Below are 57671 nucleotides of genomic sequence, written 5' to 3' on the forward strand. Positions count from 1 at the left end.
GTCATTTCACGATAAAAAATGCCGGAAGCTTATGGAATTTGGCAAAAATTAACCAACTTAGGTGGTTGCACAACATAATTTTGGGGACCAGACCTTATATAGACCAATAATGAGGGAAAATATGCAGTATAAGCTTATGTGGGAAAGAATACGTTCTGGAGAAGAAGAGGCGTATTTTGATCTCTATGCAAAACTGTACCCCGAATTGGTTCGATTTGCCATTAAAACTTTCGGTGATTCGGAACTGGCCTATGATGCCACTGACGATGTATTTCTTTCCATCTGGGAGCGAAGAGATCACCTGGTTCGGGTGGAGAACGTTCCATCCTACCTGATTACCATCCTGAAAAGAAAGATTATCCGTTTATTGGAACGCCGGGAGAAACTTTCCAATGCCGTTAAATTATTGGTCGAGCAGGATGAGTGGACAGAAATGCCCTACGATGAATTTATTATTCGGGTACAATCGGATGAAATCGTACAATTAAAATTGAAAGCTGCCCTCGCTAAGCTCACCTTTCGACAAAAGCAGGTTGTTCAATTAAAGTTTTTTGAGAATCTGGGCTATGAAAAGATTGCTGAAATAACTAATATGTCCGTCAAGACCTGTTATAATACCTTGTATGATGCCCTAAAGATCATGCGACAGGAATTCTATGACTATTGATGTTCAAAAATCCAGTTTTATAATAAGTTAAGTGTCTGATATTCAGTTATGATAAAAAAACTTTAAATTTCTCTTAGGCAATACGATGTTTTTCCGGTACTATATAGTAAACGCCTAAAGAATGAAAGAACATAAATTTGTGGAGATCGAAGATTTCTTGATAGATTCTACTTTCCAGCAGTATTGTGGAGAAGAGAATGATCTTAGCATTCAATATTGGGAAAATTACCTGAAGAACAATCCCCACCAAGCGGAAACCATAGATAGGGCCAAACGCCTTTATCAGATATTGAGTGCCAACCGTAGACCAATCCAAAAACAGCTTCATCAATTTAAGCAAACAGTAACAGATAAAACCACATATCAAAAACCGACACCAATCATTAACTATTGGAAATGGGCATCCGTAGCTGCTGTTCTCCTGGCGGTATTAAGTGTTGGTTATTATTTTCTGAATCTGGAAAAAGATGGGACAGTTCCTACTGCAGTCGTATTTAGTCAGCAAAACCTCAGCACTAAGAAAGGAGAGAAAAAGGAATTTACATTGCCCGATGGTACGGTTGTTAAATTAAATGCAGCGAGCCAATTGCAGCTTTCCGAAGATTTCAATCAACATGAACGTCGGGTAAAATTAATTGGTGAAGGCTTTTTTGAGGTGAAGAAGGATGCCGAAAAACCATTCCTGGTGGAAACGGAAGATTTTGATATTAAAGTATTAGGTACCATATTCAATGTGAAAACTTATCCAGAAGCCAGTGAATCCGAAGCTTTTCTGTTGGAAGGGTTGATTGAGATGCACAGTAAAGGTAAAAGTGCCAATGCCATTTTGATCAAACCGAATCAACGCGTATCCATCCAGCGGTCCTCCAAGTTAATTCCGATGGAGGAGCAAAAGCTATCTTCGGCAAAACAACAAGCAGCAAAAGAGATCGTCATCCATGAACTGGAGGAAAATCTTGCTGCGGAGGAGATCAACGACATTGCCTGGAAGAATGGGCGATTGGTGATGGCCGATCAAGATTTTGAAGAGGTAAAATATATGTTGGAAAGATGGTATGATGTGGAAATTGAATTGGCTGGCGAGAAAATCAAACACTATCGTTTCACCGCCACCTTCAGCAACGAAAGTATTCAGGAAGCTTTAAAAGCATTGCAAGATGTTCAACCTTTTAATTTCAAGATTTATGGTAAGAAAGTAACTATTTCAGAAAACTAAGAAAGGATAGTGCGCTAACACTATCCTTTGAATCGATTAAAGTAGGCAGCCACATCTGACCATGTGTCTGCCAAGTATAAAATTAACCAAGTACTAAAATATGATTAAAAATGACTTGTTGCAAGTGCATTCTAACCGGCACTTGTACTTTAGATTCATTATCCGAATGAAACTAACCTTGATTATGATTTTATTGTTTCTGCTCAATGTGAAAGGGAATGTATATTCCCAGCAGAAAGTAACCCTCGATGTACAGAAAACAAAACTGAGCCGAATCCTCAAATTAATTGAGGATCAGAGCGACTATTACTTCGTTTTCAACCCGGGAATTAAGAATTTCTCCAAAGAAATGAGCCTTTCCGTGGAAAATGAACTGGTGTTGGACCTGCTGCCTAAACTGTTCAAAAAGAATGGATTGGCTTTCAGTGTCTCCGAATCGGGGTTGGTCGTTGTCAATCAGCAAAAACTGCAGACGGTAAAGGGTTTGGTAACAGATCTGGAAGGTCATCCATTGGCTGGAGCAACCATCCGCTTGAAAGGATCTTCCATTGCAAAAGCAACGGACCTGAACGGACAGTTTGAAATGGAGGCTACTTCAGGAGCTGTTTTGGTGATTTCCTATACCGGATTTACCTCTAAAGAGATTACTCTGGGTGCTGAAACCAACTTAAAAATTGAATTGGTGCCAGATCAGATGATGTTGAACGAAGTGGTAGTCACAGCATTGGGCATTACCCGCGAAAAAAGAACATTGGGTTATTCTGTAACCCAGGTTAACGGAGAAAGTCTGACCCAAGCACGCGAAAACAACGTGGCAAACGCCTTGGTTGGTAAAGTAGCAGGTTTGGATGTCACCTCTACCGCTGGTGGAGTGGGCTCGGCGACCAGTGTGATCATCCGTGGCGCATCCAGTTTAAGCCAAACCAATCAACCCTTATATGTAATCAATGGGGTGCCTATGGAGAACTCTCCATCCGGCATCATCAATACCAATCCGAATGGCAATAAAGGTAGCCAATGGGATAATGCACCAGATATGGGAGATGCCATCGGGAATATCAACCCCGATGATATTGAAAGCATTTCTGTACTGAAAGGCGCAGCGGCATCCGCATTATATGGCTCACGGGCAAAAGCGGGGGTAATTTTGATCACCACCAAGTCTGGCAAAGGATCTGGCATCGAGTTCAGCAGTAACTTCGTTCTGGAGCAAGTGATGGACCGCACGGATTGGCAATATGTGTATGGCCAGGGTACCAATGGAGAAAAACCGGCGGATGGCGCAGCAGCAGCCCAAGTTGGCGGATCAAGTTGGGGAGCCAAACTGGATGGTTCTAGTGTCCCGCAGTTTGATGGTATTTCCAGACCCTACATCGCCCAAAAAGACAATATTGAAAATTTCTATGACAATGGGCATACCTGGACCAATTCATTGGCCTTGAATAAATCATTCGAAGGTGGAGCCTTGCGATTGTCCATTAGTGACCTGAGGAATAAATCCATCATGCCAAATTCAGGCTTGGATAGGCAATCCTATAGTTTGACCGGCACTTTTGAACCCATCAACCGATTGAAGATAGATGCTCGGGCCAACTATATCATCGAAGATGCCAAAAACCGCCCGATGCTTTCCGATGGGGCAGGTAGTGCCAATTATAATGCGGTATTTTTACCAACAAGCGTGGATATCCGCGATCTAAAACCTTGGAAAACCGATGCAGGACAAGAAATACCTTATAATAAAGGAAACCCTTGGGATACCAATCCCTATTTCGCGGCCTATGAGATCGTGAATAATACCGACAGAAACCGTCTGATCAGTTCCCTTTCTGCCCGTTATACCCTGGATAATGGACTGTTCATCCAAGGACGTGCAGGTCAGGACTACTATACCAACAGTTATTTTAGTGTGTTCCCGGAAGGATTGGCCTATTCGGCGCCGAACAATCTTGTGTCACAAAAGATGCGTTTCTCCGATGTCAATGCGGATATGTTGATCGGTAAATCCTTCTCCTTGGGGGAAGATTTTGGCTTAACACCGAATATAGGTGCGAGTTACCGCAATACCAAATCAGACATCACCACCAACCAAGGTACGCGTTTCTTGGTTCCAGGTGTACATACCATTGTAGGCTTAAAGAATAAATCGGTTGCCTATGCAGAATCCGAACAGGAAATGCAATCCGTTTATGGGACGATGGAATTGGCCTATAAAGATTACCTGTATTTAACAGGAAGTGGCCGGTCTGATTGGTTCTCTACCTTGGCTGCCCCTGGGTTGAACAATAAACTGAACGTGGTTTACCCATCTTTAAGTGGATCATTTGTATTCTCCGAAATATTGGAGTCCAGCTCGATCAGTTTTGGGAAACTTCGTGCGGGATATGCGGTTGTAGGTCAAGCTACAGATCCCTATCAAACCGCGTTGACCTATAATTTCAAAAGCGAATCTTTAAACGGAGCGCCTCTTGGTCAGATCTCTTATGATTACATCCCAAATTCCAGTTTAAAACCTTCCAAAGCATCAGAATTAGAGATCGGAACGGATATTCGTTTCTTTAATGATCGTTTAAGTCTGGACTTGACCTGGTATAAAAAACGCTCTGAAGATGAGATTATCCGGGTCACCATCCCTACTTCTGTGGGCTATGCCCAATCTGTTTTGAATTCCGGATCCATCGAAAACAAAGGTGTTGAAGCATTGATTACGGGGACTCCTATTAAGAACGACCAATTTTCGTGGACCAGTTCCTTGAACATGACCTTCAATGATAATAAAGTGATCTCTTTGGCAGATGGTTTGGATGAACAATTGGTTGCCACCTCCCGCTCAGGGGTTGGGTTCCTAAAGAATATTCCAGGAATGGCCATGGGACAGGTCGTCGCCTTTGATTATGCTTATGATGATCAAGGACAGATCGTAAAAAATGCTGATGGAACGCCAAAACAGGGCGATTTGAAGGCTTTTGGGTCTGCCTATAACAAGTGGTTTGCCGGCTGGAACAATGAATTCAGTTATAAAAATATAAACCTTGGATTTTTGATCGATGGCAAGTTCGGAGGCAAATTATTCTCCGGAACAGATTACCTGGGTTATATCAAGGGATTGCACAAAGCAACCCTGGAAAACAGGGAAGAATTGGGCAACCTTGCCCCAAAATTCTATGAAAATACCGCCAATAATGCTTCCCATTTATTTGTCAATGATGCTAGTTTCATCAAATTTAGGCAATTGACTTTAGGATATAGTTTTCCTGGAAAGTTGTTCAATGACCGGATTAAAGCATTGAATGTTAGTTTCGTGGGTAGGAACCTGTTTATTCTGATGAAGAAAACAGATAATATCGACCCTGAATCGAGTTACAATGCTACTTTCCCTGGTCTTGAGCTCGGAGGGATGCCTCCGGCAAGAACCTTCGGCCTTAACCTCAATGTTAAATTTTAATTCCTGAATGAAAATGAAAACGAAATCACTAAAAATAATGGGCCTAATCCTGTTTGCAGGTGCTGCGATATTCCAGAGCTGTACGAAGGATTTTGAACAGATAAATACGGATCCAGTGGCTTATGGTCCAACCAATTTCGACCCTAATTTTACCTTTAGCACCGCGCAATTGACCTATACCGGGAGTATAGATTTTGCATACGAAACCTGGCGGGCAAACCTAATCTATGCCGGCACGATGATGCAGGGACTATCTTCGGTGGTGAGTTATTGGGCAGGCGATAAATACCTCAATACCCCTTGGTATACTTCCGCTTATTGGGAAAGAGCTTATGCCGAGCAGGTCAAGCCCATAGTCGATGTGGTGGAAGTCACCAAGACCAATCCAAAATATAAAAACCTACATCAGGTTGCGCGTATCTGGAAGGCGTTGGTCTTTGCCCGTTTGACAGATCTATATGGAGATATTCCCTATTCAGAGGCTGGACAAGGCTATTACATGAAAAACTTGTCCACAAAGTATGATAAGCAACAGGATATCTATATGGATATGCTCAAGGAACTGGAAGATGCGGTTTCTAAATTGGATGCAGCAGCGGATCAGGTAAGTGGCGATGTGATCTATGATGGCAATCTAGACAAATGGAAGCGTTTTGGAAACTCGCTGATCCTTCGATTGGCCATGCGATTGACCAAAGTGGATGAGGCGACTGCCAAGGCATATGCAACCAAGGTCATCGGAAAAACCTTACAGGGCAATGGGGAAAATGCTTTTTTAAAGCATGATGAATCCGGTGCCCGTGTTACCCAGAATAGAAATAGTCAGGTATTATTGGGTGATGGTGGGCAAGAGCATTATTACGTAAAATGGTCTGATACTTTTATCAATGCACTCAAAAGCAAAAACGACCCGCGTATCAAGGTTGCTGTGAGCAAGTTATGGATGAGCGATGGGGTGAAAGAGATGAACCCGAATTATGTAAGCGATCCGGCCCAACAAAAAGGAATGCCCAATGGTAAAGATTTAGGGAATAATCCAGCCTATCGAATTGGTTCACACCCTTCTTATACGACCATGCCAGATTACTCTTCCCCGCATCCGGGTATGATCAAAAGAAATGGAATAACGTTTATCCTGACCTATAGTGAATCGGAGCTCTTGTCTGCCGAAGCTTCCCAACGTTGGGGAATAGGTGCTGCGGCGAGTACCTACTATAAAAACGGCATAAAATCGGGAATTACCTTTCTCGGACAATATGATCCTGCCTTGGCTATTACCGATGCAGCGGCAGAAGCGTATGCCAATGCACATCCTTTAACAGAAGGACTAAAACAGATCGGTATACAATATTGGTTGCATCAAAATACCGCTTTAAATTTTTATGAATCTTGGGCAAATTGGCGAAGGACTGGATTTCCAGAACTGGTTCCGATCGTATACTCCACAAGCGATACACAGGGTCAGATCCCTAGACGCTTCCCTTATCCTGTTTCTGAAGCAGCAAACTCCAATGCAGAATATTACAAAGCCGCTGGAGCCGCAATCCCAGGAGGAGATAACCTGACCGGAAGGGTCTGGTGGGATAAACAATAGAATAAGTTTAATAGTATAGGTGAATTAGGCGTTTTTTCCTTCTGGGAAAGGCGCCTTTTTTGGGTTTATAAGCAATGGGTTGCCTAAGAGGCATCGTATTCCATCTACAAATAGCTAAAATTCTTACCAATTAACTTTATTGAGTTTCGGCAAAATGTTAATATTGATCATTATTTAACAGATCATTTATTGACTAAGACAATGAAAAAAGGAATGAAATCTGCAGTAGCTATGCTGTTTTTTGCTATCTGCACCTTACAGGTTCATGCCCAAATGCAAAAACCTGCCTCCAATCAAACAGTAAAATCAACCAACAATGCCGGAATAACTACAGAAAATGCTGCGGAATTAAAAGCGGCTGCTGCAAAGGCCAAAGAAGAAGCTAAGATGATTAAAGCTGCTGAAAAGGCGGAGAAGAAAAGGATCAAGGCCGAAAAGGATGCGTTGAAGCGTTTAGAAAAGATAAAGAAGGAAGAGAAGAAAATAGCCAAAGCTAAGAGAGATAAAGAAAAGGCTTTGAAAAATGTGGCCGATCTGGAGGAGAAATTAATCAAAACCCACAAAAACATCGAGAAGATCGGAAATAAATTGGAAAAATTAGACCGCAAAGGGGAAGTGCCTGCTACGGAACAGGAGAAAGCGATGAAGAAAATTTCGAAAGAAATGCTGAAGATCAAAAAATTAGAGCTTGAATTGGAAAAGGCCAGAAGAAAGGCCTATAAGCTTTAAGCACTTAGTTGCTTTCTAAGTATCTGCAGCAGGCTGAGTACTATAATGCCCGATACTAGAAACAGTCCTTCATGTGTGTAGGGATAGGCATGTCGAATCAGGCCGCCTATTCCCTGCAACATTAATAGGAATTCATTCAAAAAGATACCCAACAGCAGGCCATATATGCCGAGTTGAATATGTTTTCTAATCAGCAACAGACCTTTTTGAAAGGCATAGGCCAAAATAAATAGAGAAATAATCACCAAAAGGACGAGGTGAAGATAGGCAATAACAATAGGCCTAAAACCATAAACCAATTGGCTTAAGGATGGGATGATGGAAACGGCCTGCAAGACCAATTTCAGACAAACCGCTAAGGCCACACAAGTCCAAATTACCCGTACTTCTTTTCCGATACTTACCTCTCCCAGCTTAGCTTTTACTTTTATGGCCCGCATTATAAAGGAAAGCCATAAGAACAGTTGTACAATAACAGTTACAATCAATAGCCCGTATAACCAAGCCGGAAAACCTTTCCACCATAATACGGAAAGAAAATAGGCCGGAACTACCGTTATACTATATATTAAGGCAAATCGTTCAGAGATGATGTTTTTTCCTGCTCTTTCGGAAAGCCACTGATTAATCAAGGCAAAACAGCCAAAGAAAAACCAGCCATTATACTGAAAATGTAAATAGAAATACACTGAGGCCAATTGTTTCAAGGGATCCAATTGATGGGTCACCTTCAGATAGACTAAAGCATAGGTACCTATCGAACTGAGTACATGAAACAGCAGGGCGGCTTTTATAAGAATAATGATCGGTTTTGTTAGGTTACTTGATCGAAGATCCTTCCAGAGCATATAACAAAATCCATAAGAAGCTAAGACTACCAAAAAGGAAAAGGCAATTGAAAAGAAGGCGTATCCTGTGATTGAAAAAGCAATCAACATACCGAAGGAACTTAATAGGTTAAGCCATAATACAGACTGGTATTTTTTAGGAACCGTATCGGTGGATCCTAAGCGAAGTACAGCTAGAACCAAAAAAACCATCAATGCTTGAGAAACCCAACCCGCAAAAGCAAAATGGGAATGCGCATGCATGATGTTTTTCTGATCGATCCAAGGCAAGGGAAAAAGAAATTTCATGCGCATCATAAAACCCCACAATCCGACGATCAAAAAATTGAATACACTCCATTGTATCCAATTTCTAAAACTCATATTTCCCAAAACTTTTAACATACAAAGACTTTCCCCCGCACGATATTTAACTTTTCTTCCTTTTCCATGATTTTCATGGTTCTTATGATTGTTTCCACCCTTAAGCCGGTCATGTTGGCCAATTGCTGACGGGTCAACATTAAGCGGTTGCATTCTGGACAGATCAATCTCCTCTCCTCGTTCAACTTCTCTAATAATCCCGAGATGATTTCTTCTGGACTATGGTTACAGATCAGTTTGGTAATAAAATGTTTAAATCGAAGATCCTTAGCAATCTGTTTGGTTATCATGAGTTGAATACTTCCATACTCATTTAATATCTCTAAAAATGCCGTAGTACTGATCTTTAAAATAGTGCAGCTGCTATCTGCAATGGCGGTAACCACATGCACTCCTTCGTCAAGAATAGCCACCTCCCCAAAACCCTCATTGGCACAGACCATTTTGTGTAGGACTTCTTTTCCATCCTCCAAAAAGTTACTGATCCGAACTCGACCACTCTCCAATTGGTAGTAATAATTTGAAGGACTGTTCTCCCGATAAATAATCTCCCCAGCGTTCCATTTTTTGCTGCTGGCTCCTTTTTCGATTAATAGTTCCACTGGGATCATAAATATCTTATTAGGTAAAATTCATATTAAGACAAATTTATCCACAATATATCGTTCCCCTACTGACATTGGTCACCCCAAATAGTGATTAAAATCAATTTAATTTATAACATATTGAAATAAAGGCTATTGCGATATAAAAAACGAGATTTTGAAAGAAGCCGAAACCATTTTATGATTCTACGCATAAAATCCTGGCGGAACTTGAGGATAACTTTGTGGAAAACAAAATACACAAACATTGTAAAAAACAAAAACCAACGAAGCTATGAAAAAACTAATTGTATTCTGTTTGATGAGTTTGTTCATGTATGCATGTTCATCAAACAACAACGAGAAAAAAGAAGAGCGTACTTACGCCGAAGAGAGTGCTCCCGCAGCAAGTGATGCCAGTACATATGATCCACACCGAGGTGAAGGAAAGTTTGATAAAGTAGAAGTGGGCGAAAAACTGGATGTGGCTATGGCCAATGATGGAAAAGTGATTGCCGATCTGAAATGTGCTTCCTGCCATAAGATGACCGATGAGAAATTGGTAGGACCAGGCTGGAAAGGCGTTTCAGAACGTAGAAAACCAGAATGGATCATGAATTTCATCACGAATCCAGACGCCATGATCGATAAGGATCCGGAATTGCAGGCACAATTGGAAATATGTCTTGTGCGTATGCCTAATCAAAACCTAACCGATGATGATGCTCGCAAAATCTATGAATACATGCGCCAAAATGATGGTGTAAAATAATATCAAACGAGTGTTTTATTAACCTCAAAAATCATAAAACAATGGAATTAAAAAAATATTTATTAACAGGTTTAGCAGCCGCAACGCTGTTATCAACTTTCCAAGCCTGTAAGCCAAAAGGCGCAGGTGAAGCCGTGAGCGGTGGTGCTGCCGAGAAGGCATACGTAGCTCCTGGAAAATACGACGAATTCTACAATTTCGTTTCAGGTGGATTTAGTGGTCAGTTATCTGTCTACGGATTGCCTTCAGGTAGATTGCTTCGGGTAATTCCGGTTTTCTCCCTTGACCCTGAAAAAGGATGGGGTTTCAGTGAAGAAACAAAACCGATGTTGGAAACTTCACATGGTAATGTGCCATGGGATGATTTACACCACGTGCAATTATCTAAAACAGACGGTGAATACGATGGTAAATGGGTATTTGTCAATGCAAACAACACCCCTCGTTTAGCGCGTGTGGATCTGACCACCTTCCGTACAGCGGAGATCTTAGAACTTCCAAACAGCGGTGGTAACCACTCCTCACCTTTCATTACAGAGAACACCGAATATGTAGTGGCTGGAACCCGCTTCTCCGTGCCTGTAGACGGAGAGTCTGGTGATGTGCCGATCAATACCTACAAGCAAAACTTCCGTGGTACTTTAAGTTTTGTAAGTGTGAATAAGGAGAATGGAAATATGGATTTAGCCTTCCAGATTGAAACACCAGGTGTCAATTACGACTTAAGTCGCGCTGGTAAAGGGGTTTCCCACGGTTGGTTCTTCTTCTCTACCTACAATACCGAACAGGCAAATACTTTATTAGAGGTAAATGCTTCCAAAAACGACAAAGACTTTGTCTTGGCGGTAAACTGGAAAAAAGCAGAAGAATACCTGAAAGCTGGAAAGGGTAAGAAAGTTACCGGATTGAAGTATGCCCACAATAAATACGATGAGAAATCGCATACCTCAAAAACCGAATTCAAAACAGAAACCATTGTGTTGAATGCTGAAGAGTTAGAAGGATTATGTTATTACATCCCATGTCCTAAATCTCCACACGGCGTGGATGTTGACCCTTCAGGTGAATACATCGTAGGTTCAGGAAAACTGGCCGCATTGATTCCGGTATTCTCTTTCAGCAAAATTCAAAAAGCGATCGAAGGAAAACAATTTGAAGGAAAATTTGGTGGTATTCCAATCATTAAATACGATGCTGCCTTGTATGGTGAAGTTGAAAAACCAGGTTTAGGACCATTACACACCGAGTTTGACGGTAAAGGAAATGCGATTACATCCTTCTTCGTTTCTTCTGAATTGGTGAAATGGAACATCAAAGACTTAAAAGTACTTGACCGCGTTCCTACCTATTACTCTACTGGACACTTAATGATCCCAGGTGGTGATACCAAGAGCCCAGACGGAAAATACGTAGTGGCATATAACAAGATTACAAAAGACCGTTTCTTGCCAACTGGACCAGAACTTTCTCAAAGTGCGCAGATCTTCGACATCTCTGGTGATAAGATGCAACTGATCCTTGACTTCCCAACCATTGGTGAGCCGCACTATGCACAAGCGATCCGCGCAGAAAAGGTGAAGGATAAGAGTGTGAAAATCTTCAAGATCGAAGAAAACACTAACCCTTATGCTACCAAAGGTGAAAAAGATGCACGTGTAGAACGTAAAGGAAATCAGGTGCATGTGTACTTAACATCCATCCGTTCTCACTTTGCTCCAGACAATATCGAAGGTGTACAATTGGGCGATGAGGTTTACTTCCACGTTACCAACATCGAACAGGATTGGGATATGCCACATGGTTTTGCAGTGAAAGGTGCCAGAAATGGTGAGCTGTTGATCATGCCAGGTGAAACTCAAACATTGAAATGGGTACCGGATCGTATAGGCGTGTTCCCATTCTATTGTACAGACTTCTGTAGTGCGTTGCACCAAGAAATGCAGGGATATATCCGTATCTCTAAGAAAGGAAGCAATGTGCCTATTTCTTACAGTGTGGGAACAAACTTACCTAAAGAAGGTACTAACTAAACACCATAAAGATGGAAACTACAAACAAAATGTCAGCCTTACACAGAGTTTTATTGGTTCTTTGTAGCCTGGCTTTAGTAGCCGTCATCTTCCTTCCTATTTGGCGTATTGAGCTGGATGCAGCTCAATACCCCGAAGGGTTGGAATTGCAGATATACAGCCATAAACTGGCCGGTCAAGTGGAAATCATCAACGGTCTTAACCACTATATCGGTATGAAAACCTTGCATGCAGACGATTTCGTTGAATTTACCGTGCTGCCCTATATCATTGGTTTTTTTGCCTTGGCCTTTTTGGCCGTAGGATTGGCCAATAAGCCAAAATGGGTGTATGTACTGTTCGGAGCCTTCCTGCTTTTTGGAATCGTAGCGATGGTCGATTTCTACATTTGGGAATACGATTATGGTCACAACCTTGACCCCAACGCTCCGATCAAAGTGCCGGGAATGGCCTATCAGCCACCATTGATTGGTTACAAACAACTTTTAAATTTCGGGGCATATTCCATTCCTGATATTGGCGGTTGGATTTTTATAGGATGCGGGATCCTGTTAGCCTACTGCGCTGTTCAAGAATGGCGGAAAGCCAAATAATAAATAAAAACAAACTCGATAATCATGAAAAATTTTAGAATAATATGTATTTGCCTGAGCAGTTTGATGCTCATAATGTTAGGATTGCAAGCTTGTCAAGGAAACAATGGGCCAAAACCGATCAAATACGGGACTGATCAATGTGCTTATTGTAAGATGACCGTCAGCGATCAACGGTTTGGAACCCAATTGCAAACCAAAAAAGGAAGGGTATATAATTTTGATGATGTATCCTGTATGGTAGCCTTTGTGAAAGAGAGTAAGGTGAAGAAGGAAGAGGTGGCCAGTTATTATCTGCCGGATTATACCAATAATAAATTGATGCCTGCAGAAAAAATGTTCTACCTCAAAAGCGAGGAATTGAAAAGTCCAATGCGTGGTAATGTCGCTGCATTTGGCAACAAAGCAGATTTAGAGAAAACGAAAGCATCCTTGGGAGGAAAGATCCTTACTTGGGATGATTTGTGGAAATAATCTGAACATTATGAGAAGCTCAGCTTTGAATATAGTTGGTACAATGATTTGTTTATTTATGGTAGTGGACATGCTACATGCCACTACCATTAAAATAGGCAAAGATCAAGCTGTAAAAACCATCAAACAAGGTATCGAGATGGCAAAGGCTGGAGATACCGTTTTGGTCAAAGCAGGATTGTACAAAGAAGGTAACATCATCGTGGATAAAGCCATAACCCTGTTGGGCGAAGGCAGACCAACGTTAGATGCCGAAAAAAAGCATGAACCCCTATCTGTAAAATCCCCACACGTAACCATCAAAGGTTTTGAGATCAAGAATTCCGGTCATTCTTCCATGAACGATATTGCGGGTATAAAAATCTACAATACCCATCATGTCAAAGTGATCGATAATATACTGATTGATAATTTCTTTGGGATCTATTCGCAGAACTCCAAGCACCTGGAAATCCTGGATAATAAAATCGAGGCTTATGGAACGGCGGAACAATTGATCGGCAATGGAATACATGGTTGGAAATCAGATAGTCTGCATATTGAGAGAAATACGGTCACTGGCCATCGGGATGGCATCTACCTGGAGTTTGTAACCCATACCCATGTGTTGAATACCATCTCTGAAAAAAACCTTCGATATGGTCTGCATTTTATGTTCTCACACGATAACAGTTATGTAGGCAATACCTTCCGTGCAAATGGAGCAGGGGTGGCTGTCATGTACACCAAAAATGTACATATGGAAAACAACCTGTTCGAAGAAAACTGGGGCGATGCCTCCTACGGAATTCTCTTGAAGGACATTTCAGATAGCCAGATCATCAACAATAAATTTGATCGAAACACCACTGGGATCTTTATGGAAGGATCCAATAGGATACATATAGACAACAACAATTTCATAGGAAATGGTTGGGGGATCAAAATCCAGGCAAGTTGTATGGACAATACATTCAAGGACAATAATTTTATGCAGAATACCTTTGATGTAGCCACTAATGGAACCTTGACCCTAAACAATTTCACCCAGAATTATTGGGATAAATATGAAGGTTATGATCTGGACAGGGATGGAATTGGCGATGTGCCGTTCAGACCGGTCAGCTTGTTTTCTATGTTGGTAGAACGATATCCTTCCGTGATGTTACTGTTCAGGAGTTTTATGGTCACCTTATTTGACCGTTCGGAGAAGTTATTACCAAGTTTAACACCAGAGGGGCTCAAAGATGAGCAACCTCGCATGAAATCAGTGAAGGTATGATCCAGATTCAACATATTTCCAAAGACTTTGGCAAGTTCAAAGTGCTAAAAGATATCAATCTTGATTTGCAGGGCGGGGAATGTATTGCCTTGATTGGGCCAAATGGAAGCGGTAAAACCACCTTGATCAAATCGATCTTAGGCATGGTCGTTCCAACAGCTGGTGATATCCTGTTCGATGGACAAAACATCCAACAGAAATGGACCTACAGGAACGAGATCGGATATATGCCCCAGATTGGGCAATATCCTGAAAACATGACCATCGGTCAGGTATTGGATATGATGAAGGACATCCGTAAGATGCCGGAGGATACGCTGGACCTCGATCTTTTCCATTCCTTTAATCTACCCGCTTTATTGGAAAAAAGAATGGGAACCCTATCAGGTGGGACCAGACAAAAAGTGAGTGCCTGTTTGGCATTCATGTTCAATCCTAAAGCTCTTATATTGGATGAACCAACTGCCGGGCTTGATCCCTTGTCCACCGAGATCTTAAAAGATAAGATCAAGAAAGAAATGGGGAACAATAAATTGATCATCATTAGCTCCCATGTACTCAGTGATTTGGATGACATGGTTTCCCAGATCATTTATCTACAAGATGGAAATCTGATCTTTCATAAATCACTTCATCAATTAAAAATGGATACCGGAACAGATAAGCTCTCGAAAGCGATAGCCCATATCATGTCTGTTTCCAGTCCTTCTAAATAAGGTTCCCATGAATAAAGTAATAAGATATGTCCTGGCAGATTTGTTAAGGAACAAAACCATCATATGCTATACCATTCTCCTATTTGCACTTTCCATTAGTGTTTATAGCATGGAAGATAACTATGAAAAGGGCTTGATCAGCTTATTAAATATCGTCCTTTTTGTGGTTCCTTTGATGAGTATCGTGTTTTCAAGCATATACCTGTATAACAGTTCGGAATTCATCAACCTATTGGTGAGCCAACCACTCAAAAGGACCAATATCTGGTTAAGCCTTTTTGCTGGGCTGGCCGGTGCCTTGAGTCTTTCATTTTTTATCGGTGTAGGTGTGCCTACATTGATGTATGCGTTCAGTAATTCAGGCCTGATCTTGATCGGATGCGGTCTATTGCTGTCCCTGATCTTTGTTTCCATTGCCATGTGGACCTCGGTATTGATCCGGGATAAGTCCAAAGGAATTGGGCTTGCCATTTTATTATGGCTGTATTTCGGCTTATTGTTCGATGCATTGGTCTTGTTCCTCTTGTTCCAGTTCTCCGATTATCCGATCGAGAACATGATGGTGGCCTTATCCATGTTCAATCCCATTGATATCAGTAGGATTTTGATCCTCTTGCAACTGGATCTCTCCGCCATGATGGGTTATACCGGAGCAATTTTCAGGGATTTTTTCGGAACAGGATTAGGAATGGGGATTACCTTGGGTGTGATGTTGCTGTGGTGTCTGATCCCCCTTTGGTTATCCGTAAGGCATTTCCGGAAAAAAGATTTATAAAGAGATATTTTTCAAATGAGCATATCGAGTGCTGTTTTTAAATGTGGCCATGAGGATAAACCAACATACAAAGATATCCGCGCTAATAAAAGCCAACGAATCTAGCATTGATGCTATCGCATCTATAGCCAAGCCTTTGCGTAAAATAAAAATCCCGTTATTGCGTAAATTCTTAACCCCAAGGGTATCTATAGTCGAAGCAGCCAGTATCGCGGGTTGTGAAGTGCAGGATTTCAAACGTGTGTTGGTGCCTCTTGGTTTTATTTGGGAAGAGGGTGAGTTTGCTGAAAATGCACAACAGGAAGTCAATAAACCTGAAAAACCAGCTTGGTTAGAGCATGCAATCATTGGTAAAGAATTGGATGTCCGTCCTATTTTATTGGGTGGGCAGGATCCTTTGAAAGAAATCCTTCACACCTATAATCAAGTGCCACCAGGTTCGGTTTTCTTGCTCATCAATTCCTTTATACCCCATCCATTGATCCCTATACTGGAAAAGAAAGGGGCTCGATGTTTTGTGGAAGAAATGGAAACGGGAGAGACTCCTGTCTACCATTGTTATTTTTTGAAAGTGCAGCCGCTGCAAGAGTTGGCCGAACCCATTTCTTTTAGCGCTATCCATGAATTGGAGGAAATATTAAAAAATTATCCCTCGGAAAAGATCCTTTTCCTTGATGTACGAGGATTACCCATGCCTCAACCCATGGAACAGATCCTAATGAAACTGAATAATCTACAAAAGGCTGAAATATTGTATGTACAACACCATAAGGTGCCCTTGTATCTGATGGAGGAATTGGAAAAGGAAAGATTTACCATGCGGATTGCAGAAGTAGGAGAAGGCGATGTAAGGATATTATTTTATCTAAAATAAAGCGAAAATGTCCAGAATAGAAATAAATAAAGCACCAGAAGCCTATGTGGTCGTTCCATGTTATGTAACTGCTGCACTGTTCTTTGTGCTTGCTTCTATTTTATTGCTGATTACCGGTAAAGAGATCTTAGGACATTATTTCCAACCCAAGGTGTTGGCCATCGTGCATACACTTGCCTTAGGTTGGGGAAGCATGATTATTTTAGGCGCTGCCTATCAGTTGATTCCCGTCATCTTTGGAAAGAAACTCTTTTCGCCTCCAATGGCTTTCGTGAGTTACCTGCTGTTGATGATGGGCTCTTTGCTATTGATCTATTGTTTTTGGCATTTCAAAACCGATCATTGGATGATCATTGCTGGATCACTGGTCTGTCTGAGCTCCTACTTGTACTTCCTCAACCTTTGGATGACCATTAAAGATGTTTCGCATGGGTTTGAACTGAATCTGTTCTTTTCATTTTCTGCTTTCTGGTTCTGTTTCACCACGACCATTGGCTTGCTCTTGGCGATCAATCTTTACCATGGTTTCTTATCTAAAAACCATTTGGATATCTTAAAACTTCATGCACATGCCGGAATTGTAGGTTGGTTTCTGCAATTGATCCTAGGGGCTGGGGCTAAGTTGCTGCCTATGTTCCTGTTGGGTAAAAGCAATAAAACCAGATTTCTATACGCCGCAGTGGTTTTAATTAATCTGGGTCTGTGTGTATTCTTAGCAGATGGGTATCTGAATAGTGTAAGGTTGAACTCCCTTTGGAGCGCTGGATTAATTTTCTTAGGATTTATTTCTTGGGCAATCTATATCCTAGATTGTATAATGAACAGGGCCAGAAAAAAAATAGACATACCCATGAAGCATGCGCTATTATCTTTTATCTGCTTGCTCATGGCCTTTGCTATGCTTCCAATCGTCGTACAAACTCCCGCTGGAAATTGGATCAGCCTATATGCCTTCCTCATTTTTATGGGTTGGATCACTGGAATTGTGCTTGGGATGACCTTTAAAACCTTGCCATTCATCATTTGGAACTTAAAATTCAAGGATCTGAATGGGAAAGAAAAGATTCCCATGCCCAAGGATATGTATAGCCAGCAATTACTAAAAGGTCAATTCTTCCTTTTCATTGGCAATCTCCTATTATCCTTATTGGGTATCAGCTTGAAGATTTCTTGGTTACTGGAAGGAGCCACCTACCTATGGACCTTATTATCCATCCTTTACCTGTGGAATGTATTGATGGTGGTCTTTTATAAAAGAAGGAGGAGTGATGCAGATTAAACTAAGCGATCCATATGCCGCTGAAAAGATCAAAGCTTTACAGGCTTTACCGCAGGTTATCGATCCTGAATTAGGGATCAATATTATAGATATGGGTTTGGTCTACGACCTGGATTTTTCCAAACCGACCAAAATAAAGGTTGAAATGACGCTTTCAACACCCAATTGCCCGATGGGCGATGCTATTATGCAGGGAGTTGAAAACAGGTTGTTAACCGCTTTTCCAGAACGGGGAATCGAGATAGAATTGGTTTGGGAACCAGTTTGGTCGATAGACATGATGAGCGATGAAGGAAGAGCACAATTGAATATGTGAATATCAAATCAAAAAATCATGAAAAAGATGTTATACCTCCTCATGATGAGCATCGGAATGCTGTTCATGGGATCATGTCAAAAAGATGAAGTATTGGATTTGCCGATGGATGGAAAGATTAAATTGACAGAAACAAGCTTGCCTACCGGGGAACAGCTCAGTGTTTTTGCGGATAAAGCTTTACAAGTAGGTTATCAGAACCTATATTTTCAGATCAAAAAGAATGGGTTAGCGGTGAAAGATCAGCCATTAACTTTTGCGCCAATCATGGATATGAGCAGCATGGCCCACGGGGCGCCATCAGGAACCCTGACCTATCAATCCAATTTAGAAGCATACCAAGGCTTTGCCGTATTTACCATGCCTTCAGGAGAATCTGGAACTTGGAGCTTAAAAGTAACCTACCAAGGTAAGGAGTTGGAAATCCCTGTAGAAGTAACAGCAGCGGCTATTGGAAATACCCCTGTAAAAACCTTTTCTGGAAATGATGGTAAGAAATATGTGTTGGCTTTGGTAGAACCTTCCAAACCAAAGATGGGCATGAATGATTTATTGCTGATGGTCTTTTTGCGGGAAAACATGTTCTCTTTTTCACCGGTAGAAGGATTAACCCTAGGTTTCCATCCGGAGATGACTTCGATGAACCATGGTTCCCCAAATAATGTTATCCCTGTTTCTATAGGCAAAGGACAATATCAAGGCAAGGTGAATTTTACCATGACGGGCGATTGGCGCTTGTTCTTTGATTTGAAATCGGGAGAAAATGAAATAGCGAACGACATCTATTTGGATTTACTTTTTTAATATAGGTAGCATATGAAAGCTGTAGCAATAGGTTTGGGACTGGCTGCCATCTTTCTTGGGCATTCCAGTTTTGCACAACATCATAAAAACCACGACACCCTTCGAAATGTTGAAATCGAAGAGGTAGTCGTGGTCAGTCAAGTTGGGATCAATAAACAGTTAGAAAAGGAACAGCGCGCTTCTAAGCAGGCCAATATCGATCAGATTCTGGATCGGGTAGCCGGCGTGCAGATGATCCGTCGCGGTAACTATGCCTGGGAACCCAGCATCCGTAGTTTGAATGCCGCACAGATCAACCTGAGTATAGACGGTATGGCGATTTTTGGTGCTTGCACCGATCGGATGGATCCCATCAGTTCATATATCGAACCGAGCAACCTGCAACAGATTAATGTGAATTTAGGATCATCCTTCCAAAATTATGGTGGAGGATTGGCTGGAGGGATCGACTTCAAACTGGCCATACCAGATTTTACTGATCAAGCGAGCTTTAAGGGTATGCTTGGAACTGGATATGAAACCAATTCCAAGGCGCTCCAAACGCTGGGATCCTTACAATACAGTACCGATAAATATGGATTAATGATCAATGGGATCTTTCGGAAATCTGAAAATTACAGGGCCGGAAACCAGGCGGTCATTTCCAATTCCCAGTACCAGAAATGGAATGCATCAGCCGCTTTCCATTACAAGTTGAATGATAAAAACACCTTGCTTGCCCAATACCTGGCCGATTATGGGCAGGATATTGGTTATCCCGCTTTGACTATGGATGTGGCATTCGCGAATGCCAATATAGCTTCCCTTACTCATACCTATACCTCAGCTATACCCGAGATGTCCCCCATCCGCTCGAAGGTCTATTTCAACCATATCGACCATGCCATGGATGATACCAAAAGACCCATAGAAACCGTGCCGATGCATATGGATATGCCCGGGTTGTCATGGACAGCGGGTCTCTATTCTGAAACGGGTTTAACCAAAGGGAATCATTTCTTTCAGGCCAGAATAAGTGCTTATCTGAACCGATTAACAGCCAATATGACCATGTATCCAAAGGATGCAAATCCTATGTTCATGTATACCCTGCCCGATGTACAACGGCAATTTTACAGCTTGGATATTTCCGATCGCTATGTGTTCAACGAAAGATGGGGCTTGGATGTGATGGGTACCTATAGTCTTTCCCAATCTGATGTATTTAGTACCGAAGGAAAGGAACAGCTTTCCAGTTTTCAAAGAGATCACTTCAACAGGAATAATCATTTGGGCAATGTGAACCTGACAGGACATTTTCATCCATCCAACAATTGGCATGTTATGGCCAAAATAGGATATGCAAACCGAGCAGCTAGTCTGCAGGAATATTATGGTTTTTACCTGTTCAATAGAATGGATAATTATGATTATCTGGGTAATATGAATCTTCAATCCGAAAAATCTCTACAGGCCAGTTTAGGTATGAGTTTCCAGAAAGAATGGTTGCGATTGGAGGCCACAGCCTATCATTATGCCTTCAAAGACTATATTGTAGGCTCCATTCTTCCCGATTACCAAGTGATGACCATCGGAGCAACTGGAGTTAAGCAATACCAAAACATTCCTGAGGCACAGCTTTCGGGAGCAGAACTGTCCTTCAGGATACAAGCCTTGAAATCCTTGGAATGGATCAGTACAAGTTCCTTTACTTATGGCCAAGATAATTGGGGCAATGCGCTGCCATTGATCGCACCATTTACGAATAACAACACCTTCCTATGGAAAATAAAGGATTGGGTTGCACAAATGGAAGTCGCTTATTATGCCAAACAGCAGCACGTCAGCCCTCAGGTTTATGGGGACACGCAGACAGCATCTGCTACACTGCTCCATGCTGGCATCCGAAAAAGCTTTCTTTTCAAAAAGAATCGCATCACAGCTAATATGCGTGTTGAGAATATGCTCGACAGCTATTATTACAGGCATCAGGACATCATGAAAATTGCACGCCCTGGACGGAATTTTATAGCGCAACTGAACATTTCTTTTTAATATTTTTTAATTTATTTAGGCTTATGTTTAGCCTCATAAAATAATCGTTTTTTAGTTCATAGCTTTAGGTAATTCCTTAAAAATCAAATAATAAGTAATTTCTAAAGCTATGATAAATGTGATTAAACGTGATGGGCGGGTTACGGCCTTTCAAGCCTTCAAAATTGAAGATGCGATCCGGAAAGCTTTTCAAAGTGTCAGTCTCCCTTATGATGAAAGAATCCTGGAATCAGTCCTTGCAGAAATCGATTCGAGCAGTCTAATCGATGTGGAGGATATCCAAGATCTGATCGAAACAAAACTCTATTCCCGAGGACATTTCCAAGTGATGCGATCTTTCATGTTATTTAGGCATACCCGAAAACTCCAACGGGAACACATTGATCGGTTCATAGATTCCAGTACCTATGTAGACAGTAGCCACGCGGTTGAAGAATACATCTACCAGAACGATTGGCGGATCCAAGCCAATGCGAACAATTCCTTTTCAAATGCCGGATTGGTGAATAATACCGCCGGAAAGATTATTGCCAATTATTGGTTGGACAAAGTATATAACCGCTTAGAGGGACATGCCCACCGAAATGCCGATATCCATATCCATGACCTTGACTGCCTGACCGGTTATTGTGCCGGTTGGAGCCTACGTGTTTTATTGGATGAAGGGTTCAATGGGGTCCGAGGAAGGATTGATAGCCGACCTCCATCGCATTTCAGGGAAGCACTTGGGCAGATGGCCAATTTCTTGGGCATTTTGCAGAGTGAATGGGCCGGTGCACAAGCATTCAGTTCCTTTGATACCTACCTGGCGCCTTATGTGTTCAAAGATCAACTCTCTGCTGTAGAAGTTAAAAAAGCCATTCGAAGTTTTGTTTATAATTTGAATGTTCCTGCGCGTTGGGGTCAGTCGCCTTTCACCAATATCACCTTAGACTGGAATGTACCTCAGGATCTTCAGGACCAGATCCCTACCAAAGCCAGCCAACATCTTTTCCAGGGGCTTTCCAGTCCGATTCTCGAAGGCCTAGCTAAGGAAAGAGGTGTAGCAACCTTGCTGGATCTGAGTTATAAGCATTTCCAAAAGGAGATGAACCTGATCAATAAGGCCTATTATGAAGTGATGACAGAAGGGGATGCGAACGGGCAACCTTTTACCTTTCCCATTCCGACGGTGAATATTACCGAAGATTTTGATTGGGATGGCGAAAATGTAGAAGTGCTTTTTGAGAATACCGCCAAGATAGGGTCATCCTACTTTCAGAATTTTGTGGGCAGCCAATACCTGATCGATGCGGAGGGAAATAGGGTGGAAAATCCGGATGCTTACAAACCGAATGCGGTTCGGAGTATGTGCTGTCGGCTTCAGCTCGATCTTAGGGAATTGCTCAAGAGAGGCAATGGCTTGTTCGGCAGCGCAGAAATGACCGGAAGTATCGGTGTGGTGACCTTGAATATGGCGCGTCTGGGCTATCTGTTCCAAGGAAATAAAGCTGGTCTTTTCGAACGTATCAATGAATTGTTGCTTTTGGCAAAATCCACCTTGGAAAAGAAAAGAAAATTCATCCAGACCATGTATGATAATGGGCTTTATCCCTATACAAAACGGTATTTACCGCATTTCAGAAACCATTTTTCTACGATTGGCGTAAATGGCATGAACGAAATGATCCGGAATTATACCGCGGATGAGGAAACCATCATCAGCGATTGGGGGATATCCTTTGCGAGTGAAATCCTGGATTTTATCCGGACACGGTTAAGAACATTTCAAGAAGAGACCGGAAATCTTTATAACCTGGAAGCGACGCCGGCCGAAGGGACTACCTATCGATTTGCGAAAGAAGATAAAAAAAGGTTCCCTGATATTTTGCAGGCCGGTATAGACGATAAGATCTATTATACCAATAGTTCCCAGATTCCAGTGGACCACACGGAAGACCCCTTTGAAGCCCTGTTGTTGCAGGATAAATTGCAATGTAAATATACCGGTGGAACGGTACTTCATTTATATATGCGCGAGAAGATCAGCACAGCCGAAGCCTGCAAGGAATTTGTGAAAACGGTAGTCTCCAATTTCAGGTTGCCCTATATTACCGTAACGCCGGTTTTCAGTATCTGTCCGAAACATGGCTATTTGAATGGCGAACATGAATATTGCCCAAAATGTGACGAAGAAATCCTTATGAATCATAAATTAACAAATGCAGATGGAAACATGTAAAAATGAAACCATGCAGGTGTTGGAGCAACATCAGCAAGAAAGAAGTAAATGTTTGGTGTATACCCGTGTGATGGGCTATCATCGTCCAATCGAAAGTTTCAATATTGGAAAGCAGGGAGAACATAAGCAGCGAACGCTTTTTAGGGAGAGACATGAGCAAGCCGATTTATGATATCAGCCCATTTACTTTATTAGATTATCCGAATAAATCAGCCTGTATCCTTTGGTTTACAGGCTGTAACATGCGTTGTTTATATTGCTATAATCCCGATATCGTGTTGGGTAAAGGTAAGATGGGTATAGAAGATGCGCTGCATTTTCTTCGGAAAAGGAAAAACCTATTGCAGGCCGTGGTTTTCAGTGGCGGAGAATGTACAATGCACCCTGCCTTGTTGGATTTGGCGAAGGAAGCTAAGGCGATGGGGTATCTGGTTAAGGTCGATACCAACGGAAGTCGACCAACTATTATCCAGGAATTAATCCGACGAAACATATTGGATTATGTCGCTTTGGATTTCAAAGGATTGGGCGAACGATTCAAACACATTACGGTAAGTAATTTGTTTGGCGGATTTGAAGAAACTTATGCACTCTTACAGGCGAATAAAATTCCTTTTGAAGTTCGAACGACTGTACATTCGGAATTATTGAGCTTGGAGGATTTGCAGAAAATGATTTCGTATCTAGAGAATAAAAAATACAGTGGAACCTACTTTTTACAATCGGCTTTAAATGATGTGAAAACATTGGTCGATTTACCGAGGTCGAGCTACCCCTTGCAACTTGAAAGATTAGTGTCCGATAATTTCAACATAGTGAGTAGATGATGAGACATGTCACTTAAACCCCACTTGGAGTAAGAAGATAAATGGTATTAAACCAGCTCCTGAAGAAAGTTTTCCAGGTCGGATTCTTTCGGCAAACCAAACTTCTGTTTCAGTCGATATTTGAACATACGGACCGATTGGGGTTCCACATGCAAGACCTGCGCGATCTGTTTTGTTGAAAGCTGTAAATAGATATAAGCACAGTATTTGAGATCCAATTGGGTCAATTTCTGGGTGGATTTATCCATTAATTGCTGAAAGAAATTAGGATGTAGCTGCTGAATCTGCCATTTAATATCTTCAAAATCGGCACTCAAAAGATTCTCCTCCTTCAACAGTTTTTTCAGTTGTGATGAATCACCTTCTTGAATTTTAGTTTTGATCTGTTTGAGCATATCGTTTTTATGCTCGATGATCAGGTTATTTGCTAAAGCCTCCTTCTGCAGCTGTTGATGTTTTAGTTCCATGATTTCCTGTTCGGCCTCCTTCTGTTTGGCCAATTGAATTTCTCGCGATTTAGCGTATTGCAGCTTGAACTTGTATGATCTTAATATAAAAATCAATACCAGAACAGCAAGAATGGCCGCTCCACCATATACGTAATTCAACTTCTTCTGCAAAGCTGCGGTCTCTTCCAAAAGTTTCAGTTGCTGATCCTTTCTTTCCGTTTCATATTGGATATCCAATTTTTGGGTATTGAACAGCTGTACCTGGTCGAAATTCTGTTTCAGTACCATTTCGGCTTTTTTGTGATAGGCCAAAGCTGAAGCTAGATCGTTCTTTTTTTCAGAGAGCGAAGATAATTCCTGATACAGTTTATATTCCAATTTTAACAGACTATTATCTTTTCGGTCATTCAATAAGTTACTGGCAGCGATAAGATATTGTTCGGCGAGCGGAATATTCCCTTCCAATTGAGCAAAAGAGCTCTTGATACCATAAATATTGACCCACCTTCCAAATTGGCCTTTGTTATTCTTTAACTCTTCCTCTGCCTTTTCCAGATAACCATAAGCCTTCTTTTTTCTTTCTAAGACTGGACCCTCCGCAAATTCCAAATAATAATTTGCCAAATTAACCGCGGTGACCACTTTGGTATTTCCACTGATCTGCTCAGGATGCATTTCATGTATGCTATAGGATTGTAGGAGATGATGATAGCTACTATCCAGATCAGCCCTTTTTTTGTGTTTCCTATACCGGGCAAGGTAAAGACTGGAATAACCGATCTGTACATTGGATTGCTGGTTATAATTCTTCCCCAAATTGGCATTCAACTCACATTTCCTAATGTTCTCCTCCATTTTTTCACTATCGTTCCAGCCACTATAGGTGGAATACAAAAGATAATAGAGGGCATATTTCAGGGTATAGGCTTCTGGTACTTGTTGGAGTATGTTTAACCCTTCATTCGCTTCTTTTACGACCTCATCAGATAGGTTCAGAAAACTTTTCAGGTAGGCCGAAGAACGATAGGTAGCAGCCAAGGCTTCGGGAGTCAAAGCTGAACTCCTTTGGGCAACACTGAGATCATTGAATTTTTTACCTTGTTGTAGACTATCCTTGCTTAAATATATGGAACTCAACTGTCCATAATAAATAGCAAGCGCATCTCCCGACTTCGTTTTATTGACCTCGCCCATCAAGAGATCAATCGCCTCCTTATTTTGGGAATTTAAGACCATTTTCTCTACCTTTAAGAGAATACTTTTGATAGAAGGGTCTATTTCCTTCGAATTACCTTGGGCGCGAAATAGGCTAAACAATAATAAGATCAATACAATTGCGTTCTTCATAGTATACTGCGTTCGAAACCTAATTTATGAGCAATTCTTATTTTATGCTAATCCTATGTTAATTTATGTATATAATTCTGTTAACCTATAAGATTGCTAATTACTGATTATCAACTACATACGAAAAATGTAGACATTCTGTATATGTAACATTGAATGCCTAAAAATAATTATGGTATAAGATGTGTGATGATTAGAATCAAGAAATTAAACAAATCATAAACTAATAAAAAACATATTATGGATTCAAAAGTTCAATCAATCTTAAGCTATTTAGGGATTTTATGGCTAGTTGCCTATTTTGTAGGAAAGGATAATAGAGATCAGTTTAGTCGCTTCCACCTTAAACAAGGGTTGGGATTGATCATTACCTCATTCATCTTTTCGATCGCTATCGGGATTATTGTAAGTATCATTCCTTCCTTAGGCATAATTGGAAACATTGTAGGTATATTATTTTTGGTGCTGATGATCATTGGCATTATCAATGCAGCAAATAACAAGATGGCCGTATTACCGGTAATCGGAAATTATTTTAACAGCTCGTTTAGCTTTTTGGATCGTGATTAAAAGCTAAGATCAATCTTAATAAACAACAGGTTATGTCAGAATTAAGTTCCTTATACGTCAAAGTCCCTATTACTAAAGAACAATTGCAGAAGTTCAAGAAAAGTCGCCCAGTAGCACCTGCCTTGAACAGCAATTGGACAAATTGGTGGGATTCCCGTGAAATGTACAATAAACAGCCCTTACAGGTGGTTCAATCTTACCATGCAGAGAGCTATGGTCAAGTGATCCAAGAAATCATTGATGAACGGTTTACAGGCGCACAGGAAACTTATGATGAACAAACCAATACCTGGTATTTCATGGTGTTGCAGTTCAGTGAGAACTATCATGAAAGTATCCCGATGATATCCATGTTGAAAGATCTGGCCAATTACCTTGAGCCAAATGCTAAGGGATTGGCCATTTTATATGATTATATGTGGGATAGGAAGGAACTTATGTTCCAGATCAGCTATCAGGATAAAGAGGCAAAATTAACTACTGCCCATCGGATCGGGGAAGTGGATGCTCAGGAGATAGAGGAAGCGAATCGATTATTGGAAAGCTGGCAACAGTTCCTGGCATCGCAATATGATTGAGATTAAACTGATATTCTTGTTGATTGGGAGCTTCTTTATGGTGGAGCAACCAAGCCTTTTTGCGCCAAAAGCGGTGGTAACGGTAGATCCGATAAAAAAAACGGTACAGATTGATCAGTTTGGAATGATCTCCACGGATATGGAGTCTGACGTTCTGAAAAATCCGGATTATTTAAAGATTAAGGATAAGGAGGTGAAGTGGGTGGCAGAAACGGATGCTTTTAGCAATAAGGAGGTGATCTGGAAGGTAGAGGGGAATAAACTTTCCTCGAGTATCCGAATGAATTATACGGATGAGCATGATCTCTGGGCTATGGGAATTTTTTATGAAGAGGATAAGTTTTCCATTATCACGGACCAGAACATGAAGGCGTTAAAGGGGAAGTTGAAACAGGAAGGTGATTATTTACATTTTGAGGTCAATGAACCTTTTTCGTTTGAAGTGAATATGGATCCCAAAGGAATGGAAATTTTTGAAGGGAGTGGTGCGGATCTTCGACTGAAAGAAAATTTGAGGGGTTTTCCGCTTTTCGGAAAGAAATCCAACGAACTTCGCGAACAGACTTTTCAACGTGCAGAAATTAAAAATGATATTTTTGAAACCATGGATGCAGGGCCATCTTTTTCTGTGGATATGGTCGGTAATAAAGCATTGGTAAACGGAGATGTGGAAGCGGAGTTTGATTTTATGGACAATAATGAGCTGCGTATTAAATTGTCTAAAAATATTCCAAATTCCCTTATTTGGAGTACATCAGCAAGAAAATTCCGATATAGCTATAACAGTGGGCATCGCGTATTGACTTTGGTGCCACTTTGGTATGCTGGAGAAGGAACCAATGAAAAAGAAAAGGCCCTTTATTTTAAGGGTATAGAGTAACGATTTTAATAACCCTAATTCTAGATTCTACGCGCGTCCGTGCGTGATTTAATTTCCGTATTGATCTCTCCCAAGCGCTTATAAGCAGGCAGAAGTGTAAAAAGAGCGGCTGCTAACATGACCGGAAAACTGATCATATCATTTTTGAAAAAGTATAGGTGAAGAATGGTCAACATCATGGTTAATACCAAGGCACCGATCAATAAGATCATTTGTAAGAATTTACGCTTTTTAATTAACTCCCCTAGAGAGTTTGCTCTTAAACTTAGCTGTTTCATAAATTTTGCCGATAATGGTTTGGCTATTGAAGCTTGTCGAACTTGTGGTTACTTAGCTACAATATAATGCTAACGTAAGAATATTTTTCGAAATATTTCAACCTAATTTTTTAAAATTTAATTAAGGGCATATGGTCAAACAGCTAATGCAATTAAAGAGCCTTAAAAAAGACGTTAAAATTCACATACGTAAAATATATCCAGGTGAAAATAAATAGGATATGAATGCTGGTTTCGACTCGTTTTCCTCGCCATAACAAGGAAGAATAACCAAAAAATTGGATCCCTAATCTGAATAACCAAAAGATGCCCATACCTAAACAGATCCGTTTTCCAAGCTCCGTGCTGATCAGCAGTTCGGCAGAACTAAGATTCAGTATGCCCATCAAAAAAACAGTCAATGCGATAAAAAAAGTATGCACCTGCATCATCTGTTGGTTCAAAAGACTTAATTTATGTAGCTCATTTTTCCAATCGAATTTCCTTGGAAAAAAAAGATGGATAATGGCCAATAGGATTTGAACTATTCCAACTATTTTAAGCTGTACTTCCATTTTTTTTAAATTTATAAGCTGTAATCAATTGATGGATTCCTTGCTTCTCTACGAGCTTAAATCCTGCTTGCTTAAAGTTGTTTAGCCATTCTTTTTCCGAATAGAAATGAAAGAAACCTATGTTATAAACCAAAAAGTTCTTCCAATCTCTCCGATGTTCCAAGAGGAGAACTTCGCCATCAGGATGTAGAATGCGTAGAAGTTCTTTTAAAAATTTTTTCCTTTCTTCCCGATTCCGGATTTCATGCGCTGAAAATATTAAAAATACCCGATCAAAATAATTGTTTTCGAACGGAAGCTGATTGCTTTTTATTGGAATACAATCTTCACTGTTTGGATAAATTTTTCGAGCTCTTTTAATAGAGATTTCGGTATGTTTTTGGGGGTCATAAAAATCAGCAATGACTAATGTGGAGGGAGATTTTTCTTTTAGGATAGCACTGCTTTCATCAAAACCTGCATGGATATTTAAAACCTGGAGACCCGTAAGATCTTTTATAAAATGGAAGCGATAGAGATCAGATCGGTCATACAGCAACCAAGAAACAATCAATGATACCAAAGTGGATAAGGTGGATATCCATAAAAAAACCTTTAAATAGACCGCGTAAGGAAATGGTATGATGGGCAGGATATTTATTCCACCTATTACCATCAGCAGGAAAATAATATAAAAGTGCCAATTGAAATAAATGATGTTTTTGATCCCTTGAAATCGTCCTCTTTCTAGCCCCATTTTTCAACCCTTCCTTTCTTCCAATAATAGGGGATATTGGTAATGCTGAACGCACTGGCCAATATCTTTTTTCCGGGAATGTAATCATCAAGAAATCCAATTTCATAATGCTGGATGTGGATGGGGTTCGGAATCCAATCTGTTCTTTTTCCTTCTACGATTTGGATCTCCTTATTTTCTTTGTTAATATAAAAAGTGAAGGGTAGAGGACCAGCATAGCGTCTTGCTGTTTTCCAATCTGGGAAGGGAGAATCCACAGGCAGCTTCGGATCATGGATATGCGTTGGAAATTTGATCTTTAGTCGTTGTTTTGAGGAATGTACAAGCGTTTGATTGGCTTGTTCTTCCCATTGTATGTCCATGTGCTTATAATGATAATTGGTCAATAGGTTTCCCATGATTTCCATTAAGCGGCTATCTGTCGCAGATCCAAGGATATAAAGCCCGCGGAGGTTTTTCCCCTCTTGCGTGGTATACCGGACAAAAATTCGATAACCAACTAAGATAAAACTTCTTCCAAGGAATTTTGGAAATCCCTTTGGTCTTAAGTGCTTGGTCTTTACTAAGGCGACCGCCAAAAACGCCCATTTATTATCGTAAATGTCCAGTGACAGCGGTTCTGGTATGTAGTTAAGAAGCTCTTCGGCAGGAACGGCAAAAGTGAGAACAAGGGTCTGTTCCAAATTGGCCTGCATGGCAATTTGCTGATTATTGGAGTTTCCCATAGCCTTTCTGATGTGGGGAAGCCGGTAGTACAAACGCTTCTAAATAGATCAAACCTGCAAAAAGTATGGCAAAAACCAAATTGAACCTACCCCATAACAACAAATTCGGCACTAGGAAAAATTCAATTACATTCATGCCGAGGACTAAAATGATCTGAAAGATGGCTGTGGGTTTAGGATATTTTCTGAAAAAAATCCAAATGCCCAGTAGGATTTCCATAGAGCCAATAATAATGGTTAAAGTCCTTGCATGTTCCTTTGATAGGATCTCACCAACGATCTCCTGATGTCGCGACACCTGGTTAAATATTTTACAATATAGACCATTGAATAACCAAACCAGAACAATGAAATAATGCAGGAGTTTTTCCATAGAAAGGTGATTAATACCATCTTAATGGCTTCATTAGTTTAAATATAATAAAAATGCGGGTAACCTTCGGAAGTTCAATTAGGAGATTATTTTCCCGTTTTAACATTTATTGGCATAATGATTGGAAAGTATGGCTTGGAGTAATAGATAAATGTTAGAAAATAGCAGCATAATTATGAAAAAGTTAATGATATTGGGTTTAGTGGCTTTCGGTTTAGCTTCTTGTAGTGAAGATACTATTGATAATATCGGCCGAGATACCGCTCAGAACATCATCCGTTCCAACCAATGGGAGGATGTGGTAAGAACAGAATTTGTGGACGGTAAAGAGGTCTTTAGAGATACCTTGGTAAAAGATCCACAGTATATGAATTTCAATAAGGATGGGTATACCTACATCATGATGGGTCAAGATGGAGCGAAATCTTATCCATATGAAATGCCAAACTCGAAAACTATGATTTTTGATGGCGTTACTTATACCATCAAGGAAAATATTATCACTACCATTGTGAAATTCAGCATGGAAAACGTAACGAATGGTAAAACCACGAAATACGAATTTAAAAGACGTTAAGATTAAACTTAATATGAGAACGTAAGCCGTATCATTTTAACATGATACGGCTTCATTTTTTCTTCCCATTTTTGGCTTCGATCCAAAGAGACATGTATTTGCTGGCAGCAAATTGATTGCTCCATAGTATCTGCCCTACAAAATTCCTTGCGCGATGTATTTCTAGATTATCCTTGATAGGAAGCAAAACATTTAGCAATTGTTTTTTATCTTGCTTTGCTTTCCATAGCTCACTTAAATGCTGTCCTCGATCCTGCGCACTTCTCCAAGTATCCACCTGACTATACAATTCAATGGATCGTTCTACAAATTCATCATCTTCCTTACAGATAAACCCTGGCCAATTCCCCTCGATAAGCATGCCTTCTGCGCCAATCGCACTCGTAACAATGGGCGTCTGGGTAGCCAGTGCATCCATGAACTTACCTTTTTGCCCGGCCCCAAAGGGAATCGGAGCTAACAAGACCCGATAACCTTTCATGGTTTCTAAAGCAGATTCTGCCCTTCCCTTAATAATAAAACCGGAAGAAGGTTTATTTAGTTCCCAAACCTTTTGGCTGGGATATGCCCCATAGATATGCAGTTCAGCCTGAGGAAGTCTTTTCCTGATCGAAGGCCAGATCCGCTTTAATTCCAAAACCGTCCGCCAATTCGGCTCATGGATGAAATTCCCAATAAACATAAAATCCTTCCTTTCCTCGAAAGACGGGAGTTCATTGTCAGGGATGTAATCCCGGTTTAATAATGGAAGATAGACCAGTAGGGATTCCGGAATATGAAACTGTTGGATTAATAGGGTCATTTCATATGCTGAAATGATAATGGAAAGATCCGAACGATAGATGCTGGCGATCTCTCGCTTGGCAAGATCGGAATATAAAGAAAGCTCATCTAATTCCTTTCCTTTTTTGAAGGCATCCTGCCTCGCCTGTCTTAAAAAGTGAAGATCTTCCGTATCCAGGATATGGATCGCTTGCGGACAATTTTCCCGTATTCGCCAGCTGTACTGTTCTTCCACCATAAATCGATCGAACATCACATAATCAGGTTTCAAATCTCGTACATACGCATCAAAGGAGTCGTCGTTCAAGAGGATGGCCTGTCCCTGTATACCCAGTTTTTCCAATGGATAGGAATGTTCGCTTTTACTGGCCGCAGAGGCAAAATGGATCTCAAATCCCTGCTCCCGGAATATTTCGATCAGTTGGAGGATCCTCCAACCAGCGGCAGAAGAGTCTGGTTCTGGCCATACCAGACCAATAACGAGCAAACGATTTTCCATTCTACAAAAATGAGTAAATTAATTCTATAAAGCTTAATTTACTACCTTTGTAATTTATATTGAACAGGCTATGTTAGGACTTAAACTATTAACAGATCCCCGTTGGGCAAATATTGCAGAATCGAATCTAAGCGAAATATTGACAGATCATGCGTGGTGTGAACAGAAGGCGGCATCCAATGCCATCACCCTGATCACCCAGAACCCTGAATTTGAAGATCTGGTGCATGAACTGACTGCAATTGCCATCGAAGAAATGGAACATTTTAAAATGGTGATCGAAATCATCAAAGCTAGGGGATATACCTTGGGCCGCGAGCGCAAGGACGATTATGTAGGTCAATTGATGAAATTTGCCAAAAAGGATGGATCCAGAAACATGGCTTTTATCGATCGCTTATTGTTTGCCGCCATGATCGAAGCCCGCAGCTGTGAAAGGTTCCGGGTGTTGTCCAAAAATATTGAAGACCAGGAATTGGCAACCTTCTACCATGACCTGATGGTATCCGAAGCTAATCATTACACCACCTTTCTCAACTTTGCCCGAAAATACAGCACGGATGTCGATGTGGACAAACGTTGGAAAGAATGGTTGGACTTTGAAGGGGAGCTGATCCAATCTTATGGAACCAAAGAATATATCCACGGGTAATCTTTCTTACCTAAGGGTATTCTTTCTTATCATACATCAAGGAATAGGGGGTTTGTACTCCCTATTTTTGTAGTATAAAATAGGAGCAAATTATGTTAGAATTAGGAATAGGAATGTTTGGGGATTTGCAAATAGATCCACAGACAGGAAAAATACAAGCTGCGCAAGATCGCATGCAGGAAATAATCGAAGAGATCAAATTGATGGATGAAGTTGGTTTGGATTTCTTTGGAATGGGCGAGCATCACCGTGCTGATTATGCGGTGGCATCTCCGGAAATCATTTTGGCAGCGGCAGCTTCCGTGACCAAAAAAATCAAATTGGGAAGTGCTGTTTCGGTATTGAGCTCAGCCGATCCCGTGAAATTATTCCAGGATTTCGCAACGGTGGATCTGATCTCCAATGGCCGTGCTGAAATCATGGCGGGACGCGGATCTTTTATCGAATCATTTCCGCTTTACGGCTATGATCTGAAAGATTACAGTTCCCTGTTTGAAGAAAAATTGGAGCTTTTGCTTCGTCTGAATAAATCGGAAACGGTTAATTGGACCGGAAAACACCGCGCAAGTCTGGTGAATCAGACCATTTACCCAAGACCGGTGAACAACAGCATGCCAATTTGGGTAGCTGTAGGTGGTACCACAGAATCTGTTATCCGTGCCGGACGCTTAGGTCTTCCTGTTATGTTTGCCATCATCGGTGGTTCGCCGATCAATTTCAAACCTTTGTTTGAAGTGTATGAACAAGCTTATCAGGATAACGGCCATGATATGGCGAATTTCCAGGTAGGTGTGCATATGCATTCTTTCTTTGGAGAAGACAGCAAGGAGATTGCCGATTGTTATTACCCATTCTATTCCGCTCAGATGAATAGGATCGGAGCTTCTAGGGGATGGCCTGCTTACCAAAAATCGCAGTATGATTATGGTCGTTCAAGACATGGCCACTTGATCGTAGGCGATGTGAATGAGTCGGTAGAGAAGATCCTACAGATGCAGGAAACCTTCGGTTTGACCAGGTTCTCTGCCCATATGGATGTGGGTAGCCCTGACCATAGCAAAATGATGAAAGCCATTGAATTCTATGGCAATCAGATTGCACCAAAGGTTAGAGCTGCGGTGGATAAATAAACAAATCACATTGTTATAGCAATGCCCTCTAGGATGAAAATGACTGGAGGGCTTTTTTATTTTAGGATTCTTTATGGAATTGTTGGAAGAAACGCATCCTAGCCTAAACTCATAGCCATGAAAAAAATATTTTTAATCTTACCCTTGAGCATGTTGCTGTTTGCAGTAGGCTGTAATAGAAGCATGGAGCATTCGGAAGAGGCGCTCGTTTCGGAGGTATCGACCAGTAAACAGGCTGATTATGCAGAAGCTCCAGAAGTTGCTGCCGCTGATGTTGCTGCAGGAGCAGCGGTAGATGCTGCAGCAAACCCTGTAAACCCCGTGAACCAACAGCTTAAAATCATCCGTAGAGGTGATCTATCCATAGAATCCAAAGATATTCAAGCAAGTAAAAAGAACCTGGATGTTTTGTTGAAGAAGATGGGTGGCTATTATGAGCAGGAATCCTCCACATCCAACCGGGATGAATTGACCACTTATAACCTGGTGATCCGCGTTCCTTCCAAACAATTGGATGCCTTTATGGGCAACCTGGAAAATGGGAAGGACAAAATCACCTCCAAGAGCATGACCTCTGAGGATGTTTCTATCCTGTATTATGATGTGGAATCCCGCTTGAAAAGCAAAAGGGCATACCTAGCGCGGTACCAAGGAATGGTAGCATCGGCAAAGTCCGTGAAGGACCTGTTAGAAATACAGGAGCAGATCCGTTTGTTACAAGAGGAGATCGATAGCTCGGAAGGTTTATTAAGGAATCTGGGTGGTCAGGTGGATTATTCCAGCATCAACATCAATCTATTTGAATATAATGCCAATCTGCCAATGGGTAGCAACTCTTTCTGGTCGAGATTGAAGGATTCCTTTGTTTTTGGATGGAATCTGATCGAAACCTTGGCTTTGGGTATCGTAGGATTATGGCCGGTCTTAATCGTTGTTGGTTTAGCCGTTGCCTTGATAAAAAAGTTCCGCAAGAACAGAAAAAACAAGTTTTTGAATAAGGAATAATTTTTGACGTATCTTTGTAGCGTGGAAAAAGCAATTAAATTGGTAGATATTAGAAGTTTGAGTTTGGCACAACTCAAAGATGCACTGGTAGAAATGGGCGAGCAGGGCTTTCGTGCAAAGCAGATTTATGAATGGCTTTGGCAAAAATCCTGTACCGATTTTGATGACATGAGCAATTTGAGCAAGCCTTTGCGGGATAAATTGAAGGAACGATTCGCCATCAATGCCGTAAAAGTACGCCAATCACAAATCAGTTCTGATAAAACCATTAAAAGCAGCTTTACTTTGTATGATAACAATGTTATCGAAGGGGTCCTTATTCCTGCAGACGATCGGATGACCGCCTGTGTGAGCTCCCAAGTAGGCTGTAGCTTAACCTGCAAATTCTGCGCTACGGGGTATATGGATCGCAAAAGAAACCTCAATGCAGATGAAATTTACGATCAGGTGGTATTGATTGCTAAACAAGCGGAGGAGAAATATAACCACCCATTGACGAACATCGTGTATATGGGGATGGGTGAACCTTTGTTGAACTACAGCAACATGATGAAGTCGGTAGAGCGGATTACAGCTCCCGATGGGCTGAACATGGCAGCTAAACGCATTACCGTATCCACAGCGGGAATAGCCAAGATGATCAAGAAGTTGGGCGATGATGAAGTACGCTTCAATTTGGCGCTCTCCCTACATGCGGCCAACGATAAGAAACGCAACGAGATCATGCCGATCAACGAGCAGAACAGTTTGGCGGCCTTGGCAGATGCACTCAAGTACTTCTATGCGAAGACCAAAAACCCCATTACCTTCGAATATATCGTTTTCAACAATTTTAACGATGAACTGGAAGATGCCAAAGAGTTAGCGAAATTCTGTAAGCACGTTCCTTGTAAGGTGAATATCATTGAATACAACCCCATCGCCTTGGCAGACTTCTTAAATGCCGAAGCGGATAAGATCGATCAATTCGCTGAATACCTTAGAAAGCAGGGAATCATCACCAATGTACGCCGTAGTCGTGGAAAGGATATAGATGCCGCCTGTGGTCAATTGGCGATCAAGGAAAAGGATAACACCGAAGCTGTTGATCAAGCTTAAAAATAAGTTAATACCTGTTCAATAGGGATTTCATAACAGATACCTAGCTTTCTGAAAAGATAGCGCATGCAGTTGTTAACAAACTATTTTCAGGCATTTTTCCATTAATTCTTTCCTGAACAGTGTCATGTCTGTTCAGCCTTATTGGTCGTTCAGGAAGAGTTTATTTGTACAAAATGCCTATTCCACCTCCCTTTTACCCAATTCCATAAAGATCCTAACAATCCATGTATACAACAGTTAAAGGGCAGAGTGCCTTTAGTCAAGGCAGCTGCCATGCTGCATTTGAATGCCTCTAGCCGTGTAGAAGCATTGCTCTATCACCTGAAATACGGAAATAAACCCAAAGTAGGATTATTCTTGGGAAAGCGTTATGCTGAAATACTGATGGAAGATGGTTTCTTGAAGGATATGGAGGCCTTTATCCCCATACCTTTGCACCCCAAAAAAAGAAAATGGCGGGGGTATAATCAAACCGAAGAATTTGCCAAGGGTTTGCATCAAATAAGCGGGATTCCAATTCATACCAACATCCTGAAAAGGAAAGTCCATACCAAAACACAGACCTTGCTTTCTAGATACGAACGCATGAAAAATGTAGAGGGGGTATTCGAAGTACTGCCCAATAAGCTGCTTTCCGGTAAGGAGTATATCCTATTGGATGATGTATTGACCACAGGAGCTACGCTTAGTTCGGCTTTAGAAACTCTTCAGGCCACCTATCCAAGCACTAAATTCTCGGTGTTATGTATCGCTAAGGCTTAATCGTATTGTGCCCGACGGTTGTACAACAGTAGATAGCTGAATAGAGCCATCCCAATACCTACATAATCCGCAAAAACATCCCACCACTCTGCATGTCTGCTATTGGTGAAATACATCTGCGCACCTTCCGTTAAGAACGCAAAGAAAGAAGCGGATATCAAGGCGATGAAAAAGGTTTTCCATTTTCCAGCTCTTCGTTTCGTGTCTATGACTCTTCCAAATAATATTAAGGTTGTCAATAAATAAAAACAGCCAGTGTGTACCAATTTGTCAAAACCGGGGAAGTAATTGCCTGATGGTAGGTTGTCGGGTGGCAACAATAGCAACGTCATCATGATTATTGCCCAAAGAATTGCCCATGCGTAATTTATAAGCCAGTTCATTATGCCTAAAGTCGGATTAATATCTCGTAATAAAAAGTCTTTTCAGTTATTTTTTATAATGATTACATTTTCTTAATCTTTTTATTTAAAAATTATTACGCTGTAAATCAGGTAATTATATATGTATTTTAAATTTTTATAGTACTATGTATTGCAAAGTACCATCCAAAGGATATATCTTTGTATTGTTATGATAGCAGAAAATACACAAACCCAAATGAGGAAAGGAATACTGGAGTACTGTATTCTATCCATAATTTCTCGGGGAGAAATATATGCCTCAGACATCATTGCCGAATTGAAGAAGGCAGAGTTGTTGGTGGTTGAAGGGACGCTCTATCCACTATTGACGAGGTTGAAGAACAATGGCTTGTTGAGTTATAGTTGGCAGGAGTCTACATCAGGTCCACCAAGAAAGTACTACCAGATTACTTCCGAAGGATTGGAAGTGTTGAAGAAACTGGATATCACCTGGAAGGAATTACTGTTTGCCGTGGAGATATCGATTGCTAACCGTGAAATATAATCTAAACTATTAACTAAATACTGTCATGAACAAGACCATCATCATTAATATAAATAGTATCGTTTTCCACATAGAGGAGGATGCATACGAGACCCTAAGGGCCTACATGATCGAGATCAAGAGGCACTTTGGAAAATCAGAGGATAGCCGAGAAATCCTGGAAGATATCGAAAACCGTATTGCTGAAATGTTTTCCGAGCGCATCCATAGCGGGCGTAAGGAAGTCATCAATATGGAAGATGTCAATGAAGTCATCGCCCAAATGGGACGCGTAAGTGATTTCGATTCGGAATTAGAGGATGAAATCCAGAACGAAAACCGTTCGGAAGCACGTACTGAAGCGAACACATTCCAAGCGGAGGGAGAGCCTACTTTTGCAGAAGAGCCGAATGCTACACAAGAAGAGCCCGTTGATAACGAATCGAGCTTTGCGAATTATACCATGTCGAAAAGATTGATGCGCGACATGGACGATAAGGTTTTCGGTGGGGTATGTAGCGGTTTGGCGCAATATTTCAACATCGAATCGAAATGGGTAAGGATCATCTTCATTCTGTTTTTCCTTTTCGGAGGATCAGGGGTGTTATTATACTTTGTACTATGGGCGGTCATGCCGAAAGCATTAACACGGGCAGATAAATTGGCGATGCGTGGGGAGCAGGCAAACCTGCATAACTTCAAGAAATCGTTCGATGAAGAGATGAAGAATGTACGCGAAAATTTTTCGGGCGCCGGCGAGCAGTTTAATCGAGGAGCACGTTCGGCAGGTGATGTGATAGGTAGATCCTTCTCGCTTATAGGTAAGATATTTGCATCCATTGGTTTGTTTGTGTCTGGAGCGACCGTTGTTGGTCTGTTCATCTTCTGGGTGTTCAATGTACTGAACATCATGGGATATGATAATGACATCTACTTTCCACCGTTGGAAATATTGGAGCCAACCTCTGCATTCATCGCGATAACAGCAGGATTTTTAGCTATCGGTATTCCTTTCTTGGCCTTTTTCTTCCTGATGTTAAGGGTATTGTTCAAAGGAAGTCCATTGAATAATTATGCAAGTGTTTCCATGTTTGCCGCTTGGGTAGGTTCCATCATCGTGATCCTATATATGGTGATCGTTACGAATCAGGAATTTAAAGAGGAAAGTACGATCAGTGTGGAAAAACCATTGGAGAAAAAAGTCCAGTATACCATTTCCTTAAATGATGTTCGAGTGATCAAAGCTTCGGATGAGGATTTCAGATCCAATAAATTTGAGGTGACCAGGAATGGAAAAACCATATCCGGGGTATTAAGGGACAATATCGGAATCCGTTTCGAAGCCATTGATTCCTTGAAGGCGCCTTATATGCAGTACAATTATTTTTCGAGAGGAAACAGTTATGGTGATGCATCAGCACGTGCTTCCCAGATTAAATACCAAGTGCAACAAAACGGAGAAAATATCCTTTTCGACAGCCATTTCTCGATCCTTAAACAACCGATCATTAGGGATCAGCACGTGAGCATCAAAATGTTCCTACCAATCGGTACAAAAGTGATGATCAACGACAATGTAGAAAACAAGGTGCAGGATATTTGGGCTTATGACTGTCCGAACAATGAAGGCGAGAAACTTTCAGAATGGATCATGACCAAAGCGGGATTGCGTTGTGTGAAGAAAATGGAAGAAGAGCGTTTAAAAGCTTTAGAAGACGCTAAAGAAGAGGCGGAAGAAGCGGGGAAAGATGCCAAAGAAGAAGCAGAAGATGCCGTTAAAGAGGCACAGCGAGAAGCTAAGGAAGCCTTGAAGGAAGCGCAGAAAGAAGCAAAAGAAGCGCAGAGAGAGGCCTTCAAGCAGATCAAAGAAGCGCAGGATGAGGTTAAGAAACAGATCCGGGACGCTCAGCGTAATAGCTAAACAAAAAAATAACATAGACGAAGCAACCTATAGAAAGGAAGCTTCGTCTATTAAATAAAACCAAACTTTGAAAACATATAAAAACTAACCATGGGAAGAACAATTACCCTCTTTATTTTGATGCTTGTCGGGATGATAGGCCAATCATTTGCGGGCATGCAGGATGCGGATGTAAAGGGCAAAGTCATCAATGCAAGCAATCAACCAGTAGCCTCCGCTTCGGTTTACCTGATGTCGTCATCAGCAAACGTGCTGATCAAGACGGCAGTAACCGATGAGAATGGCGATTACAGTATATTAAAAGCCCCTAAAGGAAGCTATTACATCCAAGTGACATCGGTAGGTTTTGCCGTGACAAAATCGTCCGTTTTTGAATTGGGAGATAAAAATATCCAGGTGCCTACTATCCAATTGAGTCCACAGAGCCAAGCTATTGAAGCCGTAACGGTTCAGGGACAAGTTCCCATGGTTCAGAGCAAAAATGGAAAACTGGTCCTTAACGTGGAGAATTCCACCGTTGCTGCAGGTAACAATGCCTTGGAGGTCTTGAAAAGAGCGCCAGGGGTAAGCGTCGATAAGGACGATAATCTGCAATTAATGGGACAGCAAGGTGTAACAATTACCATCGATGGGCGACAAACCTTTATGACGGGAGAGCAATTGGCTACTTTCCTGAAATCTACCGATGGTAGTATGATCAAAAGTGTGGAAGTAAGTACCACACGTTCCGCAAAAGATGATGCGGAAGGTGCGGTAGGCTCTATCAATATCGTGATGAAAAAGAACAATTTAGAAGGATTTAATGGAACATTCTTGGTGAGTGGCGCCAAAGGAGAACACTACCGTGGGAACTCCAGCTTAAACCTCAACTATAAAAAGAACAATACCACCTTGTTCGGTTCTTATGCCTATACCCAGAACAAACGTCAATTTGATCTTGATCTGGAACGCACCATCGCCAATGGCAATGTTTCCACCGATTTTAATCAGGAGGCTTTCTTGGTGGAAACCGAAAAGAACCACAATTATAGATTCGGCGTGGAGCAGAAGACTTCCAACAGGAATACCATGATGCTCCAGTTCACCGGAAACAATAACGAGGAGATCAGTGAGAATATTTCCAATACCGATATTTCCAAAAACCCTTCGGTCGTAGATTCTATCCTAAGAACCACCGCCATCAGTGATAATCGTTTCAACAGATACTCGACCAACTTTAACAACGAGTATAAATTGGATACATTAGGTAGCAGGTTGGTATTCGATTTTGATTGGAGCATGTTCAAGAACAGCAACGACAATGATTATATCTATAGAACCGAAAGACCGGATGGCAGTCTTTATTATCCTGTTCAAAAAGAACGTTCAGCCATGCCATCGGCCATCGATATCTATGTGGCCAAATTAGATTTAGAGAAAATCGTTGGAAAGGGTAAAATAGAAACCGGACTGAAATACAGTAATGTAAAATCCGATAATAACCTGCAGTTTGATTCCTTAACGCAGGCTGGGGACTGGGTAGACATCGCCAATCGCTCGAACCTGTTCATCTATACCGAACAGATTGCAGCCGCCTATGCGGATTATAGCAGAGCCATCGGAAAATGGTCGTTGAAAGCAGGTTTACGCGGAGAATATACCATTTCGGATGGTAATTCCGTAACCAAGAACAACCGCGTAAAACGGGATTATTTTGACCTGTTCCCTTCTGCAAATGTAGGGTATAACATCAGTCAGAACCATATCCTTAACTTTGGCTATGCGAAAAAGATCACCAGACCGAATTATAGGTTCTTGAATCCTTTCCGTTATTATATTGATAAGTTGACTTACCAGGAAGGTAACCCTTATGTAAAACCACAGTATACGCATGGATTGACATTGACCTATACCCTGATGCAGATGTTCAACTTTACCTTAGGTACCGATATCACGAACGATGCGATGGTGGAAAGTCTAGGCCAGGATTCAATTACCAACGAAACATGGATCACCAGGGATAACTTGGCGAAAACAAGCACCTCTTATATCAACATCAATGCCCCATATCGGGTTGGTAAGTTCTGGACGATGAACAATAACTTTACCGGTATTTACATGCACTTTAAAGGGCCTATCGCGGGGCATTATGCAGACCTTGGTTCCTTCTTTATCCAAGCAAACAGTATGCATACCTTTAAGATTAACAGCGCCCTATCGGCAGAATTGAGCTTTAACGGCAGCACACCATTCCTATACAATGTGTACAAGATTCACGGTAGATGGAACATCGATGCTGGGATGAACTATAATTTCAAGGACCAACGCAGTTCCCTGAAATTGGCAGTGACCGATATTTTCCGTACGAACAAAAATACGGTTAGTACAGATTTCAATGAATTCCAATCCACTTTTAGGCAATATAATGATAACCAGACAGTGCGATTGACATATACCTATAAGTTTGGTAACCTGAAACAACAATTCCGCAAGAAGGAATCGAACAACGAGGAAACCAATAGGGCAAATTAAGATTTTGTTTCAATGTTTAGTTAATAAAGGTCGTTGGCTCCCCGCCTCCGGCCTTTTATTTTGATAAAATTGCTAGATTGCAGCATGAAATTAAAACAGATTGTGGTGTTCTGTGCCTCAAGTCAAGGCCACGAAAAAGTATATATGGAATCTGCGCGCATGGTGGGGAAGGTATTTGCCGAAAAGGGCATTCAATTGGTTTACGGCGGTGGAAGAGTAGGTTTGATGGGCGGAATTGCGGATAGCGTGATGGAGAATGGCGGTCAGGTGGTCGGTGTGATCCCAAAATTTCTGAACAGCAAGGAGATAGGTCATACCGGAATCAGCCAACTGATCGAAGTGGATACCATGCACGAACGTAAAGCAAAGATGAATAACCTGTGCGATGCGGTTATTGCGCTGCCCGGAGGATTCGGTACCATGGAAGAACTCTTCGAAATGCTGACCTGGGGGCAATTGGGACTGCATCAAAAACCCGTCGGGCTATTGAATGTGGATGGATTCTACGATCATCTTATCCAGTTCATCAAACATATGGTGGATGCAGGGTTCTTGAAAAAGGAAAACCAGGACATGTTGCTCTATGCCAACAATATCCATGATCTTTTGGATAAAATGGATGCTTATATTGCCCCTGAAGTTCCTAAATGGCTCAACCTGGAAAGATCCTAACCCTGGAACGGGAAATAGGATTTGGCATTATAATAACAGATATCCTGGATCATTTTTCCGATCCATGGCATATCATGCGGTAATTCGCCATTTTTGATGTCCTCCGCGAAGATATTGCAGAGCAAACGTCTGAAATATTCATGTCGAGGGAAGGAAAGGAAACTCCTGGAATCTGTCAGCATACCCACAAAGCGGCTCAATAGGCCAATATTGGAAAGGGCATTGATCTGTCTGGTCATCCCTTCTTTTTGGTCGTTGTACCACCAACCGGATCCGAACTGCATTTTTCCGATGATGTCGCCATCATTGAAATTCCCGGCCATCGCCGCGAACAGCTCATTATCGGATGGATTCAGGTTATAGATGATGGTTTTTCCGAGCTGTTCCCGGGCAGCCATATTTCCGAAAAAGCGCACCATGGCCTCTCCCTGTTTGTAATCTCCAATACTATCGAACCCCGTATCTGGACCTAAATTCTTCAATGCCCAAGTATTGGTATTCCGGAAAGCACCCACATGGAACTGCTGTACCCAACCTTTTTCGTAATCCCAAGCCGCAAAATGCACCAACAGGGCCGATTTGAACTTGTTGATCTCGTCGTGCATCAAGTGAGATCCGCCCCTGACCTTTTGGAATATCCTGGCGATTTCCTCATCTGTATAATCCTCCGCATAGAGGTGGCTCAAGCCATGGTCGGAAAGGCAACAGCCATTGGCTGCAAAATAATCATGCCTAGCCTTTAGGGTATCCAGGAATTCCTGGAAATTCTGTATCTCCAGGTTGCTAACCTCGCCCAAGCGGTCGACATATTGGTTAAAGTTCTCCGGATGCTCCGGGCTCATCGCCTTGTCCGGTCGGAAAGCAGGAAACATCTTGAAGCAAGATGGATGCTGAGCATATGATTGATGGAATTCCAGGCTATCGATCGGATCATCTGTGGTACAGATTACCTCCACATTCAACTTATTCAACAGGCCGTGCACATTATATGCGGGATCTCTTAATTTTTCATTGCAAGAATGGAAGATGCTTTCTGCGTTTTTAGAGTGCAAAGTTTCCTGCACATCAAAATAGCGCTGTAGTTCCAGATGGGTCCAATGATATAAAGGGTTCCGCATGGTATAAGGAACCGTATCGGCCCATTTCTGGAATTTTTCTATATCCGAAGCTTCGCCGGTGATATAATGTTCATTGACCCCATTCGCACGCATTGCCCGCCATTTATAATGATCGCCATAAAGCCAAGCCTGGGTAATGTTTTCAAACTGATGGGCTCCCGAAACCTGATCGGGTGGTAGGTGGTTATGGTAATCTATGATGGGTAGATCCTTGGCATACTGATGATATAGTTCTTCTGCAATGCTGCTCTGTAATAGAAAATGCTCGTCTAAGAAAGGTTTTATGCTCTCCATTAAGTTTAGGATGAATGGGTAAATTATAAGGAATGAAATTAATAAATAATCTTTATTTATTGATGTTTACCTTATAATTTTTTGAATGGGTTATCAAATTGAGGCCAATTATATCTTCCAGCTTTTCAAAACATTCAATTGAATGTGGTCTGGGTATAATGTTACGCTTTCGATTTCATAATCCAATCCAGGTACTAGTCCATTCTTAGAAAGCAGAAGATTGGTTTGGCCATCTTTACTACTGATACGCAGTATAACCTTTGTAACCAAATTGTTTTCTAGTAGTTGGTCCCGGTTTTTAATGCTGAACGTAAGATTTTTGATTTCGTATTTTTGATCTTCACTTTCGATTTGGTGAGCAAAGAGAGACAATATGTATATCCCTAGAACTACAGCAGGAAAAACACCTTTTGCTTTATAGAGATAGCCAATTGATTTTATCGTAAGGTAAAATCCATAAAAGACTAAGGCCAAGTTGATGAGGATCCAAAGTGCTTCAAGCATATTATAATAATTAGAGTTTAATAATTAGTTAGTAGCTGTAAATACAGGGGTTTACCTGAAGTTTCTTGCGTTAATAGAATATTAATTTTCGATTGGGTTAATGTGAAATAGGGAGGTTGAACTTTTCTTGCATTAATTTGTTAATTTAGTGAAAACAAACATTTTAACTATGAGATCTTTATTTCTTTCCGCTGCTTTATTATGTTCTTCTTTATTAGGATCATTCATGCTATCTCATGGGCAGGCTAAATTGGCGCCCTTATGGGAGTCTAAAGAACAGTTACCTGTTCCAGAGTCTGTTCTATATGTTCCAGAACGTAATGAACTTTTTGTTTCCTTGATTGATGGTGATGGTTCTGCTGCTGATGGAAAAGGTGGGATTGCGATTTTGAACATGGATGGCAGCCTGAAAAATGCGACCTGGGTGGAAGGGTTGAACGCACCAAAGGGAATGGCTTTGTATAAGGATCAGTTATATGTGGCGGATATCAATGAGGTGGTGGTGATTGATATTATTACCGGGAATGTGATCAACCAGATAAAAATCGATAGGGCGGTGTTTTTAAATGATGTTACCGTGGATGCGACAGGAAAGGTTTTTGTGTCGGATACGCGGGAAGGAAAAATATATATGCTCCATAATAATAGACCAAGACTTTATATGAGCGATGTGCCCAGTGTGAATGGGCTGAAAGTGATCAATGGGAGTTTATATGCGATGGCAGGGCCAGAATTATGGAAAATTGATAATAAAAAGAAAACGGTTATTGCGAAGGGATTGAAACTTGGTGGTGATGGTTTGGAACCTGTGGGTGATGGAAGTTTCTTGGTGACTTGTTGGGGTGGGTTGATATATCATATCTCAGCAAATGGGGAAGTGAGGGAGTTGTTGGATGTGCAAGGAAAGATGAATACCGCTGATTTGGGGTATAATGCAAAGGATAAGATTTTATATGTGCCTACTTTTTTGAATAACTCAGTGATTGCTTACCAGTTGAGCTTGTAGAAGTACGTTAATACAGTTCATCTAATCGTCGCGTCATTGCGAGGAGTTTATTCCCGCCACGTCATTGCGAGGAGGCACGACGAAGCAATCTTTCTATTCGTATAAAAGATTGCTTCGTGTCTCGCAATGACGCGGCCCACCAACACAGCCCCTCCCTTACTTCAACACCTCCGCCAAAAAAGCATTCAATTCCTCTCCGTGCAAATTCCTTCCGATAATAATCCCATTCGGATCCACCAGCACATTCTGCGGAATCGCCCGGACCCCATAAGTCTGCCCTGCAGAATTATTCATGTTCTGCAAATCAGAAACATGTTTCCAGGCCAAATTCTGCTCCTTCACATATTTTGCCCAGGGCTCATACTCCCGATCAAAAGAAACCCCTAAGATCTCAAAATTCTTATCCTTAAACCTCCCATAAGTCTCCAACAAAGCCGGAACCTGTTTCCTACAATCCGGACACCAGGACGCCCAGAAATCGATCAATACATATTTCCCCTTCAGATCCGACAAAGAATAAGGATCTCCCTCCAAGTTCAACTGCGTAATACTCGGTGCCTTTTTCCCGATCTGCGTACTCTTCAACGCCTTCAGGTACCTTTCAAACAACAATCCATCATTCGATTTCCTTACTTTCTTATCCAATTTCTTAAACAGATTGTTCAATTCTACATATTCCGGGTCATACCCACCAATCCGTTGGATCAACCGTAACGAATTCGCATCTTTCGGATTTGCCTTTACCTGCGCGATCATCTCCTCCTTGCTCTGCCCAAATACCAAACACGGCACCAACATCAGCAAAAACCATATACTTTTCATAGTTCTACAAATTTTATCTATCAAAAATAAAGATAAGACTTTCATTTAAACGCATTAACATGTAAAAATTATAACATATTTTCAATAAATCTGAAAAAGAAATTGCATTTTTTGCGTTTGAGGGATTTTAAATTGTTAAATTTGAAACTCACTAAGGTATTTTTTAATTTAAATGGCAAGATTAAATTTATTAGAAGAAACCCGATTTGAGAAAGTACCAGTTACGGTATACCCCACTCAAGAGGAAGCTTCTATTCAAGTCGCTCAACGCATCGCAAGCCTCATCAGAGGCAAGCAGGCAAAAGGGGAGCAGGCTGTACTTGGACTAGCAACAGGTGCTACTCCAGTAAAGGTTTACAAGGAATTGGTGAGGTTACACAAAGAAGAAGGTTTAAGTTTCAGTAACGTTGTTACCTTCAATTTGGATGAATACTATCCAATGCAACCTACAGCAGAGCAAAGTTATGTGGTGTTCATGAACAGAAACCTGTTCGATCACATCGACATCCCAAAAGTAAACATTAACATTCCTGATGGCACTTTGGCTCCAGAAGACGTTCAGGCGTTCTGTATGGCCTATGAGCAAAAGATTTCCAGCTTAGGAGGATTGGACATCCAGATTTTAGGTATTGGACGTACAGGCCACATCGGTTTCAACGAACCGGGTTCTGCACCTAACTCCGGTACGCGCTTGGTAACCTTAGATGACCTTACCCGTAGAGATGCTTCACGCGATTTCGGTGGTAAGGAAAATGTACCAACGAAAGCGATTACCATGGGGGTTGGAACAATTTTCAAAGCAAAGGAAATTGTGTTGATGGCTTGGAACGAGAAAAAAGCCGAAATCGTTAAAAAAGCAGTGGAAGGCGAGATCTCTTCCGATATCCCGGCTACTTACCTACAGATGTCGGACAATGTAGAATTTGTTCTTGATCAAGATGCTGCTTCCGCACTTACGCGTTTCAACCTTCCTTGGTTGGCGCACGACGTGGAATGGGATGATACTTTGGTGAAGAAAGCGGTGGTTTGGTTGTCCCTTCATTTGGACAAGGCCATCCTTAAATTGACCGACGACGATTATAACAATAACGGTATGGCGCAGTTGATTACGGAACAGGGTACTGCCTACAGTATCAACATCCGTATCTTCAACGAGCTGCAACGTACCATCACAGGTTGGCCAGGAGGAAAACCAGGTGTCGATGATACCAACCGCCCAGAGCGCGCGGAACCGGCACGTAAAAATGTGATCCTTTTCTCGCCACACCCTGATGATGACGTGATCTCCATGGGAGGTACGTTCATCCGTTTGGCCGATCAGGGACATAATGTACATGTAGCGTATCAAACTTCCGGTAATACCGCCGTTTGGGACGATGATGTATTGCGTTATTTAGAATTTGTTCAGGATTTCGCTGTTGCAGTGGAAGATGATAATGGGGTTACCCGTAAAATCTACGATGACTCTCGCGAGTTTTTCAAAGTTAAGAAACCAAATCAGGTAGACCCTGAAATCGTACGTACCATTAAAGGATTGATCCGCAAAGGGGAAGCAATTGCCGGTGCACGTTTCGTGGGCCTTCCGGATGAAAACATCCACTTCATGGACCTTCCGTTCTATGACCGTGGAAAATTCTCCAAAGAGATCGACTTTGAGGACGATATCCAGCAGACCATGGAATTATTGCGCCAAGTAAAACCTCAACAGGTATTTGCGGCCGGTGATTTCGCTGATCCGCATGGAACGCATAAGGTTTGTTTCGATATTATTTTAGAAGCCTTGAAACGCCTTCGCGAAACGGACGAATGGACGAAGGACTGTTGGTTGTGGTTATACCGCGGTGCATGGCATGAATACCCAATCCACGAGATTGAAATGGCGGTTCCTCTGTCGCCGCAAGAGGTTAAACGCAAGCGTTTGGCGATCTTCAAGCATCAATCACAAAAGGATCTTCCAGTTTTCCCTGGAGATGATCCAAGAGAATTCTGGGTGCGTGCAGAAGACCGTACTAGTGAAACCGCTGGCCTTTACCATCAATTGGGATTGGCAAACTACGAAGCCATCGAAGCTTTTGTTCGCTGGAACTTCGATAAGTAGGCATTAAGAATTACTTTAGAAGTAAGCATACATATCGAAGCCGGATCAGATAGCAATGTTTGATCCGGCTTTTTTCTTGCGATGTAATCTATGTTTTTCCTATGTAAATGGGATGTTTTCGAGGTAAAAACAAGGTTAAAGCATTCTTAAAGCACGTTTTTAATATGCTGATTTACTAAAAGCATACTTTTACATTACTTTTCAGTATGCTTTCAATACGAACCTAAACACTCTCGCGGACTAAAAAATTTCGGATTTTGAAGCTTTTTGTCGGATTCTTTATTTTTTGGTAGCGCGCTGGAGCTTATTTTTGCCTACTATTTAGATTTAGTACAAATAAAGATGAAGCTCACGAAACTATTTATCCTCTTAGCGGCAATGGCAATTGCACAGGAAGTGGATGCCCAAACAACCGTAAAGGGAAAGGTTCTTAACCAAAAAGGCGAATCCTTGACGGGAATCAGTGTTCATGGATCGAACAAGCATACAAAAACCAATGATCAGGGCGAGTATGAACTCTATATCCCAACTGCAGGATCATTTCAATTGCAATTTACGGGCATTGGATTTCAAAAACAAGAACTTGCTGTTGTTCCACAGGGAACAATCACGGAATTATCGGCGCTGATCTTGCAACAAAATAATCAACAGATCGAGCAGATCGATGTAAAGGGTTACAATTCGGTGAACCATCGTTCCTTGGAGGTCAGTAAATCGGGGGTGAAAGATCTAGACCTTCCGCAAGCGGTACAGGTCATCAATAGCCAAGTGATTTCGGATCAACAGATCAATGTGTTGAGCGATGCCTTGAAGAATGCCAATGGAGTGGCCTTGGGTGCCAATAGAGGTGGTGTGAATGAGAATTTCTATGCGAGAGGGTATAGCTTAGGAACGAATAATATATTTAAGAATGGGGCGAGGACCAATAATGGAGGATCCATCGAGGCGAGTACCCTGGAGTCTGTTCAGATCTTAAAAGGGAGTGCGGCCTTGCTGTATGGCGGAGTGACCGGCGGGGCAGTGGTGAACCTGATCAGCAAGAAACCAAAGTTTGAACATGGTGGAGAGGTGGCCATGCGAATCGGTAGTTATAACCAATACAAGCCCATGGTGGATGTTTATGGCCCATTATCCCAAAGATTGGCTTTCCGGATTGTGGGTACAGGTGGCTACGCAGAGAGTTACCGCGATCAGGTAGAATCCAAAAGGTTGTATGTAAACCCTTCTTTATTATACAAAATATCGGATAAATCGGACATCAATGTTATGTTTGATTATCTCAAGAGTGATTTTACACCCGATTTTGGAATAGGTTCCGTAGAGGGAAAAATAAATGAAAAAGTGGGTAGAAATAGTTTTATCAATGTGCCTTGGGCATACAATAAAACCAATTCTTCCAATGCACAGGTAGATTTTGGCCATCAATTTTCCGACGATTGGAAATTGAATGTGTTAGCCAGCTATCAGAAATACCTTCGGGATTATTATGGTTCTGAACGTATTCAGGCGAATGCGCAAGGGATTGCTCCCCGGGCACTGAACCGTTCGGAACAGGACGAACTGACCTTCAACCAACAACTGAACCTGACCGGGAAACTGCAGACAGGTACCTTCCAACATCAGGTCTTGGTGGGTGCAGATGCGGATCAATCCAAGGTCAAGAATTATGCTTTCAACATCTTCGCCAATGGAACCGGCGAGAATGTGGCGCCAAGTACGGCCTATGATAACATCAATGTTTTTGATCCTTATGCAAGTGGCATGCGCTCGGATATGCCTACGGCAGACCTGAAGACACGAACGAATACCAATATCAGCAGATACGGGGTTTTTGTGCAGGATTTGCTATCGATTACGGATCAGTTTAAGGTTTTGGCGGGTATCCGATATACCTATCAGAAAACAGGTAGAAGTGAGGTTTATGATTATAAAACCAATACGACCAGCGTAACGGAGAACCCTGGTAAAGATAAAGTGGATATGGGCGATAAGGTGGATAAAGCCTGGTCACCTAAATTTGCCTTGATTTATCAACCGTTGAAGGGAACAAGTCTGTATGTAAGTTACGCCAATAATTTCATCTCGAATTCGGGCTATGATGTGAACTATCAACCGATGGGACCATCGCTATTGGATCAATACGAGGCTGGGATCAAGAATGATTTTTTCCAAGGACGCTTATCGACGAACGTGACCTGGTATAAGATCATCAATAATCGGTATGCACAGACCATCATCGGAGATGATGGTAAAGTGGCCGATAGTAATATGAAAGAGTTTACAGGAAGATCAGCTTCTGATGGTGTGGAACTGGATGTGGCAGGGGAATTGGCCAAAGGACTTGATGTACTTGCTGGATATGCCTACAACTATATGCGCTACTTGGAGACCAATGAAAATGGTATCCTGGAGGATATGCGATTGGTCGGAACCACTGCCCATACGGCCAACGGAACGGTATTTTATACCTTTCAGGATGGAGCGGCCAAAGGGTTGAAACTGGGAGCTTCCGTATTCTACACCGGAAAACGAAACGCAGGTTGGAATACCACAAAAGCTAATCAACGCGATGGTCTGGACAGGATTATTCCGATCGGGGCTTTTACCACCTTTGATTTTTCTGCGGGATATCAATATGGTAAATGGAATATCTTGGCTAAAGTGAGCAATATCGGAAATACCTTCAACTATTACGTGCATGAAAACTATAGTGTGAACCCTATACCTCCGCGCAGTTTTACCACGACTTTAAGCTATAGGTTTTAAAATATAGATTTTGGTTATTATCAGCGGATATAATATTCAACCAAATCAATTATTAATTGTTTGAGAGCGGTTCTATAGCAATATAGGCCGCTTTGAACATTTGTTAAAAATTAGCTATATTTACCCTATAAAAAGATTATTTTTTTGAACATGAATCTATTAGAGAGAGTTGAGCAGGCATTAGATACCATTAGGCCCTATCTGGAAACAGATGGAGGAAATGTATCTATAGAGGAGATTACCCCCGACAATGTTGTTAAATTGAAGCTGTTGGGCACATGTGCTAATTGCTCCATGAGTATCATGACTTTTAAAGCCGGTTTGGAACAAGCGATCAAAAAGGCCGTTCCCGAGATTGTAGCGGTGGAAGCCATCAATTTAACGGACATGAACGATCCTAATGCCATTACCCCAAACCAATTGTAATAAAATTTTTAGATACGGTTAACACAATTTAACAACGGTCTATGAATTAATGTGTTAGTTTTGTGGGAAAGATGAAAACCTGGATGAAATATATTTTAATGGCTACCCTATTTGTTTTTTGTTTGCAGGCAAGTGCACAACAGCGAAAAATAGTGCAGCTTTCTGGGTTTACCTATGCTCAGGGCACTGAAATCGCAGTCCCTTTTGTTACCGTTAAAAATTCTAGCTACCTGAATGAAACCTATGCGGCAAACCATGAGGGTTACTTCTCTTTTGTTGCCCATGTAGGCGATGTGATCGAATTCTCCTCCATTGGATATGCCCCCGTTAAATTCACGATCCCTAATGTGAGTTCGGATAAATATACCGCAAAGATCGAATTGGAACCTTTAGTGGAAGAACTTCCTGTGATCACGCTTGGCAGACCTTTGCCTTGGGCGAGTATTGAGGAGTTCAATAGGGAGTTCCTGGCCATGAATGTGTACAGTGATGATCTGATGTCGGCCAAAAGGAATACCTCCGCAGAGTCTATTGCTTCGTTATCTCGTATTTTGCCACGTAGCGCTGGAGAAATCCAGGCTTTTAACAGCATGCAAAGACATCTTAACATGTCGAATAGAAACATCAATCAGAATTTCAACAATCCTTTGTTGAACCCATTTGCTTGGGGACAATTGATCAACCAGATCAAGCGTGGTGATTATAGTCGCGAACGATTGAAATACTAATTCTTTTTTTAAATTCTTTAGAATTGGGAATGCTGTTATTAGGATTCCAACATGGTTCTTTTGTTGAAACCTTTGATGTTCAATCTTGATGCAAGATAGGACACCAGTGTGGATACCAACATCACCGTCAATAGGATCAGGAAGATATCGCTGTATCTGACATCCACAGGGTAAGCATCAAAAAGGGATCCCTCATTGGTGGTAACCAAGCCATAACGTTCCTGCAGCCAACAAAAAACGAGACCGATTGCAGCACCCACAAGGCTTCCGATCAAAGCGATCATGATCCCCTGGTAGAAGAAGACGTTCTGGATCAGCCCATCATTCGCGCCTAGGCTTTTTAGCACGACTACATCCTGTTTCTTGTCGATCACCAGCATGGTCAAGGAACCAATGATATTGAAAATGGCGATGATGCCGATGATGGTGACGATAAAAAAGACGATCCATTTCTCGGATCTCACCGTTTTGTATAGCGTCGGATTTTGTTGTTCCCTGTTTTTGACCAGAAAATCATCACCTAATAAATGCTGGATCTCGGATTTTAATTTCGGATCGTTATCATTCTTCCCAAACAGCTCAATGGCTGAGATATGCTGATGTTCGTTCAATAGGTCCTTCGCGAAATCTATAGGAACGATGATGAGGTCATCGAAACCGGGTTGGAACCGGAGGATGGCATTCGGGGTGATCGGTCTGGAACGGATATCCTCCAAGGGATTTATATTGTTTGGAGAAGCATTTTTGTCAGGAATATGCAGAAGCACCTGATCGTCTGCCCCACGTAAGGGCACTTGCAGATTGGCCTGTACCTGAGCCCCCAATATCCCAAAATTTATACTGTCGCCCTGAATGGAAAGATTCCCCGCAAACAACATATCCTGTGTTGCGTGGCTTTTGATGCTTTCGGGTTCAATCCCTTTGATCTTTCCAATGAATTGTTGATGGTTGTATTCTGCAAGTACTTTATCTTCCAAAACCTCACTATAGGAGGAGATATTTGGGTTTTCGCGAAGTTGCTTGAACTTTTCGCCCTGGCTGGAAAAGACTTTACCTTTGGACGGTTCTATTCGCAGCTCGGGTGAGAATATGCTGTATTGCGACAGGATAAACTTCTCCAAGCCGTTGTAGAATGATAGCACGATGACCAAGGCTGCTGTACTGACCAGAACACCGACCACACTGATTCCGGAGATAATGTTGATGGCATTAACTGATTTTTTGGAAAATAGATAGCGCTTGGCTAAGAATACAGGTAACCTCATGGTTTATGCGCGGATAAAAGGGTTCATCTGTTTCTCTTCCGCAACCGTGGTTGAGGGACCATGGCCTGGATGGACTACCGTCTCCTCAGGCAGGCTGTAGATATTCTGGGCAATACTGTTCAATAACTGCTGATGATTGCCTCCTGGAAGGTCTGTGCGGCCGATACTGCGATGAAAAAGGACATCTCCACCGATCAGAAAGCCATGGTCTTTACTGTACAGACATAAATGACCAGGGGAATGCCCTGGAGCGAAGATCAAGGAAATGGTTTCATCACCAATTTTCAATTGATCGGTTTCCTTTAAAAAGGTTTCCGGGATTGGCGATGGCTCATATCGTATGCCCATCTGAGGCGCGTAATTCTGCACTTGAACGACCAATGGAAGCTCCAGTTCATGGAATTGTGGCATTAGGCCATAGGTTTCATAGATAAATCTATTGCCCAAAACGTGGTCGATATGGCCATGTGTATTGATCAGGGCAATGGGTTTGAGGTTTTGCTGTTCTACATAGGATTTGAAGACTTCTTCTTCCTGGTAATTATGCATGCCAGGGTCTACAATGATGCATTCTTTCTCATCATTATAGATGATATAGGTATTCTCCTGGTAAGGGTTAAAGGTGAACGTTTTGATATGTAGCATATCCAAAAATAGGAATTATTATTGATTCCAGACTTCCCAGTTTTTCTCCGCCTGCAATACCAGCATTTCGAATCCATTCTTGATGGCGGCCCCCCGCGCCTTTCCCTTTTGGAGGAACAGGGTTTCTTCGGGATTATAGATCAGGTCATAAAGCAGATGATCTGGTCCAATGCCTTCATAGGGGATGTCCGGACATTGATCGATGTTGGGATAAGTGCCCACAGGCGAGCAGTTGATAATGATCTGATGTTGTGAAATGATACTGTCGGTAAGATCAGCATAACTGATGTTTTCTGCGTCTTTGGTCCTGCTTACGACTTGGTAGGGGATGCGAAGTTTATCCAATACATACTTAACGGCCTTGGTCGCTCCACCATTTCCTAGTATCAGGGCTTTTTTGTGCTCAGGTTTGAGGAAGGGCAATAGCGATTGCTCGAAGCCATAGGCATCGGTATTGAAACCTTTTAAATAGGGCCTTCCATTCTCTTGTCGTTTGATCTGAATGCAATTGACCGCCCCGATTACCTTTGCTTCTTCCGATAGCTCATCCAAATAAGGAATGACATCCTTTTTATAAGGAATAGTTACATTGACACCGTAGAAATCAGGATTGGAGGTGTAAAGTTCTGGGAACTTTTCGATATCAGAAATAGGGTATAGATCGTAGTCTATACCCTGTATGTTTCCTTTATCAAATTTATCTAAATAGTATTTTTTGGAAAAGGAATGTCCCAGGGGATATCCTATCAATCCTAAGTATTTCATTTTCCTTCGGAGTACTTTTTGATGATATCTAAAATTATCGGATTACCCTGTAACTGCGGAAGGTATTCGAATAAGATGTAATGTTTCTCAGGGTCGCTGTTCAAGGCGATTTCCAGATAATTCAATGCGTCGTTATATTTTCCTGCAGCAAAAAGGTAGGCGACCATGCGGTAATAAAGGACCGCTTCATCCGGGTTGCATTTGATGGCCTCAGCAATAACTTCGGTAGCTTCCTGCAATTTGCCCAATTCGTACAATAACGATGAAAAGTCTAACCAGGCTTCGATATCGGTACTGTTCAATTCCACTACCTTGGTATAGGCCTCGATGGACTCATCGTATTGTTTCAATTTGTATCGAGCATCAGCAATGGCAAACCAGTAGTCCGGATTCTCATCATCGATATCCAATGCTTTTTTATAAAAATGCAGGGATTCGAAATAGCGTTCCTCAAAATCAAGTGTTACACCGATTCCAAACCAGGCATCGCTTTGATTGCTATCCAGTTTTACCGCCTTCTTGTAATAGGAACGGGCTTCATCCATCTGTTCCAATTTTTCATAGCATTCACCAATCGCGCAATAGGTATCGGCGGTAGGGGGTTCGTATTCAAAAGTATGTTTATATACTTCTATGGCTTCCGCATATCGATCTAGATTGACCAATGCGTTTCCTTTATTATAATAGGCCGATGAGAAATTATCCTTGATAAGGATTGCATAATCGTATGCATCTATGGCGGCCGCATATTGTTCTAATTTATGATGTGCATTGCCCAGGTTGTACCATGCAGCATAAGAATAAGGATCGGTATCTATATATTGCTTATAAAATGCGATACTTTCTTCCTGTTGCTCCAATACATCATAGCAAAAAGCTATTTCGTATAGGGCATCCTGGTTTTCATTATTAATTTTTAAACATTTCTTTAAATAATGAATGGCTTTGGCATAATGTCCCTGCATCTGGTATAGACCGGCTATCTGATAGTAAATCTCGTCTTTGGAATCACTTAATGATAATGCCTTGAAAAAGTTTTCTTCCGCAAGTTCATGATCCTGCATGGCGGAGAAAATTGTTCCCCTGATTAGATAGATGTCGGCTTCCGAAGGCTCTAAAAATTCTACTTTGGTCAAAGCATCCAATGCTTGCTCGTACTGCATGGTACTTGCTAATAGTTGGGCTTTTTTTATTAAGAATGTTGTTTCAAATGGGTGCTGAGCCGCGGCGAATTCAATAACTTGTAGAGCTTTTACGGGGTCATTTTTCGTTATGTAATAGTCAATGATGCTTTCAAAAGCCTTGGCATCGAAAAAGTATTGATCTTCATTCCTCAGCATCTCTTCATAACGATCAACTGAGAATTTTTGCTCTTCAGGTGATTCAAATTCAAAGTCTTCTTCCATTATTCTCCTCCTTTAAAATTATCGATTAACTTCTTTCCCTTGTTGAAAATAGCAAATTAAATTACGGAACGTATCAGATTATTTTCAACATATCCACAATCCTATGACTGTCAGTGGGTAGGAAAGTAAAATTTATGCATAAAAAAAAGTGCCGGTTGTAGAACCGGCACCTCTTTATGTGTTGATTATTATTGCTAATAATTATTTTTTGATTTCAACACGACGGTTTTGGATTCTTCCTTCTTCAGTAGCGTTAGATGCAACTGGATTAGCTTCTCCGTAACCTGTAGCAGTGATGCTTGATGCAGAAACACCAGCATTTACTAAGTATTGTTTAACTGCGTTTGCACGGTCGTTAGAAAGGTTCATGTTATAAGCTTCAGTACCTTCTGCAGATGCATATCCGTCTAAAGTT

56 protein-coding genes (1 of these 56 cut by a window edge) are annotated in these 57671 nt (G+C 41.5%); 38 read left to right on the top strand and 18 right to left on the bottom strand.

What is annotated here, in order from left to right; translation table 11 throughout:
• The first annotated feature begins 136 nt into the window (after positions 1 to 136).
• From VJ786_RS00515 to VJ786_RS00535, 5 genes are all read left to right on the top strand, one after another.
• Entirely contained in the window at positions 137 to 667 is a 531-nt protein-coding gene (locus tag VJ786_RS00515) for an RNA polymerase sigma factor (protein WP_336557006.1), read from the top strand.
• A gap of 121 nt (positions 668 to 788) precedes the next feature.
• Positions 789 to 1883, top strand: a complete 1095-nt coding sequence (locus VJ786_RS00520; RefSeq protein ID WP_336557007.1) for a FecR family protein — start codon at positions 789 to 791, stop codon at positions 1881 to 1883.
• A 184-nt stretch (positions 1884 to 2067) separates the two neighbouring features.
• Positions 2068 to 5328: a SusC/RagA family TonB-linked outer membrane protein gene (locus tag VJ786_RS00525; protein ID WP_336557008.1), complete on the top strand. Its 3261-nt coding sequence runs from the start codon at positions 2068 to 2070 to the stop codon at positions 5326 to 5328.
• A gap of 13 nt (positions 5329 to 5341) precedes the next feature.
• A complete protein-coding gene (locus tag VJ786_RS00530) occupies positions 5342 to 6922 on the top strand; it encodes a SusD/RagB family nutrient-binding outer membrane lipoprotein (protein ID WP_336557009.1) in 1581 nt (526 codons plus the stop codon).
• Positions 6923 to 7123: 201 nt separating this feature from the next.
• Entirely contained in the window at positions 7124 to 7651 is a 528-nt protein-coding gene (locus tag VJ786_RS00535) for a hypothetical protein (protein ID WP_336557010.1), read from the top strand.
• Here VJ786_RS00535 and VJ786_RS00540 read toward each other — a convergent pair.
• A complete protein-coding gene (locus VJ786_RS00540; protein WP_336557011.1) occupies positions 7648 to 8862 on the bottom strand; it encodes a hypothetical protein in 1215 nt (404 codons plus the stop codon). The two genes, VJ786_RS00535 and VJ786_RS00540, sit on opposite strands and share 4 nt — an antisense overlap.
• A gap of 14 nt (positions 8863 to 8876) precedes the next feature.
• Positions 8877 to 9464, bottom strand: a complete 588-nt coding sequence (locus VJ786_RS00545; RefSeq protein WP_336557012.1) for a Crp/Fnr family transcriptional regulator — start codon at positions 9462 to 9464, stop codon at positions 8877 to 8879.
• 277 nt (positions 9465 to 9741) lie between these two features.
• On the opposite strand from VJ786_RS00545, the gene VJ786_RS00550 reads away from it, so the two are divergent.
• The 15 genes from VJ786_RS00550 to VJ786_RS00620 all read left to right on the top strand — a co-directional run bounded on the left by VJ786_RS00550 (position 9742) and on the right by VJ786_RS00620 (position 24422).
• Positions 9742 to 10218, top strand: a complete 477-nt coding sequence (locus VJ786_RS00550; RefSeq protein WP_336557013.1) for a c-type cytochrome — start codon at positions 9742 to 9744, stop codon at positions 10216 to 10218.
• Between the two features lie 41 nt (positions 10219 to 10259).
• The gene (nosZ, locus tag VJ786_RS00555) at positions 10260 to 12248 is read left to right on the top strand and encodes a Sec-dependent nitrous-oxide reductase (protein WP_134778297.1); all 1989 of its coding nucleotides are present in this window, start codon (positions 10260 to 10262) and stop codon (positions 12246 to 12248) included.
• Positions 12249 to 12277: 29 nt separating this feature from the next.
• Positions 12278 to 12841 carry a hypothetical protein gene (locus tag VJ786_RS00560; protein WP_336557014.1) on the top strand — a complete coding sequence of 188 codons (564 nt, stop codon included), beginning with the start codon at positions 12278 to 12280 and terminating at the stop codon, positions 12839 to 12841.
• Positions 12842 to 12907: 66 nt separating this feature from the next.
• The gene (locus tag VJ786_RS00565) at positions 12908 to 13315 is read left to right on the top strand and encodes a nitrous oxide reductase accessory protein NosL (RefSeq protein ID WP_336557015.1); all 408 of its coding nucleotides are present in this window, start codon (positions 12908 to 12910) and stop codon (positions 13313 to 13315) included.
• Between the two features lie 43 nt (positions 13316 to 13358).
• Positions 13359 to 14576 (top strand): nitrous oxide reductase family maturation protein NosD, encoded by a 1218-nt coding sequence (locus tag VJ786_RS00570; protein WP_336557016.1) that lies wholly within the window; start codon positions 13359 to 13361, stop codon positions 14574 to 14576.
• On the top strand, positions 14573 to 15292 hold the full coding sequence (locus VJ786_RS00575) for an ABC transporter ATP-binding protein (protein WP_336557017.1): 720 nt from the start codon (positions 14573 to 14575) through the stop codon (positions 15290 to 15292). Before VJ786_RS00570 ends, VJ786_RS00575 begins: the two co-directional genes overlap by 4 nt.
• A 7-nt stretch (positions 15293 to 15299) precedes the next feature.
• A complete protein-coding gene (locus VJ786_RS00580) occupies positions 15300 to 16067 on the top strand; it encodes an ABC transporter permease subunit (protein WP_099365068.1) in 768 nt (255 codons plus the stop codon).
• A gap of 49 nt (positions 16068 to 16116) precedes the next feature.
• Positions 16117 to 16941, top strand: coding sequence for a DUF2249 domain-containing protein (locus tag VJ786_RS00585; RefSeq protein ID WP_336557018.1), 825 nt, complete (start codon positions 16117 to 16119; stop codon positions 16939 to 16941).
• 7 nt (positions 16942 to 16948) lie between these two features.
• Positions 16949 to 18220: a hypothetical protein gene (locus VJ786_RS00590; protein ID WP_336557019.1), complete on the top strand. Its 1272-nt coding sequence runs from the start codon at positions 16949 to 16951 to the stop codon at positions 18218 to 18220.
• Positions 18210 to 18536, top strand: coding sequence for a metal-sulfur cluster assembly factor (locus tag VJ786_RS00595; RefSeq protein WP_336557020.1), 327 nt, complete (start codon positions 18210 to 18212; stop codon positions 18534 to 18536). The genes VJ786_RS00590 and VJ786_RS00595 overlap by 11 nt, the downstream gene beginning before the upstream one ends.
• 18 nt (positions 18537 to 18554) lie before the next feature.
• Positions 18555 to 19340 carry a FixH family protein gene (locus tag VJ786_RS00600; RefSeq protein ID WP_336557021.1) on the top strand — a complete coding sequence of 262 codons (786 nt, stop codon included), beginning with the start codon at positions 18555 to 18557 and terminating at the stop codon, positions 19338 to 19340.
• A 12-nt stretch (positions 19341 to 19352) separates the two neighbouring features.
• Complete coding sequence (locus VJ786_RS00605; protein WP_336557022.1) at positions 19353 to 21374, top strand: TonB-dependent receptor; 2022 nt, start codon at positions 19353 to 19355, stop codon at positions 21372 to 21374.
• A gap of 109 nt (positions 21375 to 21483) precedes the next feature.
• On the top strand, positions 21484 to 23595 hold the full coding sequence (locus tag VJ786_RS00610) for a ribonucleoside triphosphate reductase (RefSeq protein ID WP_336557023.1): 2112 nt from the start codon (positions 21484 to 21486) through the stop codon (positions 23593 to 23595).
• Positions 23582 to 23767 carry an anaerobic ribonucleoside-triphosphate reductase gene (nrdD, locus tag VJ786_RS00615; protein ID WP_336557024.1) on the top strand — a complete coding sequence of 62 codons (186 nt, stop codon included), beginning with the start codon at positions 23582 to 23584 and terminating at the stop codon, positions 23765 to 23767. Before VJ786_RS00610 ends, nrdD begins: the two co-directional genes overlap by 14 nt.
• A complete protein-coding gene (locus tag VJ786_RS00620; RefSeq protein ID WP_336557025.1) occupies positions 23748 to 24422 on the top strand; it encodes an anaerobic ribonucleoside-triphosphate reductase activating protein in 675 nt (224 codons plus the stop codon). Before nrdD ends, VJ786_RS00620 begins: the two co-directional genes overlap by 20 nt.
• A gap of 47 nt (positions 24423 to 24469) precedes the next feature.
• On the opposite strand, the gene VJ786_RS00625 is transcribed toward VJ786_RS00620, so the two are convergent.
• On the bottom strand, positions 24470 to 26218 hold the full coding sequence (locus VJ786_RS00625) for a helix-turn-helix transcriptional regulator (RefSeq protein ID WP_336557026.1): 1749 nt from the start codon (positions 26216 to 26218) through the stop codon (positions 24470 to 24472).
• A 240-nt stretch (positions 26219 to 26458) separates the two neighbouring features.
• Between VJ786_RS00625 and VJ786_RS00630 the strand changes: the two genes are divergently transcribed.
• The 3 genes from VJ786_RS00630 to VJ786_RS00640 are packed head-to-tail and all read left to right on the top strand — an operon-like array spanning position 26459 to position 28246.
• Complete coding sequence (locus tag VJ786_RS00630) at positions 26459 to 26788, top strand: magnetosome magnetite crystal formation protein family (RefSeq protein WP_336557027.1); 330 nt, start codon at positions 26459 to 26461, stop codon at positions 26786 to 26788.
• Positions 26789 to 26820: 32 nt separating this feature from the next.
• Positions 26821 to 27366, top strand: coding sequence for a hypothetical protein (locus VJ786_RS00635; RefSeq protein WP_336557028.1), 546 nt, complete (start codon positions 26821 to 26823; stop codon positions 27364 to 27366).
• Positions 27359 to 28246, top strand: a complete 888-nt coding sequence (locus tag VJ786_RS00640) for a hypothetical protein (RefSeq protein WP_336557029.1) — start codon at positions 27359 to 27361, stop codon at positions 28244 to 28246. Before VJ786_RS00635 ends, VJ786_RS00640 begins: the two co-directional genes overlap by 8 nt.
• A 20-nt stretch (positions 28247 to 28266) precedes the next feature.
• Here the strand turns inward: VJ786_RS00640 and VJ786_RS00645 are convergent, their stop codons facing one another.
• The 5 genes from VJ786_RS00645 to VJ786_RS00665 all read right to left on the bottom strand — a co-directional run bounded on the left by VJ786_RS00645 (position 28267) and on the right by VJ786_RS00665 (position 30912).
• Positions 28267 to 28524: a hypothetical protein gene (locus VJ786_RS00645; RefSeq protein ID WP_336557030.1), complete on the bottom strand. Its 258-nt coding sequence runs from the start codon at positions 28522 to 28524 to the stop codon at positions 28267 to 28269.
• Between the two features lie 152 nt (positions 28525 to 28676).
• Positions 28677 to 29078 carry a hypothetical protein gene (locus tag VJ786_RS00650; protein WP_336557031.1) on the bottom strand — a complete coding sequence of 134 codons (402 nt, stop codon included), beginning with the start codon at positions 29076 to 29078 and terminating at the stop codon, positions 28677 to 28679.
• Positions 29062 to 29814: a class I SAM-dependent methyltransferase gene (locus VJ786_RS00655; protein ID WP_336557032.1), complete on the bottom strand. Its 753-nt coding sequence runs from the start codon at positions 29812 to 29814 to the stop codon at positions 29062 to 29064. Before VJ786_RS00655 ends, VJ786_RS00650 begins: the two co-directional genes overlap by 17 nt.
• Positions 29805 to 30539 carry a DUF2071 domain-containing protein gene (locus VJ786_RS00660; RefSeq protein WP_336557033.1) on the bottom strand — a complete coding sequence of 245 codons (735 nt, stop codon included), beginning with the start codon at positions 30537 to 30539 and terminating at the stop codon, positions 29805 to 29807. Before VJ786_RS00660 ends, VJ786_RS00655 begins: the two co-directional genes overlap by 10 nt.
• Complete coding sequence (locus VJ786_RS00665; RefSeq protein WP_336557034.1) at positions 30523 to 30912, bottom strand: DoxX-like family protein; 390 nt, start codon at positions 30910 to 30912, stop codon at positions 30523 to 30525. Before VJ786_RS00665 ends, VJ786_RS00660 begins: the two co-directional genes overlap by 17 nt.
• A 175-nt stretch (positions 30913 to 31087) precedes the next feature.
• Between VJ786_RS00665 and VJ786_RS00670 the strand changes: the two genes are divergently transcribed.
• Positions 31088 to 31489, top strand: a complete 402-nt coding sequence (locus tag VJ786_RS00670) for a putative periplasmic lipoprotein (protein ID WP_336557035.1) — start codon at positions 31088 to 31090, stop codon at positions 31487 to 31489.
• Positions 31490 to 31541: 52 nt separating this feature from the next.
• Here the strand turns inward: VJ786_RS00670 and VJ786_RS00675 are convergent, their stop codons facing one another.
• The gene (locus tag VJ786_RS00675; RefSeq protein WP_336557036.1) at positions 31542 to 32771 is read right to left on the bottom strand and encodes a glycosyltransferase; all 1230 of its coding nucleotides are present in this window, start codon (positions 32769 to 32771) and stop codon (positions 31542 to 31544) included.
• Between the two features lie 70 nt (positions 32772 to 32841).
• On the opposite strand from VJ786_RS00675, the gene VJ786_RS00680 reads away from it, so the two are divergent.
• The 5 genes from VJ786_RS00680 to VJ786_RS00700 all read left to right on the top strand — a co-directional run bounded on the left by VJ786_RS00680 (position 32842) and on the right by VJ786_RS00700 (position 37421).
• On the top strand, positions 32842 to 33423 hold the full coding sequence (locus VJ786_RS00680) for a MiaE family protein (protein WP_336557037.1): 582 nt from the start codon (positions 32842 to 32844) through the stop codon (positions 33421 to 33423).
• 92 nt (positions 33424 to 33515) lie between these two features.
• Positions 33516 to 34553, top strand: coding sequence for an Atu2307/SP_0267 family LLM class monooxygenase (locus VJ786_RS00685; RefSeq protein ID WP_336557038.1), 1038 nt, complete (start codon positions 33516 to 33518; stop codon positions 34551 to 34553).
• A 117-nt stretch (positions 34554 to 34670) separates the two neighbouring features.
• Entirely contained in the window at positions 34671 to 35558 is an 888-nt protein-coding gene (locus VJ786_RS00690) for a DUF4349 domain-containing protein (RefSeq protein ID WP_336557039.1), read from the top strand.
• Between the two features lie 21 nt (positions 35559 to 35579).
• A complete protein-coding gene (gene rlmN, locus VJ786_RS00695; protein ID WP_336557040.1) occupies positions 35580 to 36656 on the top strand; it encodes a dual-specificity RNA methyltransferase RlmN in 1077 nt (358 codons plus the stop codon).
• A 252-nt stretch (positions 36657 to 36908) separates the two neighbouring features.
• Positions 36909 to 37421, top strand: coding sequence for a ComF family protein (locus tag VJ786_RS00700; RefSeq protein ID WP_336557041.1), 513 nt, complete (start codon positions 36909 to 36911; stop codon positions 37419 to 37421).
• Here the strand turns inward: VJ786_RS00700 and VJ786_RS00705 are convergent.
• Complete coding sequence (locus VJ786_RS00705) at positions 37418 to 37804, bottom strand: VanZ family protein (RefSeq protein ID WP_099365043.1); 387 nt, start codon at positions 37802 to 37804, stop codon at positions 37418 to 37420. The genes VJ786_RS00700 and VJ786_RS00705 overlap by 4 nt on opposite strands.
• Positions 37805 to 37994: 190 nt before the next feature.
• Between VJ786_RS00705 and VJ786_RS00710 the strand changes: the two genes are divergently transcribed.
• The 4 genes from VJ786_RS00710 (at position 37995) to VJ786_RS00725 (ending at position 43413) form a co-directional block, all read left to right on the top strand.
• A complete protein-coding gene (locus VJ786_RS00710; protein WP_099365042.1) occupies positions 37995 to 38330 on the top strand; it encodes a PadR family transcriptional regulator in 336 nt (111 codons plus the stop codon).
• 25 nt (positions 38331 to 38355) lie between these two features.
• Positions 38356 to 40230: a PspC domain-containing protein gene (locus VJ786_RS00715; protein WP_336557042.1), complete on the top strand. Its 1875-nt coding sequence runs from the start codon at positions 38356 to 38358 to the stop codon at positions 40228 to 40230.
• Positions 40231 to 40320: 90 nt separating this feature from the next.
• Positions 40321 to 42741, top strand: coding sequence for a TonB-dependent receptor domain-containing protein (locus tag VJ786_RS00720; protein ID WP_336557043.1), 2421 nt, complete (start codon positions 40321 to 40323; stop codon positions 42739 to 42741).
• A gap of 84 nt (positions 42742 to 42825) precedes the next feature.
• On the top strand, positions 42826 to 43413 hold the full coding sequence (locus VJ786_RS00725) for an LOG family protein (protein ID WP_336557044.1): 588 nt from the start codon (positions 42826 to 42828) through the stop codon (positions 43411 to 43413).
• Here VJ786_RS00725 and uxaC read toward each other — a convergent pair.
• Complete coding sequence (gene uxaC, locus VJ786_RS00730) at positions 43410 to 44816, bottom strand: glucuronate isomerase (protein WP_336557101.1); 1407 nt, start codon at positions 44814 to 44816, stop codon at positions 43410 to 43412. The two genes, VJ786_RS00725 and uxaC, sit on opposite strands and share 4 nt — an antisense overlap.
• A 117-nt stretch (positions 44817 to 44933) precedes the next feature.
• Entirely contained in the window at positions 44934 to 45329 is a 396-nt protein-coding gene (locus VJ786_RS00735; RefSeq protein WP_336557045.1) for a hypothetical protein, read from the bottom strand.
• Between the two features lie 169 nt (positions 45330 to 45498).
• Between VJ786_RS00735 and VJ786_RS00740 the strand changes: the two genes are divergently transcribed.
• A complete protein-coding gene (locus VJ786_RS00740; protein ID WP_336557046.1) occupies positions 45499 to 46335 on the top strand; it encodes an outer membrane protein assembly factor BamB family protein in 837 nt (278 codons plus the stop codon).
• 156 nt (positions 46336 to 46491) lie between these two features.
• On the opposite strand, the gene VJ786_RS00745 is transcribed toward VJ786_RS00740, so the two are convergent.
• The gene (locus VJ786_RS00745) at positions 46492 to 47157 is read right to left on the bottom strand and encodes a TlpA family protein disulfide reductase (protein ID WP_336557047.1); all 666 of its coding nucleotides are present in this window, start codon (positions 47155 to 47157) and stop codon (positions 46492 to 46494) included.
• Between the two features lie 172 nt (positions 47158 to 47329).
• On the opposite strand from VJ786_RS00745, the gene nagB reads away from it, so the two are divergent.
• The 4 genes from nagB to VJ786_RS00765 all read left to right on the top strand — a co-directional run bounded on the left by nagB (position 47330) and on the right by VJ786_RS00765 (position 53175).
• Positions 47330 to 49255, top strand: a complete 1926-nt coding sequence (gene nagB, locus VJ786_RS00750; RefSeq protein ID WP_336557048.1) for a glucosamine-6-phosphate deaminase — start codon at positions 47330 to 47332, stop codon at positions 49253 to 49255.
• Between the two features lie 342 nt (positions 49256 to 49597).
• On the top strand, positions 49598 to 52021 hold the full coding sequence (locus VJ786_RS00755) for a TonB-dependent siderophore receptor (protein ID WP_336557049.1): 2424 nt from the start codon (positions 49598 to 49600) through the stop codon (positions 52019 to 52021).
• 150 nt (positions 52022 to 52171) lie between these two features.
• A complete protein-coding gene (locus VJ786_RS00760; RefSeq protein ID WP_099365034.1) occupies positions 52172 to 52447 on the top strand; it encodes a NifU family protein in 276 nt (91 codons plus the stop codon).
• Between the two features lie 83 nt (positions 52448 to 52530).
• Complete coding sequence (locus VJ786_RS00765; RefSeq protein ID WP_245153241.1) at positions 52531 to 53175, top strand: hypothetical protein; 645 nt, start codon at positions 52531 to 52533, stop codon at positions 53173 to 53175.
• A gap of 38 nt (positions 53176 to 53213) precedes the next feature.
• On the opposite strand, the gene VJ786_RS00770 is transcribed toward VJ786_RS00765, so the two are convergent.
• The 5 genes from VJ786_RS00770 to VJ786_RS00790 all read right to left on the bottom strand — a co-directional run.
• Complete coding sequence (locus tag VJ786_RS00770) at positions 53214 to 54440, bottom strand: ABC transporter permease (RefSeq protein WP_336557050.1); 1227 nt, start codon at positions 54438 to 54440, stop codon at positions 53214 to 53216.
• Positions 54441 to 54443: 3 nt separating this feature from the next.
• Positions 54444 to 55085 (bottom strand): MBL fold metallo-hydrolase, encoded by a 642-nt coding sequence (locus VJ786_RS00775; protein WP_099365031.1) that lies wholly within the window; start codon positions 55083 to 55085, stop codon positions 54444 to 54446.
• 18 nt (positions 55086 to 55103) lie between these two features.
• Positions 55104 to 55850, bottom strand: a complete 747-nt coding sequence (locus VJ786_RS00780; RefSeq protein WP_336557051.1) for a shikimate dehydrogenase family protein — start codon at positions 55848 to 55850, stop codon at positions 55104 to 55106.
• Positions 55847 to 57256 (bottom strand): tetratricopeptide repeat protein, encoded by a 1410-nt coding sequence (locus VJ786_RS00785; RefSeq protein ID WP_134778268.1) that lies wholly within the window; start codon positions 57254 to 57256, stop codon positions 55847 to 55849. The genes VJ786_RS00780 and VJ786_RS00785 overlap by 4 nt, the downstream gene beginning before the upstream one ends.
• A gap of 201 nt (positions 57257 to 57457) precedes the next feature.
• Positions 57458 to 57671 carry the 3' end of an OmpA family protein gene (locus VJ786_RS00790; RefSeq protein WP_336557052.1) on the bottom strand. The gene runs 1181 nt beyond the window's last position, so only the last 214 of its 1395 coding nucleotides appear in the window; its start codon lies off the right edge, out of view — the gene reads right to left on this strand; it ends in the stop codon at positions 57458 to 57460.

It is taken from the genome of Sphingobacterium tenebrionis (genome assembly GCF_037126265.1).
In the GTDB taxonomy this organism is placed as follows: domain Bacteria; phylum Bacteroidota; class Bacteroidia; order Sphingobacteriales; family Sphingobacteriaceae; genus Sphingobacterium; species Sphingobacterium tenebrionis.

Excerpts from the sequence above, each read along its gene's own strand:
- VJ786_RS00515 (WP_336557006.1), top strand. The coding sequence starts at position 137 with ATGTGGGAAAGAATACGTTCTGGAGAAGAAGAGGCGTATTTTGATCTC.
- VJ786_RS00520 (WP_336557007.1), top strand. The coding sequence starts at position 789 with ATGAAAGAACATAAATTTGTGGAGATCGAAGATTTCTTGATAGATTCT.
- VJ786_RS00525 (WP_336557008.1), top strand. The coding sequence starts at position 2,068 with ATGATTTTATTGTTTCTGCTCAATGTGAAAGGGAATGTATATTCCCAG.
- VJ786_RS00530 (WP_336557009.1), top strand. The coding sequence starts at position 5,342 with ATGAAAACGAAATCACTAAAAATAATGGGCCTAATCCTGTTTGCAGGT.
- VJ786_RS00535 (WP_336557010.1), top strand. The coding sequence starts at position 7,124 with ATGAAAAAAGGAATGAAATCTGCAGTAGCTATGCTGTTTTTTGCTATC.
- VJ786_RS00540 (WP_336557011.1), bottom strand. The coding sequence starts at position 8,862 with ATGAGTTTTAGAAATTGGATACAATGGAGTGTATTCAATTTTTTGATC.
- VJ786_RS00550 (WP_336557013.1), top strand. The coding sequence starts at position 9,742 with ATGAAAAAACTAATTGTATTCTGTTTGATGAGTTTGTTCATGTATGCA.
- nosZ (WP_134778297.1), top strand. The coding sequence starts at position 10,260 with ATGGAATTAAAAAAATATTTATTAACAGGTTTAGCAGCCGCAACGCTG.
- VJ786_RS00560 (WP_336557014.1), top strand. The coding sequence starts at position 12,278 with ATGTCAGCCTTACACAGAGTTTTATTGGTTCTTTGTAGCCTGGCTTTA.
- VJ786_RS00565 (WP_336557015.1), top strand. The coding sequence starts at position 12,908 with ATGCTCATAATGTTAGGATTGCAAGCTTGTCAAGGAAACAATGGGCCA.
- VJ786_RS00570 (WP_336557016.1), top strand. The coding sequence starts at position 13,359 with ATGATTTGTTTATTTATGGTAGTGGACATGCTACATGCCACTACCATT.
- VJ786_RS00575 (WP_336557017.1), top strand. The coding sequence starts at position 14,573 with ATGATCCAGATTCAACATATTTCCAAAGACTTTGGCAAGTTCAAAGTG.
- VJ786_RS00580 (WP_099365068.1), top strand. The coding sequence starts at position 15,300 with ATGAATAAAGTAATAAGATATGTCCTGGCAGATTTGTTAAGGAACAAA.
- VJ786_RS00585 (WP_336557018.1), top strand. The coding sequence starts at position 16,117 with ATGAGGATAAACCAACATACAAAGATATCCGCGCTAATAAAAGCCAAC.
- VJ786_RS00590 (WP_336557019.1), top strand. The coding sequence starts at position 16,949 with ATGTCCAGAATAGAAATAAATAAAGCACCAGAAGCCTATGTGGTCGTT.
- VJ786_RS00595 (WP_336557020.1), top strand. The coding sequence starts at position 18,210 with ATGCAGATTAAACTAAGCGATCCATATGCCGCTGAAAAGATCAAAGCT.
- VJ786_RS00600 (WP_336557021.1), top strand. The coding sequence starts at position 18,555 with ATGAAAAAGATGTTATACCTCCTCATGATGAGCATCGGAATGCTGTTC.
- VJ786_RS00605 (WP_336557022.1), top strand. The coding sequence starts at position 19,353 with ATGAAAGCTGTAGCAATAGGTTTGGGACTGGCTGCCATCTTTCTTGGG.
- VJ786_RS00610 (WP_336557023.1), top strand. The coding sequence starts at position 21,484 with ATGATAAATGTGATTAAACGTGATGGGCGGGTTACGGCCTTTCAAGCC.
- nrdD (WP_336557024.1), top strand. The coding sequence starts at position 23,582 with ATGGAAACATGTAAAAATGAAACCATGCAGGTGTTGGAGCAACATCAG.
- VJ786_RS00620 (WP_336557025.1), top strand. The coding sequence starts at position 23,748 with ATGAGCAAGCCGATTTATGATATCAGCCCATTTACTTTATTAGATTAT.
- VJ786_RS00625 (WP_336557026.1), bottom strand. The coding sequence starts at position 26,218 with ATGAAGAACGCAATTGTATTGATCTTATTATTGTTTAGCCTATTTCGC.
- VJ786_RS00630 (WP_336557027.1), top strand. The coding sequence starts at position 26,459 with ATGGATTCAAAAGTTCAATCAATCTTAAGCTATTTAGGGATTTTATGG.
- VJ786_RS00635 (WP_336557028.1), top strand. The coding sequence starts at position 26,821 with ATGTCAGAATTAAGTTCCTTATACGTCAAAGTCCCTATTACTAAAGAA.
- VJ786_RS00640 (WP_336557029.1), top strand. The coding sequence starts at position 27,359 with ATGATTGAGATTAAACTGATATTCTTGTTGATTGGGAGCTTCTTTATG.
- VJ786_RS00645 (WP_336557030.1), bottom strand. The coding sequence starts at position 28,524 with ATGAAACAGCTAAGTTTAAGAGCAAACTCTCTAGGGGAGTTAATTAAA.
- VJ786_RS00650 (WP_336557031.1), bottom strand. The coding sequence starts at position 29,078 with ATGGAAGTACAGCTTAAAATAGTTGGAATAGTTCAAATCCTATTGGCC.
- VJ786_RS00655 (WP_336557032.1), bottom strand. The coding sequence starts at position 29,814 with ATGGGGCTAGAAAGAGGACGATTTCAAGGGATCAAAAACATCATTTAT.
- VJ786_RS00660 (WP_336557033.1), bottom strand. The coding sequence starts at position 30,539 with ATGGGAAACTCCAATAATCAGCAAATTGCCATGCAGGCCAATTTGGAA.
- VJ786_RS00665 (WP_336557034.1), bottom strand. The coding sequence starts at position 30,912 with ATGGAAAAACTCCTGCATTATTTCATTGTTCTGGTTTGGTTATTCAAT.
- VJ786_RS00670 (WP_336557035.1), top strand. The coding sequence starts at position 31,088 with ATGAAAAAGTTAATGATATTGGGTTTAGTGGCTTTCGGTTTAGCTTCT.
- VJ786_RS00675 (WP_336557036.1), bottom strand. The coding sequence starts at position 32,771 with ATGGAAAATCGTTTGCTCGTTATTGGTCTGGTATGGCCAGAACCAGAC.
- VJ786_RS00680 (WP_336557037.1), top strand. The coding sequence starts at position 32,842 with ATGTTAGGACTTAAACTATTAACAGATCCCCGTTGGGCAAATATTGCA.
- VJ786_RS00685 (WP_336557038.1), top strand. The coding sequence starts at position 33,516 with ATGTTAGAATTAGGAATAGGAATGTTTGGGGATTTGCAAATAGATCCA.
- VJ786_RS00690 (WP_336557039.1), top strand. The coding sequence starts at position 34,671 with ATGAAAAAAATATTTTTAATCTTACCCTTGAGCATGTTGCTGTTTGCA.
- VJ786_RS00705 (WP_099365043.1), bottom strand. The coding sequence starts at position 37,804 with ATGAACTGGCTTATAAATTACGCATGGGCAATTCTTTGGGCAATAATC.
- VJ786_RS00710 (WP_099365042.1), top strand. The coding sequence starts at position 37,995 with ATGATAGCAGAAAATACACAAACCCAAATGAGGAAAGGAATACTGGAG.
- VJ786_RS00715 (WP_336557042.1), top strand. The coding sequence starts at position 38,356 with ATGAACAAGACCATCATCATTAATATAAATAGTATCGTTTTCCACATA.
- VJ786_RS00720 (WP_336557043.1), top strand. The coding sequence starts at position 40,321 with ATGGGAAGAACAATTACCCTCTTTATTTTGATGCTTGTCGGGATGATA.
- VJ786_RS00725 (WP_336557044.1), top strand. The coding sequence starts at position 42,826 with ATGAAATTAAAACAGATTGTGGTGTTCTGTGCCTCAAGTCAAGGCCAC.
- VJ786_RS00735 (WP_336557045.1), bottom strand. The coding sequence starts at position 45,329 with ATGCTTGAAGCACTTTGGATCCTCATCAACTTGGCCTTAGTCTTTTAT.
- VJ786_RS00740 (WP_336557046.1), top strand. The coding sequence starts at position 45,499 with ATGAGATCTTTATTTCTTTCCGCTGCTTTATTATGTTCTTCTTTATTA.
- VJ786_RS00745 (WP_336557047.1), bottom strand. The coding sequence starts at position 47,157 with ATGAAAAGTATATGGTTTTTGCTGATGTTGGTGCCGTGTTTGGTATTT.
- nagB (WP_336557048.1), top strand. The coding sequence starts at position 47,330 with ATGGCAAGATTAAATTTATTAGAAGAAACCCGATTTGAGAAAGTACCA.
- VJ786_RS00755 (WP_336557049.1), top strand. The coding sequence starts at position 49,598 with ATGAAGCTCACGAAACTATTTATCCTCTTAGCGGCAATGGCAATTGCA.
- VJ786_RS00760 (WP_099365034.1), top strand. The coding sequence starts at position 52,172 with ATGAATCTATTAGAGAGAGTTGAGCAGGCATTAGATACCATTAGGCCC.
- VJ786_RS00765 (WP_245153241.1), top strand. The coding sequence starts at position 52,531 with ATGAAATATATTTTAATGGCTACCCTATTTGTTTTTTGTTTGCAGGCA.
- VJ786_RS00770 (WP_336557050.1), bottom strand. The coding sequence starts at position 54,440 with ATGAGGTTACCTGTATTCTTAGCCAAGCGCTATCTATTTTCCAAAAAA.
- VJ786_RS00775 (WP_099365031.1), bottom strand. The coding sequence starts at position 55,085 with ATGCTACATATCAAAACGTTCACCTTTAACCCTTACCAGGAGAATACC.
- VJ786_RS00780 (WP_336557051.1), bottom strand. The coding sequence starts at position 55,850 with ATGAAATACTTAGGATTGATAGGATATCCCCTGGGACATTCCTTTTCC.
- VJ786_RS00785 (WP_134778268.1), bottom strand. The coding sequence starts at position 57,256 with ATGGAAGAAGACTTTGAATTTGAATCACCTGAAGAGCAAAAATTCTCA.